This is a genomic window from Bacillus manliponensis (genome assembly GCF_000712595.1).
GTDB lineage: Bacteria > Bacillota > Bacilli > Bacillales > Bacillaceae_G > Bacillus_A > Bacillus_A manliponensis.
Genome location: NZ_JOTN01000002.1, coordinates 173,015 through 228,964, shown reverse-complemented (window position 1 = coordinate 228,964; position 55,950 = coordinate 173,015). Strand labels below are relative to the sequence as shown.

The following is a 55,950-nucleotide window of genomic DNA, read 5'->3' as shown; positions in this document are numbered from 1 at the left end:
ATTTGGAACCCAGCTACGACTTCACCATCTATAACGACAGTTGGCGTAGAGAATGAATCGTAGTCATGTAAAAGGCGATTGCGAGCAGCAGTGTCTTTCTTTACATCGTATTCTTCAAAGAGAATATCGTTATGTTTTAAAAATTGTTTTACAATTTCACATGGTGGACATTCAGGCTGTGTGTATACTTCTACACGTTTCATAAATAAAAAACCTCCTTTTTGCTGTTTTTAATTATATTCTTATATGAAAAAAGCTGCAATAACAGAAATAAAATGTTTGTTTCGTTGTTTTACATCTTTTTTCGACAAATTTTAGTTGAGTTTCTTCGGAAGAACCAGTATCCTAGACTGTGGGACATTTTTTCTGTTATGACGGATAGAATGATTATAGCTGTAAAACCTATTGGTAGGAAGATTAGAGAAAGGAGAGATTTCATGTCTCTACTCCAAGGAATTTTAACTCGACTTGTTAGTCTAAAAGACCAAGCAGAAAGCGGTGAAGTAGCACAGCGCTACTTTGAAGTAAATGGTGAGCGCAAGTGTAGTGTAAAATATTTTGATAAAAGTGATATGTACGAGTTAGAAGTGTATCAACAAGGTGAAAAACCACAAGTATATCAGTTCGACAACATTGATATGGTTGCGATTGAGATTTACGATATCGTTTCTTGATACATAAAAAAAGAAGGTGCCAATGAGGGACCTTCTTTTTTTATTGTGTACGAGTTTATAGAATCTCCTTATGTCTATACTGATAGAAACGGAACAAAAGGAGTGAGGAAGGAAGATGGAAAAAACACCAATTGTTATTTGTCCAAAATGTCATATGCAATTTGAAATGGTAGATGTATTAACAGCGCAATCAAATCAGAATGTTATTTTTACATGTCCCGCCTGTATGTATATCATAAGGAATATTCGGACGAATAAAGGGTAGAAAGTTATATTTTATAAAAACGTTCCATACAATTGAAGTGTAAAGGTCTGTCTAGTAGAAGGGACGTGACTGTATGGAAGGAGCGTATCAATTTTATAATTTATCAGAACAGCATATGGATTTTGAAACGGTCTTCTCCCATATTTGTTCTTTTATAAAAAAAGATCCTAGAAATTTTTATCGTCTATCCATCGGAACAGACTCACAAGTTCATCAAAAAGATACACGTTTTATTACGGCTATTCACCTTCACCGGGTTGGAAAAGGAGCGTGGGGGTGTTTGCATCATCGTACGGTGAAGAGAACGTCGCCAACGTTAAGAGAGAAAATTTACTTGGAAACACAGTATAGCCAGGAGGTAGCGTGTTTATTTACACCAAAGCATATTCAAATACTATGGGAGTTGTTGCACCCACATAGTGAAGAGGGTGCTTCATTTGTAATGGAAATTCATTTAGATATTGGAAAATATGGATTAACTAAAGAATTTATTTTAGATATGACAAATAAAATTACATCGATGGGATTGACCCCAAAAATAAAACCAGATGCTTATGCTGCTTCGAGTTATGCAAATCGTTACACAAAGTGATGAAGGAGTGTGTATGCATGAAGGACACAATACATCTTACAAGGGAAGAACAAATTCTGCTCCTAGAAGTGTTGTTTCGGCAAAACTATGCAAGTGAAATTCTTTCCGCCGAGATTACTGATATTGAAACAGGAATGAAGAAGGTGAATCATAATGAATATAAACAAATGATTCATTTGTTTGAGCGCCTAAAAACTGAAGAGTATCTCGGCTACTGAAAAAGTAGTCTTTTTTTTTTCTTCTATGGTAAAATGGACTAGGGGAAAAATTATTTTTTAGAGAAGTATCGCGGACAAATAATAATATGTAAACGCTATCATAAACTATAAAAGAACTATAGTATGTAGAAAATGTGTTTATTCAGATTGATTGGTAGCTACAATAGGACAATGCAAACAAATTTTACCTTTTAATTTTGATCGTAAATGAAGAGCTTTTATTTGTTTGATAAATAATTGTTAAATGGAGAGAAAAATGGGGGATAGCAATGATTAGCATGCCGAAAGAAGAGTTTCAGCAAGTGTTTGTGAAGGACTTAATGATTTCGTCTGAAAAAGTTGCACACGTTCAAATTGGAAATAATTTAGAACATGCGCTTCTTGTTCTTGTTAAATCGGGATATTCTGCAATTCCGGTGTTAGATCCTATGTATAAATTACATGGACTTATTAGTACAGCGATGATTTTAGATGGGATTTTAGGATTAGAACGCATTGAATTTGAAAAGTTGGAGCATATGAAAGTTGAAAGTGTTATGAAGCAAGATATTCCACGACTTCAATTGAATGACCCATTTACAAAAGCTTTAGAAATGACAATTGATCATCCATTTGTTTGTGTGGAGAATGAAGAGGGATGTTTTGATGGCATTTTAACACGAAGAGCAATTTTAAAATTATTAAATAAAAAAGTACGTCAGTATAACCGATAATGATAGAGAAGCGGCTTCAAACTGTTTAAGAAGTCGCTTTTGGTTTGTAAGAAGGGAGAAAAGCAAGTGCAAATTGATGATTTTCAAATGATGGTCGTGTTAGCGCAAGAATTAAATATGAGAAAAGCTGCGGAGCGTTTGTTTGTTTCTCAGCCAGCCCTTAGTCAGCGTTTACAATCGATGGAGAAACAATGGGGAATGAAGTTTTTTATTCGTTCTCAAAAGGGTTTAACAATTACACCAGAAGGCGAAAAAGTCGCAAGTTATGCGAAAGATATGCTTCAGAAAGAAGAGGCCATTAAGAGTGAATTGTCTACATTGCAAACTGAAACGTATGGAACGCTTAAAATAGCTGTTGCTTCGGTTATTGGTCAATATTGGTTACCACCTGTTTTAAAAGCGTTTGTAAGCAAGTATCCATTTGTGAAAATTTCTCTCTTTACAGGATGGAGTAGTGAAGTGCAGAGGAATTTTTATGAAGGAGACGTACATGTTGCGATTTTACGTGGGAGACAAGAGTATAAAGGACATAAACAAAAGTTATTCGAAGATGAGCTATACTTAGTCGATACAGAGATAAGTGACGTAACGATGCTTAAGGATACTGATAAACCATTTATTCAATTTAAGAGTGATTCTACATATTACGGACAGATACAAACGTGGTGGTACAGTATTTTTCCAAATCCACCAAAGCGTACGATTGTTGTTGATCAAATTGAAACATGTAAACAACTTGTATTAAATGGAATAGGATATGCGTTATTACCATCTACGGTTTTAAAAGAAATACGTAATGATCTTTACCGAACACCTGTACAATTAAATCGCGAAACGTGGATTTTAACAAGTGAATCTGCTCGCCAGTTAAAACAAGTTCAAGCTTTTTTAGAAGTGATTGAAGAGTTTCAAACAGAAAAATAAGATGAATTTGTTGCGAGGAACCTTTTCGTTTGGTAGAGTAACATTATATATGTAATTAGGAGGCAGTAAACATGAAAATGATGGATGCAAACGAAATTATTTCGTTTATTCAAAACAGTGAAAAGAAAACACCTGTAAAGGTATACATAAAAGGGGATTTAAAAGAAATTACATTCCCAGAACAAGTACAAGCATTTGTAAATAAAAAAACAGGTGTTTTATTTGGAGAATGGTCTGATATTCAAGCAGTACTTGAAGAAAATAAAAAGTACATTGTAGACTATGTAGTAGAAAATGATCGTCGTAACTCTGCGATTCCAATGTTAGATTTAAAAGGGATTAATGCACGTATCGAGCCAGGTGCAATCATCCGTGATCAAGTGGAAATCGGTGACAATGCTGTTATTATGATGAATGCAACGATTAATATCGGTGCTGTAATTGGTGAAGGTACAATGATCGATATGAATGCAGTACTTGGCGGACGTGCAACAGTAGGTAAGAACTGTCATGTTGGCGCAGGTGCGGTACTTGCAGGTGTAATCGAACCACCTTCTGCAAAGCCAGTTATCGTTGAAGATGATGTTGTAATTGGTGCAAATGTAGTTGTGCTTGAAGGTGTAACAGTAGGTAAAGGTGCAGTTGTAGCTGCAGGTGCAGTTGTAACAGAAGATGTACCTCCGTACACAGTAGTAGCAGGTACACCAGCACGTGTAATTAAAGAGATTGACGAGAAAACAAAAGCAAAGACAGAGATTAAACAAGAACTTCGTCAATTAAACCCAACAAAATAAGAGTGAACTTTAATTGTAGCGAAATGAATTTTTAGCTGCGGGTGAAGTGATATAAAAGAAAAGCGTAAGGGCCATTTGCCTTTACGCTTTTTATGAATGGCGGTGGAGAAATGGAAATTAGTAAGTTTGTACAAATACGTCGGGATTTACATAAGATTCCTGAGCTTGGATTTAAAGAGTGGAAGACACAGCAATATATTTTAAATTATATTAGCACGCTTCCAAGTGAGTATATAGAGGTAAAAACGTGGAAAACAGGTGTGATTGTGAAAGTGAATGGTCGCAATCCAGAAAAAATAATTGGTTACCGTGCAGATATTGATGGATTACCAATTACTGAGGAGACTGGTTATGAGTTTGCTTCAGAACATGAAGGAATGATGCATGCGTGTGGCCATGATATGCATACAGCAATTGGACTTGGCTTATTAACATCTTTAGTAAAAGAACGAATTGATGATGATCTTGTATTTATGTTTCAACCGGCAGAGGAGGGACCTGGAGGGGCACTTCCACTGTTGCAAAGTGAAGAACTAAAACAATGGAAGCCAGATATTGTATGTGCTCTTCATATTGCACCGGAATATGAGGTAGGAACAATTGCAACAAAAGAAGGACTACTATTCGCAAATACATCGGAATTGTATATTGATTTAAAAGGAAAAGGAGGACATGCAGCATATCCTCATACAGCAAATGACATGATTGTTGCTGCAAGCCATCTTGTTACACAACTGCAGTCCGTTATAAGCCGGAATGTAAATCCATTAGATAGTGCTGTTATTACAATCGGTAAAATTACAGGTGGAACAGTACAAAATATTATTGCAGAAAAATCTAGGCTAGAAGGTACAATTCGAACGTTGTCTGTTGAATCGATGAAACGAGTAAAAGCAAGAATTGAAGCGATTGTATCTGGAATAGAAACATCGTTTGAATGTGAAGCGGATATTGATTATGGGGCAATGTATCATCAAGTGTACAATCATGAGGTTTTAACGAAAGAATTTATGTCGTTCGTATCTGACCATACGGATATGAATGTGATAACATGTCAAGAAGCAATGACTGGGGAAGACTTTGGTTATATGCTTCGTGATATTCCAGGTTTCATGTTTTGGTTAGGTGTAGACTCAGAATATGGACTACATCATGCGAAACTAAATCCAAATGAAAAAGCAATAGACAAGACGATTATTTTCTTAACGCAATATATGAAATGGAAAGGGAGCAGATGATGAGTATTTCTCCCTTTGCTGCAAAATTATAAAGCAAACAATTATGCTTTTATGGGCTAAATGTAGTATAAATCCTCCAAAACTATTGGGGGATTTATAGTTTGTAACTTCCTTTAGAAAAGGGTAGCCTTCCAATATGAATGTGTTGTTGTGGTTGATAGAGATAGAATAATAATTTAGAGCATGAAGCAGGTTTGAGAGTTAAGTAACAGGATGATTTTAGAAGCGGTCCTTTGTACGTGCAGTATAGATGGAGGAGAAGTTCACTTTACATTTTACGTAAAAAATGTGTAAAATCAATATGATGTATTGAAAGAAAAGGTAGGGGATACAGTGACGATAGGAAGTATTATATTATGTTTCTTTTTATATACATATGTTATTGTAACGGCTATTTATTTTGGTATTAGCTTCTATGTATATTGGTTAACAAAGAAAAGCGGTTATGAAAGTACAGTAGAATGGGTAAGAAAATATTTGTCGCCTGTTATTGAAATTATGAATGCTTTTCTTCTGTTTTTATTTGTTGGATTAATTGCTTTTTCAACAAGCTTAGTCGGGGATAAAATGACCTTGTTTGTTATCGGTGCTATTATATTTTTATTATTAGGTATTCGTATTGGTAATTTAGTTTTTTGGAATAGACGAAGTGTTGATGGGCTAACAGGAATGCTCATTCCGAGTTTATTAGCTGGGATTGTTACGAATATCGAACATAATTATTATCAAGTGCATTTTTGGCTTATTATCGTGTTAACAATTTTCTCTGTATTATATATTAGTGCAACATTTTTAACATATTGTGCGAGTAGACAAGGTGATAAAAAAGCTTTACTTTTCTTCCGGAATCGTGCTCTATTTTGGAGTTTACCAACAATGATTGTGATTGCAGGGATTGCAATTATTGTAAATGGATATGATTTCACCGGATGGATCAATATGATAGGTGTATGGTGGATATTCGTAATTTCTCTCGTTGGTTTTTTAGGAGCGACGCATTACTTGTTTCATCAACATTCGTATCAACTTGCTTTATTATTTGCGTTTATGCAACTTCTACTAGCTTTTTTTGGTCAACAGACGTTAGTGTTTGTTTTTGAAACATTCAGTTCGTTTGGGAATATGTTTATTTTTGTTATGCTTGTATGTATGTTACTGTTCTATTTACAACAATTTTTATATATACAAAAGCGAAAATGATAAGTGAAAAGTTATTTTACATATGTAGATGATATATTTTAACGATACTAAATAGAATTCAACTTTATTGGAGGAATTTATTGTGAGTGGGAAACAAAAAGAATTTGCAGTCATTGGTCTTGGGCGATTTGGAGGCAGTATTTGTCGTGAGTTAGCACAGTTAGGTATGGAGGTTATGGCAATTGATGTGGATGAAGATAAAGTAAATGAATTTGCAAATATTGCTTCCCATGCAGTGATTGCAGACTCAACGGATGAAATGGTGTTAAAAAGTTTAGGTATTCGTAATTTCGATCATGTTGTTGTTGCAATTGGTGATAATTTAAATGCTAGCATTTTGACAACATTGATTTTAAAAGAGCTAGGTGTGAAGAATATTACTGTAAAAGCACAAAATGATTATCATGAGAAAGTATTAAGTAAAATTGGAGCAGATCATATTGTACATCCAGAGCGTGATATGGGAAAACGTATTGCGAATAACATTGCTTCTAGCAGCGTTCTTGATTACCTAGAACTTTCAGATGAACATAGTATCGTGGAAATTATCGCAAATGATAAAATTGATGGCCATTCTTTAATTGAGTTAAATATTCGTGCAAAATTTGGTTTGAATATTATGGCTATCAAACGTGGGAAAGAAGTAATTGTTTCACCTCGTGCAACAGAGAATATTCAAAAAGGTGATATTTTAATTGTTATTGGTCATGATAACGATGTAGATAAGTTTGAGAATTTTTTAATATAAAGATGATATTTATGATAAAAAAAGACAATGCCCTCAAAGGGCATTGTCTTTTTTATATCTCCATAATGATTGGTAAAATCATTGGGCGACGTTTTGTTTTTTCATATAAGAATGGAGCTAATGTATCTGTAATCTCATTTTTAATTTCAGACCATTGTGTTGTTTTACGTTCCATTACTTTCTCGAGATGAGTTGTAATCAATGTTTGTGCATCGTTAATTAAATCGCTGCTTTCACGCATGTATACAAACCCACGAGAGATAATATCAGGACCAGCTGCAACTTTAAATTCTTTCATATCGATACTTACTACAACGATAACAAGTCCTTCTTCAGAAAGAATACGGCGGTCACGTAGTACGATATTACCAATATCACCAATACCATTACCGTCGATATAAACAGATCCAGATGGTATCTTTCCAGCAATCATAGCTTCATCTTCACGGAGTGCTAATACATCCCCATTGTCCATGATAAAACAATTTTCCTCTGGAATACCACAGTCATTTGCTAATTTCGCATGCATACGTTGCATACGGTATTCACCGTGGATTGGCATAAAGTATTTCGGTTTAATCAGGCGTAACATTAGTTTTTGTTCTTCTTGTCCACCGTGTCCACTTGTATGAATATCAGTAAGTGGTCCGTGAATAACATCAGCACCGGCACGATACAACATATTAATTGTACGACTTACGCTTACTGTATTTCCTGGAATTGGAGAAGAAGAGAACACAACTGTATCACCAGGGATAATTTGGATTTGACGATGTGTACCGTTAGCGATGCGAGATAGTGCAGCCATTGGTTCACCTTGACTTCCTGTGCATAAAATAACGAGTTGATTCGCTGGGATACGGTTAATTTGAGATGTCTCAATAATTGTGTCTTTTGGGCAACGAATGTAACCTAAATTTTGACCGATCTCCATTGCAGCTTCCATGCTGCGACCAAATACCGCAATTTTACGATTGTTTGCAACAGCAGCATCTACTACTTGTTGTAAACGATGAATATTAGAAGCAAATGTTGCAAAAATAATGCGACCTTCTACTTTTCGGAAAATATCATGAATGCTTTCACCGACGCGGCGCTCAGACATTGTGAAATTTGGTACTTCACTATTTGTACTATCGGACAGTAAGCAAAGCACACCATTTTTTCCGATTTCGGCCATTTTTGTTAAGTTTGCAGGTTCCCCAACTGGTGTGAAATCAAACTTAAAGTCACCTGTATGAACGATTTGTCCTTGAGGTGTTTTTACAACAATCCCATACGAATCTGGAATACTGTGTGTTGTATGGAAAAAGGAAACAGACGTTTTTCTAAACTTAATGACGTCATCTTCTTTAAATTCATAGAGTTTTGCTTTTCTTAATAACCCGTGCTCTTCTAGCTTGTTTTTAATCAATCCGAGTGCTAGTTTTCCACCGTAAATTGGAATGTTTACTTGGCGTAGTAAATAAGGAATGCCGCCAATATGATCTTCATGACCATGTGTAATAAACAGACCTTTAATTTTATCTTCGTTACGAACTAAATACGTATAATCCGGGATTACGTAGTCGATGCCAAGAAGTTCGTCTTCCGGAAACTTAATTCCAGCATCGATTAAAATAATTTCATCTTGATATTGAACAGCATATGTATTTTTACCGATTTCGCCGAGTCCACCAAGAGCAAATACGGCTGCTTGGTCGTTTTTTAAGAACTTCATAAACTTAACCGATCTCCACTACTTTGAAGTCTTCATTTTGCTTTTCATATTCAAGATGAGCACCTGTTACTGATTGAACAAACTCAATATTATATCCGGAATTTTGTAGTTTTGTACGAACGTCTCTTTCAGATTCTGCTTCTACGTAAAGTACCTTTGTATTTTCACGTACTGGTACTTCTAACATTTTTTCTTGATAAAATACTTTAAAAATCATTTGGAAAATCTCTCCTTAGTCTTTGTTTTAGATTGTCTTTTACCTATTATAAAGCATCTAGTTCCGATTTTCATGTTTTTTCGAATAAGAATGAAGAAAAAAGCCCAAAATGGGCACGATTTAAGCAGTTTTTTTCGTTTGAACTATATCGTTCCAGCATGCTTTTAATTTTTTCTTTAGTCTTTTCAGCATGTTACTTTTCCTTTCTTTCTTAGTTTGTTCTAAAACATGTATATTCATAATGGGCGGAAGTATAATGAGAGGGAGAAAAGATAGTCTTACAGTTCGTAAAAGCCCGAGTACTTTAACAACCATTGGGGATGAAGAGCTCCGTCAATGATTGAAGTTTCACTGTATAGTATGAGATAGAGTGAGGGAGAAAATTCATCAAACAATGACCATTCCGCAACTTCTTAAATGAACATCATATAAAAAAAGTTAGAGGGCTAGTGTTTTGTTCAGAGATGTTTTATATGATATACTTCAGTCCGTACGTAACGTATAAGGCATAAGCAATAGAGAGGGTTTTGAAAATGGACAATAAAATTGTTTTCTTTGATATTGATGGAACGTTATTAGATCACAATAAAAAGATTCCAGCTTCTACAAAAGAGGCTGTTCGTAAATTACAAGAGAGTGGAGTTCATGTAGCGATTGCGACGGGACGCGCTCCATTTATGTTTGAAGATATTCGAAAAGAACTCAATATTCACAATTATGTGAGCTTTAATGGGCAATATGTTGTTTTTGAAGATGAAGTTATTTATAAAAACCCATTACATTCAGATGCTTTACATCAATTTACAACGTTTGCGAAACAAGAAGGATATCCACTTGTTTACTTAGACGAAGCGAATATGAAGGCTACTGTGGAATATCATGATTATATACATGAAGGATTTGGAAGCTTAAACATGAATCATCCGGTATATGAACCAAGCTTTTATGAAAATCGAGATATTTATCAAACACTTCTATTTTGCGAAGCTGGTGAAGAAGAAAAGTTCATTCATAACTATTCGAATTTCCATTTTATTCGTTGGCATGCTTATTCAATGGATATTATTCCAAAAGGCGGTTCAAAAGCTAAGGGAATTGAAAAGTTTATTGAAAGACTTGGTTTTAAGCGTGAGCAAGTGTATGCGTTTGGTGACGGTTTAAATGACTTGGAAATGATTGAAATGGTAGGAACAGGAATTGCGATGGGAAATGGAGAGGAGGAGTTGAAGCAACTTGCAAACTATGTAACAAAAGATGTTGCAGAAGACGGGATTCTCCACGGTTTACAATGGGCAAAGTTACTATAAAAAGCAGAGGATTACACCTCTGCTTTTTATCTTTCTAATGGAGAAGCGTTATCTGGTTCAGCAAATGGATTGTCTTGATTGATGTGGTCATAAAACATAATTCCATTTAAATGATCAATTTCATGTTGAAATACAATTGCGGCTAATCCTTTTAAGCGGAGTTTTACGTTTTCGCCATCGATAGTTGTTGCTGTTACTGTAATGCGTGCATAACGGGGCACATAGCCAGGTACATCACGATCAACAGATAAGCATCCTTCGCCGCTCGGTAAATATACTCGCTCTACAGAGTGACTCACGATTTTTGGGTTAAATAGTGCATAACTATAAAGTGTGTCTACTTTGTCCCTTACGTGCACGGCAATCATTTTTTTAGAAATCCCAATTTGTGGTGCAGCTAAACCAATTCCAGGACGTAAATTGTATTTTTCAGCTAGTTCTGGATTTTGACTGTTAATAACAAAGTCAATCATTTGTTGTAATGTATGTACATCCTCTTCACTTGCAGGGATGGAAATTTCCTCCGCTACTGTTCGCAAAATAGGATTACCTTCACGAATGACATCATTCATTGTTAGCATATATAATCACTCCTTTCGTTTTTAGTCTACCAAAGGTTCAAGAAAAAGTCATGATAAAGAAAAGACGGCAGCGCCGCCTTTTTCTTATGGTTATTGTGTTTACATTAGTGGATGCAGGCAGCACCAACAATAATTAATAGGATAAATAAAACGACGATTAAAGCGAAACCGCGTCCAAATCCACAGCCACCGCCGCCGCTATAACCATATCCATATGTTGGGTAGGAACAAGTTGGATAACAAAACGTATATCCTTGCATATAATATGACCTCCTTATAGTATCCCTCCGCAAATAGTGCGGTTATGATAATGTATGGAAGAGGAAAAGGAAGTGTGTAGTTATTTGCCTAAAGTAATGGCAAGAGTTGCATATTTTTCTTTGTATAGGAGAAAAAATAAAAAGAAGTAAAACGTTTACATATTATTCTATGATAAAAATATTGAGGGAAAGGGAATAATATAACAGGAGGTAATTGCTTACTGATACAGATGTTAAAATGAAAACGTGTATTTGTTGGAACGCCCCCAATACTTTTCGAAAAAAATTCGTAATCAAAGTAATTGACAGCGTGATTAGAATAGTTGTAAACTAAAAAACGTGATCAAGATTGTATTAATTTGTTCAGACAGAAACATTAGTACAGATTGTTAGGTACACAAAATTATCCAATAGCCGACAATGTGTCGGTTTTCATGCTTACGCTTTTATTTCACCTATTAAGAGATGGAAGTGAAAGCGTTTCAGAATATGGTTGAAGAGAGGAAGAGGTGAACGGAATGGGTACTAAAACAAAAAATGCCCTATTTAATGTTGAAGCGCAAATGGAAGCTATCGCAGCTCAGTTTCAAACATTACAAATTTTAAACGAAAAAGGCGAAGTTGTTAATAAAGCAGCTATGCCAGAACTATCTGATGATCAATTAAAAGAATTAATGCGTCGTATGGTGTATACTCGCGTATTAGATCAACGCTCTATTTCTTTAAATCGTCAAGGTCGCTTAGGTTTCTACGCACCAACAGCTGGACAAGAAGCTTCTCAGTTAGCGAGTCACTTCGCTTTAGAGAAAGAAGACTTTGTATTACCAGGATACCGTGATGTTCCTCAATTAATTTGGCACGGTCTACCATTATACCAAGCATTCTTATTCTCTCGTGGACATTTCATGGGTAACCAAATGCCAGAGGATATGAAAGCAATTTCTCCACAAATCATTATCGGTGCGCAAATCATCCAAACTGCTGGTGTTGCGTTAGGTATGAAATTACGTGGTAAGAAGAATGTTGCAATCACTTACACTGGTGATGGCGGAGCGTCTCAAGGTGACTTCTACGAAGGTTTAAACTTTGCAGGTGCATTTAAAGCTCCAGCAATTTTCGTTGTACAAAACAACCGTTATGCAATCTCTACTCCAGTAGAAAAGCAATCTGCAGCAAAAACTGTAGCACAAAAAGCAGTAGCAGCAGGTATTTACGGTATTCAAGTAGACGGTATGGATCCATTAGCTGTATACGCAGCAACTGCATTTGCACGTGAGCGCGCAGTAAATGGTGAAGGCCCTACACTAATCGAGACTTTAACATTCCGTTATGGTCCACATACAATGGCTGGTGATGACCCAACTCGTTACCGCACAAAAGATATCGAAAACGAATGGGAACAAAAAGATCCAATCGTACGTTTCCGTACATTCTTAGAAAATAAAGGCATCTGGTCTCAAGAAGAAGAAGAAAAAGTAATCGAACAAGCAAAAGAAGAAATTAAAGAAGCGATTGCGAAAGCTGACCAAGCTCCAAAGCAAAAAGTTACTGATTTAATGGAAATCATGTACGAAAAAATGCCTTACAACTTACAAGAGCAATATGAAATCTACAAAGAAAAGGAGTCGAAGTAAGCCATGGCTCAAATGACAATGATTCAAGCAATCACTGATGCTTTACGTGTTGAAATGAAAAACGATCCAAACGTACTTGTATTTGGAGAAGACGTTGGTGTAAACGGTGGTGTATTCCGTGCAACAGAAGGACTACAAGCTGAATTTGGTGAAGATCGTGTAATGGATACTCCACTTGCAGAGTCTGGTATTGGTGGACTTGCAATTGGTTTAGCACTTGAAGGATACCGTCCAGTTCCTGAGATTCAATTCTTCGGTTTCGTATTCGAAGTAATTGATTCAATCTCTGGTCAAATGGCGCGTATGCGTTACCGTTCTGGTGGACGTTGGACTTCTCCAATTACAATTCGCTCTCCATTTGGTGGTGGCGTTCATACTCCAGAACTACATGCTGACAGCTTAGAAGGATTAATGACACAACAACCAGGTTTAAAAGTTGTAATTCCATCTACTCCGTATGATGCGAAAGGTCTTTTAATCTCTGCGATTCGTGACAACGATCCAGTTGTTTACTTAGAGCACATGAAATTATACCGTTCATTCCGCCAAGAAGTACCAGAAGGCGACTACACGATTGAAATTGGTAAAGCAGACGTTAAACGTGAAGGTGCAGATGTATCTGTTATCGCATACGGCGCTATGGTACACGCTGCATTAAAAGCTGCTGAAGAACTTGAAAAAGAAGGTATCTCTTTAGAGGTTATCGACTTACGTACAGTTCAACCATTAGACATCGAAACAATTATCGCTTCTGTTGAAAAAACAGGCCGCGTAGTTGTGGTTCAAGAAGCACAAAAACAAGCTGGTATTGCAGCTAACATTGTAGCGGAAATTAACGACCGTGCAATCTTAAACTTAGAAGCTCCAGTTGTACGTGTTGCAGCTGCTGACACAATCTTCCCATTCTCTCAAGCAGAGAGCGTATGGTTACCAAACCATAAGGATATTGTTGAAGCTGTTAACAAAGTAATGAACTTCTAATTTTATGTTCATGTGCAAAAGAAATCAGCACATGCTGATTTCTTTTGCAATACTTAATAATATTATATTATGATATAAAACAGGGGGCTGAATTCCGTGGCATTTGAATTTAAACTACCAGATATCGGTGAAGGTATCCACGAAGGTGAAATCGTAAAATGGTTTATTAAGCCAGGCGACGAAGTAAACGAAGACGATGTACTTCTTGAAGTACAAAACGACAAGGCTGTTGTAGAAATTCCTTCTCCAGTTAAAGGTAAAGTATTAGAAATCCTTGTAGAAGAAGGCACAGTTGCAGTAGTAGGAGACACGCTTATTAAGATCGATGCTCCTGGATACGAAAACCTTAAATTTAAAGGTGACGATCATGATGAGGAACCAAAAGCTGAAGAAGCTCCAGCAGCAGCGGAAGCTCCAGTAGCGGCTCCAGCGGCAACAGAAGAAGTTGTAAACGAGCGCGTAATCGCTATGCCATCTGTTCGTAAATATGCTCGCGAAAAAGGTGTAGATATCCGTAAAGTAGCTGGTTCTGGTAAGAACGGCCGTATCGTGAAATCTGACATCGATGCATTTGCAAACGGTGGACAAGCGGTAGCAGCAGCTGAAGAAGCTCCAGTAGTAGAAGCAGCAGCAACTCCAGCAGCGGCAACAGAAGAAGCTCCAAAAGCTCAACCAATCCCAGCTGGTGAATACCCAGAAACTCGTGAGAAGATGAGCGGTATCCGTAAAGCGATCTCTAAAGCGATGGTTAACTCTAAGCATACAGCGCCTCACGTAACGTTAATGGATGAAGTAGACGTAACAGAACTTGTTGCTCATCGTAAGAAGTTCAAAGCAGTTGCAGCTGACAAAGGTATTAAATTAACTTACCTTCCATACGTTGTAAAAGCTTTAACATCTGCACTTCGTGAGTTCCCAATGCTGAACACTTCTTTAGACGATGCGTCACAAGAAATCGTTCATAAGCATTACTTCAACGTTGGTATCGCAGCTGACACTGACAAAGGTCTTTTAGTTCCAGTTGTAAAAGATACTGATCGCAAGTCTATTTTCACAATCTCTAATGAAATTAACGACCTTGCAACGAAAGCTCGTGAAGGCCGCTTAGCTCCAGCAGAGATGAAAGGTGCATCTTGCACAATTACAAACATTGGTTCTGCAGGTGGACAATGGTTCACTCCAGTTATTAACCACCCAGAAGTAGCAATTCTAGGTATTGGTCGCATTGCTGAGAAGCCAGTTGTGAAGAATGGTGAAATCGTAGCTGCTCCAGTATTAGCTTTATCTCTAAGCTTCGACCACCGCTTAATCGATGGCGCAACTGCTCAAAAAGCATTGAACCAAATTAAGCGTCTATTGAATGACCCACAATTATTAGTAATGGAGGCGTAATAACAATGGTAGTAGGAGATTTCCCAATTGAATTAGATACGGTCGTTGTTGGTGCAGGTCCTGGTGGATATGTTGCAGCTATCCGTGCAGCACAATTAGGTCAAAAAGTAGCTATTATCGAGAAAGAAAATCTTGGTGGCGTATGCTTAAACGTTGGATGTATTCCTTCAAAAGCATTAATCAATGCAGGTCATCGTTATGAGAATGCTAAGCATTCTGATGACATGGGTATCACTGCTGAGAACGTAAAAGTTGATTTTACAAAAGTTCAAGAGTGGAAAAACGGCGTAGTTAAGAAATTAACTGGCGGCGTAGAAGGACTTTTAAAAGGAAACAAAGTTGAAATCATTCGTGGTGAAGCTTACTTCGTAGATGCAAACACATTACGTGTTATGACTGAAGATGCAGCACAAACTTACACGTTCAAAAATGCAGTTCTTGCAACTGGTTCTACACCAATTGAAATCCCAGGATTTAAATACTCTAAGCGTGTAATTAACTCTACAGGTGCATTAAACTTAACTGAAATTCCTAAGAAACTTGTTGTAATCGGTGGAGGTTACATCGGTATGGAATTAGGTACAGCGTATGCAAACTTCGGTACAGAAGTTACTGTAGTAGAAGCTGGTGATGAAATCTTAGCTGGTTTTGAAAAAGCAATGAGCACAGTTGTAAAGCGTGCCCTTCAAAAGAAAGGTAACGTAACAATTCATACAAAAGCTATGGCTAAAGGCGTTGAAGAAACTGAAAACGGCGTAAAAGTTAGCTTCGAGGTTAAAGGCGAAGTTCAAACTGTTGAAGCAGATTACGTATTAGTAACTGTAGGTCGTCGTCCAAATACTCAAGAAATCGGTCTTGAGCAAGTTGGTATTAAAATGACTGACCGCGGCGTAATCGAAATCGACGAGCAATGCCGTACAAACGTACCAAACATCTACGCAATTGGTGATATCGTTCCTGGACCACCATTAGCACATAAAGCTTCTTACGAAGGTAAAGTAGCTGTTGAAGCAATCAGCGGTCATGCATCTGCTATTGATTACATTGGAATCCCTGCAGTATGCTTCACTGATCCAGAATTAGCATCTGTTGGTTACACAAAGAAACAAGCTGAAGAAGCTGGTATGACAGTAGTTGTATCTAAGTTCCCATTCGCAGCAAACGGCCGTGCATTATCATTAAACAGCACAGACGGTTTCGTACAACTTGTAACTCGTAAAGAAGATGGTCTTCTTGTAGGTGCACAAGTTGCAGGTGCAGGCGCTTCAGATATCATCTCTGAAATTGGTTTAGCAATCGAAGCTGGCATGACAGCTGAAGATATCGCTCAAACAATCCATGCTCATCCAACATTAGGTGAGATTACAATGGAAGCAGCAGAAGTTGCTCTTGGAATGCCAATCCACATTGTAAAATAATTTAATTTAAAAAAGCAAACTTCTTTAATGAAGTTTGCTTTTTTTGATTTAATTTATCCCGCTATTTGTGGGCTGTAAGACTCCCACCTCAAAACTTTATTTAGGTGGGAGTCTTACAGTCCGAATCTAGCTGCGACTCCTAAGCACTCGAGCCACAGAAAGGCTTATCTTGTGCTTGTCGTGCTTGAACAGTCGGCTTCGCTTTTGAATGTAAAAGCCCGATTGGTCGGGCTAACACTTAGTGGAGGATGAAGAAAAACCACTGAGTGAAGTTTCACTTTATAAAAATAGACGCAGGTTCAAATGATTTCTTCTACATATAAGGCATTAACCATATATTTTATATAAGATGAAAATAAAGGGGGGCGCATATGAAGCTAACGCTTGTATCTTTTTTTCACTATGCCATTTGGGCTGGTTTTTCTATCGTATTATTTCTTTCTAAAAGAGATAAAGTACACTATAAAATATTATTATTTTTTGTATTTTTGTACGTCGCGTATACAATTGCTCGTATTATGATGCGTTCCCGAAAGAAAGCGATTACTTTAACAGCTTGTAATAGTTTATTTTTCTTTTTAATCAAGATGATATTGTTTTCAGATTAACGCTTATAGAAATACATTGTTCTTCCATTAAATAGTTGTAATTTCCCTTCTAATTTTTTTGCTAAAAAGCGGCAAAATTCATTTGCTTTTCCTTTATCTCCAAATGTTGCATTAGGTGGTAATGTAACTTGAATGAATGAGGAATCTTCTTTTATACCAATTCCTACATAAATCATATGATAGCGATCATGATTTGATTGTAATTGTAGTGTTGTTTCTGACGTATCGACAACTTCATATGGGAAAGCAGCACTTGAATAGTAGAAGTTTAGCTGCTCTCCAGCTTGGGTGGTCATTGTTTTATAATATTGAAATAGTTCTTTTATATCTGCTAATGTTATGGTTTGTTGCTTTGATTTTGGTACAAGTTCAATAAAAGCATCTTGCATAATGCCCCTCCTCATAAACAATATATAACTATTTTACATTCTTTAAAATTTTTTGACAATTAAAAGGGATATTTCTTTCTTCCACTTAATATATAGACAGTAACCGGCGGAAACAAAGGAGGGAGAGAGTGTGTTTGAAAAGTTATATGATGAGCATGAAAATACAAAAGTACGTTTTCTTGGTTTTATAACAAATGAAATGCGGTATGATTTTGGTATTATTTACACAAATATGTTTTTCGGGAAACCTCTTATTGTTTGTATGCAAACTGGCAGATCAACCCTCCTTGGAAGAGATGATGTTGAGAATATCCATCATTTAAAAGATGTGTTTAAATTAAAATCAGAAGGAGAAGCAATGGACCTTGCACAACTGTTTCAAGTTCTTGTTCCTCATAGTTCTCTGCATGCAGAGCGTGAAGATTAATGAAGGATATATGAAACTTTAATCAGTGCTTTGTCCCCTATCCTCAATGATTATTCACTCGATTTATTGGGGTTTACGTGCTGTTTGTTGAGCTCCTATCGAATCTTCTTCCGTTTTAAAGCGGGAGTATTACAGTACGCAAATTATGGGGAAAATGAATCGCAATCAAATTTGAGTTAGAAAAAACAGCTATACGTATAAAATATAGCTGTTTTTTCTTTAATATTCATCCTAATTTCTTTTTAAAATAATTAATGTGTCATACTAAAAAACTATTGACGTAAAAAGTATAACATATTAAAATAAAGATAGAAAGTTAAAGCGTTTACAAAAAGTTTTTAGGGGATTATAAAAACTAGGGGGAATTTTAAAATGGGAACAATTGTATGTCAAGTTTGTGAAAGCACGATTGCGCACTTCGAGGATGAAAAAGTGACAGTATTATATGGGAAATGTAGTTCTCAGTGTGAATGCAAGCAGAGAGAGCATACGAAAGCCCAATAATATAATATAGGAAAGCGTCTGCATGTGCAGACGCTTTTTTTTACTGAATGAAAGTTGTATGACCGATCGTTGCAATAATGGCATCTTCACGAATAGGAGTAAAGCCAATTTTTGTTTTTACTTTATGTGGGGACGCATATTCACTCATTAGGCGACTATTAATTCGAGTAATAAAGTCGGTTAAATATGCAGATAAAAATGCATATGGAACACGCTTTTGATTTAATAAGTAAATAATTTGTTCTTCAGTTTTCATACCAACCCCATGACCATAAAAAAAGTAATTCCCAAGATAAATTGCATTTTCACCTTGCCATTCCATTGTGGCTGGGTTTACTTGTGGATTTTTAAAATAAACAAGGTCTCCTGGAACCAAATCTCCTCCATTTTTCGTTGTGAGTTTTAAATCTTTATCATATTCCCATGTATAGAGTAAAAGATTGGAGAACAGCTGATTAAAGGTTGCTTCATCATAAAGGGCTAAAAGTGCTTTGTACATAATAATAATCATAGCAGTAGCACACTCAGTACCATACTTCTTTCCGTTTGCAAATATATCGCGAATAGCAAAGGAAGGTAGTACTCCTGGCCGCAGCTGAAAGCCTCCTAAATATGTGAGATTCCAAAACTCAGGATTACAAAAAGCTTGTTTAAATGTACGAAATTGAAGACCGCTTTGGAAAAGTTCTGAAGCTGAAGTAATAATATGCACACGTATATTTAAATCAAAACTTAATTCATCTACTGTTCGAAATGTATATATTTCTTGATTTCCAGTCATGATTTCTAAAATATTTCGTTTTTCAGCTAAAAACGGCTCATTGTCACTTATAATATAAGGATGTGCAACAGAGCGTCCAATTACAATCATATTTCTATCCCACCTAAATACATTCTTTCTCCCGCTGTTTCACCAATTATGGGTGGGAGTTTCCTATACTATCGTATGAATGGGAGAGAAATTGGTGCAAAAAAAGCCTATCAACTGATAGGCTTATATTCTTTAATAACACGTAATGTTTGTAGTGTCATATCTTCAGGCCCCTGTACGGGAAGCCCTGCTTCTAAATTTTTATGAATGTAGTCTAAGTTTTCTTGCGTAATAATTTCGCCCGGAGTAAAAATTGGAATACCTGGTGGATAAACCATTACGAAGTCCGCGATAATACGTCCAGCAGCCTCTTGGAATGGAACAACCTCTGTTTCCGAATAAAACGCATCACGGGGCGACAGAGCAAGTACAGGGATTTCAGGGATGTCAACTTCAACTTCCCTACCTGTTTCAGCTTTATGCTTAAATGTCGCAGCTAAATCTTTCAAAGCGCGAATGAGTATATTTGTTTCTTCTTCAGTATCTCCCAATGTAACGAGACATAAAATGTTATATAAATCAGAAAGCTCTACTTCTATATTATGATGCTCTCTTAGCCATTTTTCTACATCATGACCCGTAATGCCTAAATCTTTGATGGAAATAATTAGTTTTGTTGGGTCATAATTAAACGTTGCATCTGTACCTAGTAGTTCTTTTCCAGGACAATATAGGTGCTCAATTGTGTTAATTTCACTTCGAACATGCTCTGCAAGTTCAATTGTTCTTGTAATGATTTCTTTCCCTTCTGTTGCAAGACGTTTTCTCGCAACATCTAAAGAAGCTAATAAAATGTAAGAAGTGGATGTAGTTGTAAGCATGCTAATGATAGATTGAACATGCTTTACGTTTACAAGCCCTTCCTTTACATTCAGTATAGAGCTTTGTGTTAATGAGCCACCTAATTTATGAACACTTGTTGCAGCCATATCTGCACCAGCTTGCATCGCTGACATTGGCAACGCATCATGGAAATGGATATGAACGCCGTGTGCTTCGTCTACTAAAACTGGAACATGATAAGAATGGGCTAATTCAACAATTTGTTGCAGGTCAGCTGCAAAACCAAAGTATGTCGGATTAATAACGAGTAAGCCTTTTGCATCTGGATGCTCTTCAAGTGCTTTTTTTACAGAAGGAATGGTAATTCCATGTGAAATGCCAAGTATTGAATCGATTTCTGGATGAATAAAAATTGGCTTAGCACCTGAAAAAATAATCGCTGACATAACAGATTTATGAACGTTACGTGGTACGAGGATTTTATCTCCAGGCCCACAAACACTCATCACCATTGTCATAATAGCACCACTCGTCCCTTGTACAGAGAAAAACGTATGATCAGCACCAAAGGCTTGTGCAGCCAAACTTTGTGCTTCTTTAATCATACCTTTTGGATGATGTAAATCATCGAGCGGCGCAATGTTGATTAAATCGATTGATAACGCATTATGCCCAATAAATTCGCGGAATTCTGAATCCATACCTTGTCCTTTTTTATGACCAGGAATATGGAATTGGATTGGATTTCGCTTGCTGTGTTCTACTAAAGCTGTAAACAATGGTGTTTCGTATTGGGACAATCTATACACCCCTTTTATCATTATTTTTATTTATCCCACATAAATTCTTAATTTGTATTCTTACTTTAAAGCCGTGTAATGAAAGAATTCTGTATGTGTCATTTCCCATGATTAGCTTAAAAAATAAGAAAGCATTTAGAATAGATGGGAAGAGTTTTTAAGTCCACTAACGTAAATATATTATTTTGTTTCTTATAAAACAAAAGCATTATATCACCAATGTCAGAAGATGTATATACAAAAAGAAAATAGATTTCATTATTTTTTCTCGTAAGAAGAGTGCTACAAGATAGAGCTGTATAGTGTATAATAAGATGAAACTTTAATCATTGGGGGTTCTTCGTCCTAAAACGATTGTCAGCCCACAAATAGAGGGATAAAAAGAGTATATAAGAAATAAGGGATATATATAGACTAAAAAATCTCTTTTTATGCAAAATAAAGAATAAATTTACGAAGTATGTAAAAATGAGGTGTTACGATGGAATATCAATATCCGCTTGATTATCACTGGTCAACAGAAGAAATGATAACAGTGATTAAATTTTATGAAGCAATTGAGCAGGCGCATGAAAAAGGGGTTCAGCGAGAAGATTTAATGACCTTATATCGAAGTTTTAAAGAGATTGTTCCTGCTAAAATGGAAGAAAAAAAGATTGATAAAGAATTTCAGGAAGTTAGTGGCTACTCCATTTATCGAGTAATACAAAAAGCCAAAAAGACAGAAGAACAAGCTGTTGTAAAAATATAAAAATATTTTGAAAATTAAAAGGTGAAGTGTTATAATGGCATAACAACCAAAAACGGACAATGATAGTATTGTCCGTTTTGTTTTACCTCATATTTATCGTGTTGCAGAATTCCGCATCAAAACTTAAAAAATGAAGAAGCTTTGATGGAAGGTTAATAATCCGTAAAAGCCTGATTGACAGGGCTAACAATTAGTAGAAAAGAACTCTCCTACTGATTGAAACTTCACTTTATCGATTTGAAATTTTGTATAAAGGAAGGAGTGATGTCATCGTCTTTTCAATTTTCACTGTAAATTGATCAGCGGTCATATTTGAAAATTCTTCAGGAGAAATATGAATTCCTACTAATAGCTCAGCTTTTTTTACAGTTGCTAAACGTTCAATCATCTTTTGTAAGTCTTCTGATTGCAGCGTACAATGTGGGATGACAGCTGGTTTAGTATGGTCAATGGACCAAACGAAATCATTTGGTATACTGGTTTGTAAATCATTTAAATGTTGTAAGAAGGCATGAGCCGCTTCAACTTTTTGTGGACACTCATAAATTAAACCAAAGTATATGAAAGCATGCGTTCCCCATAACCCAATTTGGAAATGAGGCAACATTTTATAGCCACGTTTGTTTGTTGAGAATGCGACCCAAGTATCGTTTGGTGGATTGACTTTGCGACGTGCATGTTTTGCTACATGATAAAAAAAAGGTTCGCCAGTTTGTTCAGTTAAGAAATGAGAAAACTGTTCCCCGAGAGTTTCCAATTTAGGATGGATATGAGTTTTAATTTCAGCCATTCTTTCATCGAGGCCTTCGATAGAAAATACGGCAAAATCTGTTTTTGTGAGAATATTTGATGTCATGATTGTTCCTCCAACTCCTAGTTTCTCTTTATTCTAGCATAGCTTGTACAATTTATAAAAAGAGGGATTTTATAAAAAAATTTTTATAAAAAATACAATTTTGTTGCATAGATGATTTATCCCACATAATATAGTATAAAACAAAAAATCAGAAAATTAAGTAAATTAAAATTCAAAGGTGAACGAATATTGGGAGGAGGCAAACAAATATGAGACAGGTAATTAATGCGTTAAAGAGAACGGATGCTGAAAAGAGAATTCCGGTATTACGTTTAGAGTTAGATTATGAATTGGCAACGTTATATGATGCGATGATGGAAAATGATAACGAGAAAAAAGAAGCGTGCATGCAAAAATTAGAAGTGTTAAGACTTGAAATGATTCGCTTAGAGGCATAATAATAGTGTATGTATGAAATTTAAGTTGGTGCGAACCTTTCAAGGTTCGTTTTTTCTGTAACTGTACAGATCGGAGTGTTTAAATATGCAAGAGGTATGGAAAGAAATTGATTTACATGCAAAGCAATGGATAAGAGAAGCAGGGGAGTATCTCAATACATCATTAAAGGAATCACTTACAATCGAAACAAAATCAAATGCGTCTGACTTAGTCACGAACATGGATCATGAGATTGAACAATTTTTTATTAGTAAGATTAAAGAGAAATTTCCAATGCACCACATTCTTGGTGAAGAAGGGTATGGTGACGAGTTGAACTCTACCGAAGGGATCATTTGGTTAATTGATCCGATTGACGGTACAATGAATTTTATACATCAAAAACGAAATTTTGCGATTTCTATTGGGATTTATGAAAATGGTGTTGGAAAAATTGGACTGATTTATGATCCTGTTCATGAGGAGTTGTATCACACGATAAAAGGAGAAGGCGCCTTTTGTAATGAGGTGAGAATTCCAAATTTAGAAGTGGGAGAGATTTGCAATGGGGTGGTTGCATTAAATGCAACGTGGCTGACGCATAATCGTTTATTAGATATGGCTAAAATGGCGGACCTTGTGAGAAATGCAAGAGGAACACGTTCATATGGCTGTGCCGCACTTGAAATGGTATATGTTGCAACTGGGAGATTAGATGCCTATGTAACACCAAGATTATCTCCGTGGGATTTTGGCGGAGGAATGATTATTGTGGAAGAGGTGGGAGGGAAGGTTACAACCTTTACTGGAGAACCGCCTTGTATTATTGAAAAAAGCAGTGTATTGGTAGCTAGGCCAGGTGTTCATGAAGAATTATTACAATATGTTCAGTGAGAGCTTTAAGCTGCGAAAGTTTAAAGAGAAGGAAGAGTATAACTTAGAAAATCGGAGAACATATAAAAAATAACAAAAAGTAAGAAGCTCATATAAGAGCTTCTTACTTTTTGTTGTTACTGCAATTTTCGCAGTTTACGTTTTGTCATGAATCCATATCCGAAAGTAAAAATTGTGCCGATAATGCAGATGATTATGCCAATCAGGCTTTTTTCAGCAATCATAATTCCGATACCAATCATAAATATAACACCGATAATAGCGGTTATTAAAAAACGATATTGAATTTGTTCCATATATTCACCCTCCAATTTCATTTTACTTTCACAAAAGTGGGAATACAACTATAATTTCGTTATATCTTTTATTTTGATTGCCACAACCTCCCTTCGCTCTTATAATAGAGAAGGATAAAAAGACACTAGGAGTTGGACATGTTGAAAAAACGAGAAGATTTACGTAATATTGCCATCATCGCTCACGTTGACCATGGAAAAACAACGTTAGTTGATCAGCTATTGCATCAAGCTGGAACGTTCCGTGTAAACGAGCAAGTTGAAGAGCGTGCAATGGACTCAAACGATTTAGAAAGAGAACGTGGTATTACAATTTTAGCCAAAAATACAGCAATTAATTACGGAGATACACGTATTAATATTTTAGATACACCTGGACATGCTGACTTTGGTGGAGAAGTAGAGCGTATCATGCGCATGGTTGATGGTGTATTACTTGTTGTTGACGCTTATGAAGGATGTATGCCTCAAACACGTTTTGTATTAAAGAAAGCGTTAGAACAAAATTTAACACCGGTTGTTGTTGTAAATAAAATCGACCGTGACTTTGCTCGCCCAGAAGAAGTGGTTGATGAAGTAGTCGATTTATTCATTGAACTTGGTGCAAATGAAGAACAATTAGAATTCCCTGTTGTATATGCATCAGCAATTAATGGTACAGCAAGCTTAGATTCAAACCCAGCAAATCAAGAAGAGAACATGAAATCTTTATTTGATACTGTTGTTGAGCATATTCCAGCGCCAGTTGATAATAGTGAAGAACCATTACAGTTCCAAATTGCGCTACTAGACTATAACGATTATGTAGGACGTATTGGGGTTGGTCGTATATTCCGCGGTACAATGAAAGTTGGTCAACAAGTTTCATTAATGAAAGTTGATGGTACAGTAAAGCAATTCCGTGTAACAAAACTATTTGGATACATCGGCTTAAAACGTCAAGAAATTGAAGAAGCAAAAGCTGGCGATTTAGTTGCTGTTTCTGGTATGGAAGACATTAACGTAGGGGAAACAGTATGCCCAGTTGAACACCCAGAAGCATTGCCACTATTACGTATCGATGAGCCAACACTTCAAATGACATTCCTTGTAAACAACAGTCCGTTTGCAGGTCGTGAAGGAAAATATATTACATCTCGTAAAATTGAAGAGCGCCTTCGTGCACAATTAGAAACAGATGTAAGTTTACGTGTAGATAACACAGATTCTCCAGATGCTTGGATTGTATCAGGACGTGGAGAGTTACATTTATCTATCTTAATTGAAAACATGCGCCGTGAAGGGTATGAACTACAAGTATCAAAACCAGAAGTAATTATTAAAGAAGTTGATGGTGTACAATGTGAGCCAGTAGAACGTGTACAAATTGATGTGCCAGAAGAATACACAGGCTCTATTATGGAATCAATGGGTGCTCGTAAAGGTGAAATGTTAGATATGGTGAACAATGGAAATGGACAAGTTCGTCTTACTTTCATGGTACCAGCTCGTGGCTTAATTGGTTACACAACAGAGTTCTTAACATTAACGCGCGGATATGGTATCTTAAACCACTCCTTCGATAGCTACCAACCAGTACACACTGGTCAAGTAGGTGGCCGCCGTCAAGGTGTACTTGTTTCATTAGAAACAGGAAAAGCATCACAGTATGGTATTATGCAAGTAGAAGATCGCGGTGTTATCTTCGTTGAACCAGGTACAGAAGTATACGCTGGTATGATTGTTGGAGAGCATACACGTGAGAATGACTTAACGGTTAACGTTGTAAAAATGAAACAACAAACTAACATTCGTTCTGCAACGAAAGATCAAACATCAACAATGAAGAAACCACGTATTATGACGCTTGAAGAATCATTAGAGTATTTAAATGAAGATGAGTACTGTGAGGTTACTCCAGAATCTATTCGTCTTCGTAAGAAGATACTTGATAAGAATGAGCGTGAAAGAGCAGCGAAGAAAAAGAAATATGCTGAGCAATAATAAAAAAAGACCTCTTATATAGAGGTCTTTTTTTATATAGATTAAATTTTTTAAATTTTTCATTTTTTCTAGACATTAGTTATATGCCGCGTTACTCTTATAGTAGAGATGTTATAAGAGTAGAAGGAGAGAAATAAAATGACCGACAATGTACCAGAATTGCTAGATAGAATGTCATTCTTTGCGAAATTATACAAAGTTGATACGAACCCTGATACAGGGATGTGGCTTCTTTATGGAACAATTGTGATATTAAGTGTTATTGTATATAATTTAGGGTTTGCTAGAAAACTCTCCCTTTTGAAAAATGTGATTATTTATGTATTGTTGGCATTTGGTTGTACGTTTTTAACATTTTTTTCTATCTTCTTACCTGTAGGAGAAGGGCTTGTTGTTGCAATTATTGTACTTGGTATATATAAATTGAGGTTACGTCAGGCAAAGCAAGAGGAGAGTACGAATTAAGAGGAGGACAAAAATGCGTTCTGTACAAGATGTTTTATACAATTGGTTAACAATTAAAACGATTGCAGAAGCTAGACCTTTTGATGAAGCTGCTCAGGAAACATATAGGTTATTTCATACGATGTTATATGAAGAACATTATTTAAAAAATGTGGAAGTGGAGAAAAGAGAAGATATGTATATTGTTACATATGAAAAAGAAGGGGAAAATAAGTTTGTACGATTTCCTCTTGAATTGATTGATTGCTTTTTAAATCAAATAGAAAAAGAACCTGAAAAATATAAATAAACCCTTATCTGTTGGATAAGGGTTTTTACCATTCATCATCTACTGTTTTATCGCGGTATAAACGGAATTTTCCTGTTGCATGGCGCTCTAGTGTGCGCTCTTTAATACGTTCGTTACATTCATCGCACATATATGTATGAATAGGACGGTTACGAAGCCGTTTCGCTACTGGATTTTCATCATCTAACATTTCTCTTTTATCACAAAGCATACATTTGACTCTCATTACGTCACCTCAATACGTCTTCTATCAAAATTAGTATATCATGTATGCTGGATACTTTTGAACTATAGATGAAAAAATAAATATTTTCGCAATTCGAAAAATAAGTTATCATAAAAGTGAGTAAGAAACTTTGGAGGTGAAGACATGGCAAATGTAGTCGAACCAACATTAACTGATTCTTTACTACAAGCACTTCGTGAGGAACGCATTGTTACAATTGCATCGACAGATTTTGAATCGGGTGCTCCAAACGTAAGTGCAATTTCATGGGTATATGCAATGAATGAAAAAGAAATTCGTTTTGCAGTAGACTGGCGCTCAAGAATTGTACAAAATGTAAGGCATAATAAAGAGCTTGTTATGACGATTATGGCTGATGAGTCTGTATATGCCATTAGTGGTGATGCAACTTTAAAAACAGAAAGAATAGACAATGTTCCGCTGAAATTGTCGTTAATAGAAGTGGGTATTCGAGAAGTGCGTGATGTTATGTTTTACGGAGCAAAACTATCAGTTGAACCAAAATACGAAAAAACATATGACCTTCGCGCAGCAACTAAATTAGATAATCAAGTTTTATCAGCGATACGAGAGTGGTAATTAAAAAAGGATGAGCAAGAAATTAAGTTTGTTCATCCTTTTTTAACGTTTCTTTGAATTTCGATTCTATCTCGTTTGTACAGTACATATAATTATAACAATGGTTCGTCCATATTAATGGATGAAACCCTTGTTCTACAAATTACATGGTGGAGTCAGGGGGTAACAGGTTGGATAAAATTTATGTGTTAGATACGAATGTATTATTGCAGGATCCATTATCTATTTTCTCTTTCGGAAGCAATGAAGTAGTGATACCAGCAGTTGTATTAGAAGAAGTTGATTCGAAGAAACGCTACATGGATGAAGTTGGGAGAAATGCACGTTATGTGTCAAAATTAATTGATAAATTTCGTGAACTTGGAAAACTGCATGAAAGCATTCCTCTTGAAAATGGAGGGACATTTCGTATTGAGTTAAATCATCGTTCGTTTGTACAATTACAAGAAATTTTTGTTGAAAAAACGAATGATAACCGAATTTTAGCTGTTGCCAAAAATCTATCAGTAGAAGAAGAAGGGAAAGAGGATGGTAAGTCAGTTATACTCGTGAGTAAAGATATACTGGTACGAGTGAAAGCTGATGCTCTCGGTTTACAAGCAGAAGATTATTTAAGTGATCGCGTAATTGAGGTTGAAAATATATATAAAGGTTTTTTAGAATGTTACATACAAAAGGAGACGTTTACTCATTTTTATGAAAAAGGTGAATTGCCTCTTTCTGAAATTGCAAATCATCCGTTCTATCCCAATCAATTTATTGTTATGAAAGATGCTTTAGGTGGATCGAGTTCAGCGATAGGAATTGTTGATGCTTCTGGGAAAAAAGTGAAAAAGCTTATTTTTCCAAATGAACAAGTATGGGGAATTCGTCCTCGTAATGTACAACAGATTATGGGGATGGAACTATTACTTCGTGAAGATATCCCTCTTGTAACGTTAACAGGAAAAGCTGGGACAGGAAAGACGTTATTAGCCTTGGCAGCAGGACTTATGCAAACGGAAGATCTAGGTTTATATAAAAAATTATTAGTTGCAAGACCTATTGTTCCTGTTGGAAAAGACATCGGTTATTTACCAGGAGAGAAAGAGGAAAAATTAAGGCCGTGGATGCAACCTATTTATGATAATTTAGAGTACTTGTTTAATACGAAAAAACCTGGGGAACTGGATGCGATTTTAGCAGGTATGGGTTCTATAGAAGTAGAAGCGTTAACATATATTAGAGGAAGAAGCATTCCAGAACAGTTTATTATTATTGATGAAGCGCAAAATTTAACAAAACATGAAGTGAAGACGATTTTAACACGTGTTGGTGAGAGAAGTAAAATTGTACTAATGGGTGATCCACAGCAAATTGATCATCCATACTTAGATGAGTATAATAACGGATTAACATATGTGGTAGAGAGGTTTAAAGAGCAAAAGATTAGTGGACATGTAAGGTTTGTGAAAGGAGAGCGCTCAAATCTAGCGCAATTAGCAGCAGACTTGTTATAAAAAAGGAGTGGCTGAACTGCCACTCCTTTTTTATTTATATTGTGTCCTATTATTCATGAGGTATAAAACTCGTATCTCATGAATAATAGGATAAAGAAGTTTAGACTGGTTGTTTAAAGTTTCACTTTATATTACTGTAAACTTCCGAATAGAGTGAATAGGTTCATTCATATTCGAACCGTCACCAAAGTATAAATGAACCGGACCATTTTCTTTTAATGGTTTTCCGTCTTTTGAAAAGCCAAGTATTGCCTCACTTGCTTCTTCTAATGAAAGTAAGATGATATCTGATTCTGTATGCACTTCAATTTGTCTTGCTTCTTCATTCATATCTGCGTTTTGTAAGAACGGCTGTAATGGGATGCCAAATGTTCCTTTTATAATTTTTTCTTTTTCAAAGCGTGTCACACTCTTATTGATCGGTGGAAATAAGGCGCCTTCTCTGATTTCACGATCCCAATGTTTAGATGCTTCTTTTGTGTATATTTCAAGTTCAGAAGCCGTTTCTTTTGGTTTTGTAAAATAAGTTGTTAAGTCTATTTTTCGATCGTCAAAAATCCAAACGCTTGGATCAATTGTAATTGGAAAACGTACTTTTCCATCAATAAATAAAATTTCAATCATTGTTGTTTTCCCCCATTTGTATTGTACTCCCACTTTTCAGTATAATGGGACTATAGACGATTGTCACAGGAAATGTTTCTATTGCATTTTGTAAAAACTATCGCTAATATTAATAGATAGGATAGGAGAGTAGGACGGAAACGGAGGGAACCAATTTGACGTCTGAGACAGTAGCGAATCATCAGGAAAAGGCACTTGCCCTTCTACAAGCTGATGCAGGGAAGATTTTAAAACTTATTCAAGTGCAAATGGATCATTTAACGATGCCACAATGTCCATTATATGAAGAAGTGTTAGATACACAAATGTTTGGTTTATCTCGCGAAGTTGACTTTGCGGTTCGTCTTGGTCTCGTTGCTCCAGAGAAAGGGAAAGAAATTTTAGGAGAGTTAGAACGAGAACTATCAGCACTTCATGATGCTTTTACGAACAAACAGCAATAGCACTTTCAAATAAAGTGAAACTTGAATTAATGGCTTTTTCACCTGTATTGATTATTAGTTGAACTTAATCGGGCTTTTACGGGTAGTTACTTCAAATGAAAGAAAGCTTTGAGGTAGAATATTGCTGCCTGCAAATAGTGGGATAAAAGGCTCAAACTGACTCAGTTTGGGCTTTTTTGTACAAAAATGATAAAATGAAAGCAGGAAGAACAGAAATACATATGGAATACAACAGTTAAAATGATAAGAGAAAGAGGATTTTACATGAAAAGAGTATGGAAGTCAATCGATTATACGTTGTTGCTTCCTCTTGTGATCGTATGTGTGCTTGGTACAATTATGGTATATAGTGCGAGTTCAATTGTTTCGATTTCAAAATACGATAATGCGCGTTACTTTTTTAATAAACAATTAGTATCACTTGGAGTTGGAAGCGTTGCATGCTTAATTGCTCTTTTAGTACCGTATCGTATTTTGAAAAAGCGCTTAGTGATTGTTATGGTTATTGGGCTTAGTCTTGGATTATTAGGTGCTACATTAGTGATTGGTAAAGAGGTCAATGGAATTAAAGCATGGGTATTTGGTATACAGCCTGCAGAATTTGTTAAAATTTCAATAATCGTTGTATTAGCACGCTTTTTTGCTAGAAGACAAGAAACGAATACGTCTATATGGCAAGGGTCGGCTGGGACAATTGTATTTTTAGGATTATGTTCGTTTTTAATTTTAAAACAACCGGACTTAGGGACACTTATTGTTATAGCCGGGATGGTCGGAGTAATGATTTTATGTTCAGGCATCCAGATTCGTATTAAATTGTGGTTGAAGCGTCTCATAATGACTTCTATTATATGGATGCCGCTTCTGTATGTAGCTTGGCATTATGTGTTAGAAGATTATCAAAAAGCAAGATTTTTGGTCTTTTTAAACCCATTTTCAGATCCACAAGGAGATGGTTTTCAGCTTATTAACTCTTTCATCGGTATTGCTTCGGGTGGAGTGAATGGCCGTGGGCTTGGGAACAGTATTCAGAAGTATGGTTATTTACCAGAAGCACAGACAGATTTTATTATGGCTATTGTATCCGAAGAACTAGGTTTAATTGGGATAACGATTATTTTAAGTTGTTTACTTCTTATTGCAATTCGTGCTCTTCGAATTGCCCAGAAATGCAAAGATCCATTTGGAAGTTTACTTGCTATTGGAATTGGAAGTCTACTTTCTATACAGACATTTATAAATGTTGGGGGAATTACAGGATTAATTCCTCTTACGGGTGTACCGTTACCGTTTGTAAGTTATGGGGGAAGTTCTCTTATTGCCAATCTAACAATGATGGGGATTTTGTTTAGTGTAGCACGGTATGTTAAAGAACAAGAGAATGAACAAGAAAAATGGCTTGAGAAAAAAGAAAAACGTGAGCCACATCTTATGGTTGTGAAATAAGGAGTTTTGTGTATAACTACACAAAACTCCTTTATTGTATACAATAAAGGTTGTTAAGTTTAAATAGTATGTCACTTTAGTTAAATATGTTATACAAAAAACCTATCAGAATTGAAATGTTTGTGATATACTAATTTTGTAGAACAAATGAAGTAGGAATGCTTACTATTTGTTAGAAAATGAGGTATGATGTATAAAAATAAAGTGAAGTTTTCAAAAGTTGTAACAAATTATTGAGGGCGAAGAACTTATAGCTTGTGAACATGAAGAGGAAACTCTAGAGAGGTAAGAAAGTAGAGGGGGAAAATCATGAAAAAGCTACAACGTATTCAAAAAGTATTAGTAGCAAACCGCGGGGAAATTGCAATTCGTGTATTTCGTGCTTGTACAGAATTAGGATTACGTACAGTCGCAATTTATTCGAAAGAAGATAGCGGTTCTTATCATCGTTATAAAGCGGATGAAGCTTATTTAGTAGGAGAAGGTAAAAAGCCAATTGAAGCTTATCTTGATATCGAAAATATTATCGAAATCGCAAAAAGTAATCATGTCGATGCAATTCACCCAGGATATGGTTTTTTGTCTGAAAATATCCAATTTGCGAAACGTTGTGAAGAAGAAGGGCTTATCTTTATCGGACCAAAAAGTAAACATTTAGACATGTTTGGTGATAAAGTAAAAGCAAGAAAGCAAGCGCAATTAGCAAACATTCCTGTTATTCCGGGAAGTGACGGACCAGTAAATACGCTTGAAGAAGTATCGGAATTTGCTAAAAAACACAACTATCCAATTATTATTAAAGCATCGCTTGGAGGCGGCGGACGCGGTATGCGAATCGTACGTAGCCAAGAGGAATTAAAAGAGGCGTATGATCGTGCAAAATCAGAAGCGAAGGCAGCTTTTGGGAATGACGAAGTGTATGTTGAGAAGTTTGTTGAAAATCCAAAGCATATTGAGGTGCAAATTTTAGCTGATAGTGAAGGTAATGTAATTCATTTATATGAACGCGATTGTTCTGTACAAAGGCGACATCAAAAAGTAGTTGAAGTGGCACCAAGTGTATCCTTACCAGTTGATTTGCGTAATCGTATTTGTGAAGCAGCAGTGCAGCTTACTAAAAATGTAGACTATTTAAATGCAGGAACGGTTGAATTTCTTGTGAAAGGCGATGAGTTTTACTTTATTGAAGTTAATCCTCGTGTCCAAGTGGAACATACAATTACAGAAATGATTACAGGGATTGATATTGTACAATCACAAATTTTAATTGCTGATGGGTACTCTTTACATAGTGAAAAGGTTAGCATTCCAAAGCAACAAGATATCACAACACACGGATTTGCGATTCAATCACGTGTAACAACAGAGGATCCACTTAATAACTTTATGCCAGACACAGGGAAAATTATGGCATATCGTTCCGGTGGTGGTTTTGGTGTCCGCTTAGATACAGGAAACAGCTTCCAAGGTGCGGTTATTACACCGTATTATGATTCATTGCTTGTAAAAGTGACAACTTGGGCATTAACATTTGAACAAGCAGCAGCAAAGATGGAGCGAAATTTAAAAGAATTCCGTATTCGTGGTATTAAGACAAACATCCCATTTTTGGAAAATGTGGTGAAACATGAGAAATTCTTAACCGGAAAATACGATACGTCATTTATTGATTGTTCACCAGAGTTATTCTCATTCCCTAAACGAAAAGACCGTGGGACAAAAATGTTATCGTATATTGGGACAGTAACGGTGAACGGGTTCCCTGGCATCGGTAAAAAAGAGAAGCCGATCTTTTCAGATGCACGTATTCCAAATGTAACGTATTCGAACCCTATTCTTAAAGGGACAAAACAAATTTTGGAAGAGCGTGGGGCAGACGGATTAGTGCAGTGGGTTAAAGAGCAAGATCGAGTATTGTTAACGGATACGACATTCCGAGATGCGCATCAATCTTTACTTGCAACGCGTGTTCGTACGCAAGATTTAAAGAAAATCGCAGAGCCAACTGCACGCATGTTACCGAACTTATTCTCAGCAGAGATGTGGGGCGGGGCAACGTTTGATGTAGCGTATCGTTTCTTAAAAGAAGACCCGTGGGAGCGCCTTTTACAGTTACGTCAAGAGATGCCAAACGTATTGTTCCAAATGCTTCTTCGTTCCTCTAATGCGGTAGGGTATAAAAATTATCCAGACAATTTAATTGAGAAGTTTGTTGAATGTTCTGCGCAAGCTGGTATCGATGTGTTCCGTATCTTCGATAGTTTAAATTGGGTGGAAGGTATGCGTGTTGCAATTGATGCAGTTCGTCAAAGTGGTAAAATTGCAGAAGCAACAATGTGTTACACTGGAGATATTCACGACCCGATGCGCAGTAAATATGATTTGAACTATTATAAAAACTTAGCGAAAGAACTAGAAGCATCTGGGGCTCATATTTTAGGAATTAAAGATATGGCTGGATTATTAAAGCCGAATGCAGCATATGATTTAGTTTCCGCTTTAAAAGAGACGGTATCGATTCCAATACATCTTCATACGCATGATACGAGTGGAAATGGTGTGTTAACATATGCAAAAGCGGTTGAAGCTGGTGTTGATATCGTGGATGTTGCGGTTAGCTCTATGGCAGGATTAACATCTCAGCCAAGTGCGAATACACTATTTTATGCATTAGAAGGAAATAAAAGACAGCCAGATGTTGCGATTGACTCGTTAGAACAACTTTCTCATTATTGGGAAGATGTACGTAAATATTATGCGCCATTTGAGAGTGGTATGAATGCGCCACATACAGAAGTATATATGCACGAGATGCCTGGAGGACAATATAGTAACCTGCAGCAACAAGCGAAAGGTGTTGGACTCGGCGATCGTTTTGATGAAGTAAAAGTAATGTATCGCCGCGTAAATGATATGTTTGGTGATATTGTGAAAGTAACACCATCTTCAAAAGTAGTAGGGGATATGGCATTATTTATGGTGCAAAATCAATTAACAGAGGAAGATATTTATAAACATGGTCATTCTTTAGATTTCCCTGGATCTGTTGTCGAGATGTTCTCTGGTGATCTTGGACAACCATATGGTGGCTTCCCAAAAGAGTTACAAAATATTATCTTAAAAGGAAAAGAGCCATTAACAGTAAGACCAGGTGAACTGTTAGAGCCAATTAATTTTGAAGAGTTACAAAAAGAACTATTCCACAAGTTAGGGCGAGAAGTAACGATGTTTGATGTGATTGCTTATGCGTTATATCCGAAAGTGTTTATGGATTACCAAGCAGTGGAAAGTCAATTTGGCAATGTATCTGTTCTTGATACACCAACGTTCTTCCATGGCATGCGATTAGGAGAAGAAATTGGTGTAGAGATTGAACGTGGAAAGACATTGATTGTAAAATTAGTTTCAATTGGTGAACCACAAGCTGATGGAACTCGTGTAGTTTACTTTGAGTTTAATGGTCAGCCTCGTGAAGTAATTGTGAAGGATGAAAGTGCAAAATCAACGGTTGCACAACGTGTGAAAGGAGATCGAAATAATCCAAATCATATGAATGCAACGATGCCTGGAACAGTTATTAAAGTGGTTGTCAAAGAAGGCGATGAAGTGAAAAAAGGGGACACAATGGCAATCACGGAAGCGATGAAGATGGAAACAACAGTGCAAGCACCATTTTCTGGTATAGTGAAAAAGATATACGTTAAAGATGGTGAAGCTATCCAAACGGGTGACTTGTTACTTGAATTAGAGTCATAAAAAAGAGCTGCAGTTCAAAACTGCAGCTCTTTTTTTATGATAATTTTTTGTTATGTTCGTTAGTTTGCAATTTTGCTTCTTCCAGGTTCTTTTTACTACGCGTTGCAAGCATGACTAGATAACATAGTAATGCAAATAAGCATGAAATAAATAAGGAGTGTAAAATGGCCATAAATAAGTTTGCGCCTGTCAACACAACTAGCATACCGGATAGCGCTTGAAGCGTTACAAGAATAAAGGAAACAATCCAGCCCCAATATACAACTTTTTGCTTCTTATAATGACGAACTGCAAGAATTGTCGCATATAAAATCCATACGAAAATTAGCATCGCAGCAAAACGGTGCCCCATTTGAACCCATTCATAAAATTGAGTTGGAAGCGGGCTTTTTTTACTACACAATGGGAAATCCGGACAAGCTAAGCTTGCGTGTTCGTGACGAACTAATGCCCCGGTGTATACAACGATATAGCTGTAAATTGTTATACCATAAATATGAAATTTCATTTTTGCATCGATAATAACAGAACGAGCGTCAAATTTCTGATCGATTTCAAAGATAAGGAATGTTAATAAAACAACAGATGCAAATGAAATTAACGAAATTCCAAAGTGAATTGCTAATACAGCAGGGACTTGTCCCCATACAACAGCAGCTGCGCCCATTAGTGCTTGAGCAACTAAAAATACGAAAGAAAGAATTGCTAATGTTTTTGTCTCACGAATATGCCCGTAATGTTTCCACGCTAACACACAGAGAATGGTAATAAGTATACCAGCTGATCCTGATGTAATGCGGTGACTAAGCTCAATAATTGTGTCCATCGGGAAGCTAGAAGGAACGAGTTCTCCATTACATAATGGCCAAGATCTTCCACATCCTTGTCCAGAACCTGTTTTTGTTACTAAAGCACCGCCAAGTAGTACGATGAGTAAATCAATGCATGAAATGACTGCCAACCATTTTATAAAGCGTTGCAATTGTTTTCACCAGCTTTCAAATTTTAAAATTATTTTGTAATACCTTCATGATATAAGTAGTCTTACCAGAGAGAGACACTACAGTCCTATAATATATAAAAACTTATAAAATAGCAAAAAAGGACAAAGAGATCGTTTCTCCTTATATTTTGTGTAAAAAAAATGATAATATGATAATTTTTTTTGTGAAAATACCGATTTTTCACGGTAAATAAGCATGAATCATAGGAAAATTTGACAAAAATAGTTTATGATTCAAGACAATCATATGTTATGATATATTGTAATAAGAACCAACTTTTTGGAAGTGACACAAAAAGTTCATGTTTTCTTCACAAATTTTTCGGTAAGTATGATTTAATATACACGAATAAACGAGTATATTAGTAGAAAATATGAAAACAGCATTTCTATTGTAATAATATTGTTATATAAGCGGAGAGGGGATTTGCTTATATAGGCGTTACAAAATAGAGGTGAAGTTCTTAGGGGGGAGAAATGATGAGTCATGCAACAAGCGAAATGCATGAGGAATCAACTGTAACAACTGTACCGGAAACGAGTCGCATACAAGATTTGAAAGCGCTTGTGAAGATTGGGATTGTGAACTCCAATACGTTAACGGTATTTACTGGTTTTTGGTTGGCGCTACACTTTAACGGGTTCAATGTGATGAATGAGTTAGATACAATGTTCTTCACGATTGTTGGTGCTGGACTTATTATGGCAGGGTCATGTAGCTTAAATAATTATATAGACCGAGACATTGATCATTTAATGGAACGAACAAAAAAACGTCCAACAGTTACAGGGAAAATGAAGCCAAGTTTTGTATTAACAATGGGTATTGTGTTATTACTGCTTGGATTTGTATTTTTACTTCTCACGACGCCAATGGCAGCGTTTATTGGTTTAATTGGTACATTCACGTACGTTGTTTTATATTCATTATGGACAAAACGAGCGTACACATTAAATACAGTTGTAGGTAGTGTTTCTGGAGCGGTACCACCATTAATTGGATGGGCGGCAATTGATCCAGGGCTAGACCCGATTGCTTGGACACTATTTCTAATTATGTTTATTTGGCAAATTCCGCATTTCCTCGCTCTTGCGATGAAGCGCGTTGATGAATATCGTAAAGCAGGTATTCCGATGCTTCCAGTTGTTCATGGATTTGATATTACAAAACGTCAAATTATGATTTGGACAGTGTGCTTATTGCCACTTCCTTTTTATATGAATGCATTAGGAGTTACATTTATGGTTATCGCAACAGTGCTTAACATCGGTTGGATTACATTAGGCTTTTATGGCTTCCGCAGAATAGATGACATCAAATGGTCCGTACAAATGTTTGTATACTCCTTGAATTATTTAACAATCTTATTTATTTCTATGATTGTTGTAACTTTCTTTTAAGACGAAGGCTTAGGGGATTTTTTATGTTGAGATTTACTTTTTTTATTATAAAGTACAATCTAATTTACAAAGAAAGTGGGGGTTGTTTGTATGAAGAAACAGTGGCGATTACTTTCGCTCGTTTCACTACTGGCTTTATTGTTAGGGGGATGCGGTAAAGCCTTTCAATCTACTTTGATTCCAAAGGGCGAAGTAGCAAAAATGCAATATGACTTATTACTGTTAGCAAGTGCAATTATGATTGGAGTCGTACTTGTTGTTACGGTGATTTTCTTGTATGTAATTGTGCGTTTCCGTCAACGTAAAGGTCAAGAAGACTTTATTCCAGAGCAAGTTGAGGGAAATCACAAGCTAGAAATTATATGGACAGTCATTCCGATTATACTTTTACTAATATTGGCTGTTCCTACCGTTACATATACGTTTAAACTTGCTGACGTAAGTGCAATTGAGAAAAAGAAGATTGATAAAGATCTGGTCGTTGTTGATGTAACAGCGCATCTTTATTGGTGGGAATTTTCTTACAAAAATGAAAAAATAGTAACTTCACAAGATTTAGTCATCCCTACAGGTAAAAAAGTGTATTTGAACTTAAAAGGTGCTGATATTAAGCACTCATTTTGGATACCATCTTTAGCAGGAAAACTTGATACGAATACAGACAATGTGAACAAAATGTGGTTGAAAGCGGATGAAGCAGGAACATATAACGGATTTTGTACAGAGTTTTGTGGTCCTTCACATTCGTTAATGCAATTTAAAGTGAAAGCTCTTGATGAAAGTGAGTACAAACAGTGGGTTGCTGATATGAAGGAATTAGATGGAAAACAGAATGTAGCTTCTGCACAAGAACAGCAAGGGCAAGAAATCTTTGCGAAAAGCTGTTTAGGCTGTCATGCTATTGAAACAAACGATAAGAGGCCACCTGCTGCTCGAATTGCTCCAAACTTAGCAAACTTTGCGGACCGTGATATGGTTGCAGGGATTGCAGAGAATAACGATGAGAATGTAAAAGCGTGGTTAAAAGACCCTGAAAGTATGAAACCAGGCAATAAAATGACTGATAAGTATGACAATTTATCAGATGAAGAAGTTGATGCACTGAATGCATACTTAAAAACATTAAAGGTTGAATAAAAAGGGTTTAACCGGCAAAGGGGAGGTTGAAAGCGTGAGTGCTGTAGCAAAGAAGCAGGGGATAGGTGCTGTTATATGGGACTATTTAACGACAGTCGATCATAAAAAGATTGCTATTCTCTATTTAATTGCAGGTGGAATATTCTTTATTATGGGCGGATTAGAAGCTTTGTTTATCCGTTATCAATTAGCGATTCCGAATAATGATTTTCTTGTTGGAGATGCATATAACCAAGTGTTAACGATGCATGGGACAACGATGATTTTCTTAGCGGCAATGCCACTTTTATTTGCGTTTATGAATGCTGCCGTACCACTTCAAATTGGTGCGCGTGACGTTGCATTTCCGTTTTTAAATTCACTTGGTTTTTGGCTGTTTTTCTTTGGTGGGGTATTTTTAAATGCAAGTTGGTTTTTAGGGGGAGCACCAGATGCAGGGTGGACATCATATGCATCTTTATCTCTTGCATCAGAAGGACACGGAATTGACTTTTACGTACTCGGTTTACAAATTTCGGGTATCGGAACATTAATAGGTGGAATTAACTTTCTTGCCACCATTATTAATATGCGTGCACCTGGTATGACATACATGAGAATGCCGATGTTTACATGGACAACTTTTGTGGCATCTGCGCTTATCTTATTCGCATTTCCACCTTTAACGGTTGGTTTAGCGTTATTGATGTTAGATCGCCTATTTGGAACAGGTTTTTTCGTACCAGCATTAGGTGGAAACACAATTATATGGGAACATTTATTTTGGATATTCGGTCACCCAGAAGTATACATCCTCATACTCCCAGCTTTCGGAATATTCTCAGAAATCTTTGCTACATTTTCTAAAAAACGTTTATTCGGCTACTCATCCCTGGTATTTGCAACAGTATTAATCGGATTTTTAGGATTCATGGTTTGGGCGCATCACATGTTTACGGTTGGACTTGGACCAGTAGCGAATGCTATCTTCTCTGTGGCTACAATGGCAATTGCTGTACCAACGGGGATTAAAATTTTTAACTGGTTATTTACAATGTGGGGCGGGAGCCTTCGCTTTACAACCCCAATGTTGTATGCGGTTGCTTTCATTCCATCGTTCGTTATGGGTGGGGTAACAGGTGTTATGTTAGCATCTGCTCCTGCGGATTATCAATTTCACGATAACTACTTTGTTGTTGCACATTTTCACTATGTAATTGTTGGTGGGGTTGTATTTGGATTACTGGCAGGTACTCACTACTATTGGCCAATTATGTTTAATAAAATATTAAATGAAACGCTTGGTAAAATTACGTTTTGGTTGTTCTTTATTGGTTTCCATTTAACGTTCTTTATTCAGCATTTCTTAGGTTTAATGGGGATGCCACGACGTTATTTCACGTATTTACCAGGACAAGGATTAGAACTTGGAAACTTAATTAGTTCTATCGGTGCAATATTTATGGCGCTAGGAACAATCGTTTTATTATATAACGTTGTAAAAACGGCTTTCTCAAGCGAACAAGCAGGACGTGATCCATGGGATGGGCGCACACTAGAATGGTCGATTCCAGCTCCGACGCCTGAGTATAATTTCAAACAATTACCATTTGTACGTGGATTAGATCCACTTTGGATTGAGAAACGTGAAGGTAAAACAGAAATTACACCAGCAGAACCGGTTGGGGATATCCATATGCCAAACGCTTCAATTTTACCATTTATAATTTCACTTGGTCTCTTTATTGCAGCATTTGGAGCAATGTATATGGAAGCAGGTAAAGACAAGTTATGGTTAGCAGTATGTATAATTGGTTTCATTATTACATTTGGAGCGATGTTCTTCCGCTCAATTATAGATGACCATGGGTACCATATCCATAAAGAAGATTTAGAGGATAAGGAGGTTAAGCTATAATGCATGCAGAGGAAAAATTAACAAATGAAACGTTTCCGGCAGATCCTGAGAAAGCGACATTAGAAGGGAAAAATAAGTTTATTGGCTTTTGGTTGTTTTTAGGGGGAGAAACCGTTCTTTTTGCTTCTTTATTTGGAACATACTTAGCATTGAAAAATTCAACAAATGGTGGTCCAACTTCACAAGAACTGTTTCAAATGCCGCTTGTTTTTCTTATGACAATGCTTTTATTAACAAGTAGTTTAACGAGTGTGTATGCAATGTATCATATGAAAAACTTTAATTTTAAGAAGATGCAACTTTGGTTAATTATTACTGTACTGCTTGGACTTGGATTTTTATGTTTTGAAATTTACGAGTTTATTCATTATACGCATGAGTTTAAACATACGATGCAAAGTAGTGCTTTTGGTTCTGCGTTTTATGCGCTTGTTGGAACACATGGGCTACACGTATTGTTTGGACTATTATGGATTACAACCCTAATCATCCGAAATGCAAAGCGTGGCTTGAATCTATACAATGCACCAAAATTTTACGTTGCAGCGATTTATTGGCATTTCATTGATGTAGTTTGGGTGTTTATTTTCACTGTAGTATATTTAATGGGAATGGTGGGATAAACAATGGCAGTAAAAGAAACAAATACAGGTAGTCCAAAGGTTGATTTAGCATACCGTAGAAAAAAGAGTGTGGAAGAAATGAAGCATCAAGTGATAACATTTGCATTAATGATTTTTCTAACAGCTGTTGCATTTTTAGCTGTTGCTTATCCGAAAACGTTTAGCCCTCTTTTTTCTGTACCATTTATTTTACTTTTAGCAGCTGTACAAGTTATTTTTCAATTGTACTATTTTATGCACATGAATCATAAAGGTCATGAGGTGCCAGCGTTCTTTTTATATTCAGGGTTACTAGTAGGGTTAATTACAATTTTAACGTTTATGACGATTGTATGGATTTAAGGGGGAGAGGGATTGAGGTTGTTATCAATCCCTCTTTTCACTATGACAGTAAAAGGTGGGTGTAGTGAAGTGAGCAACTTATGGATCTTTGGATTTGAGGCACTATGGAGTCCGGTATTTTTACTGTTTATGTTGGCGGTGTTTATTGGATATTTTGTGATTATTGGGCCGTATCGAAAGAATTTTTCAAACAGTGAAAAGGTAAGTAAAAAACAAATACTGTGCTTTACAATGGGGATTGTTCTTCTTTATTTTGTAAAGGGCGGACCGATAGATTTACTTGGACATATTATTTTTAGTGCACATATGTTTGAAATGGCAGTGATGTATATTGCGGTGCCACCATTGTTATTACTTGGTTTGCCTGCTTGGTTATTGCAGTATGTTACGTCGTTTCGCTTTGTGAAAGTAATCTTATATATATTTGCAAAGCCATTAATTGCATTATTTCTTTTTAATGGCCTTTTCTCCCTATATCATTTACCGATTGTATTTGATACAGTGAAACAAAGTCAGATTGGTCATCCTCTTGTGCTAAGTATACTGTTTTTTACGTCAATTATGTTGTGGTGGCCAATGTTAAATCCACTTCCGCAGTACCAAACATTAAGTGATATAAAGAAAATTGGCTATATGTTTGCCAATGGTGTGTTATTAACACCAGCGTGTGCACTTATCATATTTGCTAGTGCACCATTATTTAAAACATATACAGACCCAAGTGCATGGATGAATGCGATGGAGCTTTGTGTGCCAGCTGGAACATTAGCGGATTTAAATATTACAGGCCCAGACTTTCTACATTGGATGTCTGTATTACATGATCAGCAAACAGGTGGAATTATTATGAAGGTCGTTCAAGAGATTGTATATGGCTTAATTATAGGATATGTGTTTTTTAACTGGGCCCGGAAAGAACGGAAAAGAGATGCGGAGCAGTTACATAAACTCCCACCTCACTTACAGGCAAAATAAAAAAGGTGTACAAAAGTTTTTGTACACCTTTTTTTATTTGCTAAAGCCCGATTGGTTCAACTAACAATCAATGGGGGATGGAGAAAACCCTACTGATTGAAGCTTCACTTTATGTATGCATGATATCATTTGAGGTTTTTCTTAAGGAAGAAATAAAATATAATTTTACTCAGTAATTGCTAATTCTTCTAGCTCTTTCTCAATATTTTGTAGCAGTTGTTCGCTTTTTTGAAGAACGTTTGTTGGGAAAGTCTCATCCGCACCATATTCAACACCATGAGGATAGTAATGTTTACCAAGAAGAGGTGCTAGTAGTTTGACTTCTGCGTGACTTCCACCTATATCTCCTTTTACAGCAACTCCGCGAATACGTAAATAATACACATGTTGTAACACTTCAAATTTGTAGTCATATGTAACGCGTTCATAATCCCATTGTCCTGCTAATACGAATCGATGTTCTTCCATAACTGCAGTTAAGCGATTGAAATCAACAACAATGTTTTCGATTTTTGTATTTGTGAATTTCATTGTATATCCTCCTTAGTTCAATATAAAAGTCTTTGTTTTTATAATAGTACGAATAATAAGAAATCGCAATTCATATAAAGAGGTAAAGTGATAATATCTGCTTTTATAAAAGAAATATGATATAGTGGACGTAGTGTAGTACACACAAAATAATAAGGAAGAGTTTTGTTTGTGCATACCTCAATTTTATGTTTGTTTAGGAGGTATATTGATTGAAGACAGTACTTCGTGTTATATGCATTACAATTTTAATTTTAATCATTCATTTATACGGGAAATTACTCGTTTCTGAATATATATCACAACCATCAAATTCGAAAAAAGAAAGTCAGTTGATAAAACAAAAAAGCGGACAGAAAAACGAAAATATAACAGAAAATATTTCATATCTTATCGGCAGTGAAGCAGAAAGTTTGTTAGCAAAATGGGGAGAGCCGGTAAGAATTGAGCCATCAGCTTATGGATATGAATGGTGGGTATACAATAACGAAGATGCTGCTCAATATGTACAATTTGGGATTGAAAACCATAAAGTTGTTACGGCATATGTGGCTGGTGAAGAAGTAGATATAGCGCCGTTAAAAATTGGCTCAACGTATGATGCCATTTACAAACAAATCCCATTTTCGAATGAAGTATCACTTGAGATAGGAAGAGGTAGCTACCAATTTGAATTATCGCAAGATGAGTTAGCAGAGCAACCGTTGATTCCTGTGGAAGAAGATATATGGGCACAGTTATACTTTGATCGTTTTACACAAGAACTTGTCGGTGTGAGGTATATGGATAGTGTTACGCTCGTGAAGCAGAGACCGTATCAACTTGTATACTCGGGAGAGCTGTTAGACCAAGCTAATGTGTCAGAAGAACAAATGAAATTAATTGAGCAAGGAAATGCGCAGCAAATTTTAGATCTTACAAATGTTATTCGTACACGTCATCAATTATCTCTTCTTGAATGGGATCAACAAACAGCTGAAGTGGCATATGGCCATAGTGAAGATATGCAAAAGAACGAATATTTTTCTCATGATTCTCCGAAGTTTGGAGCATTAGGTGATCGATTACAACGAGGAGAGGTAGCGTTTCAGTTGGCGGGAGAAAATATTGCGGCGCAGCATACAGATGGTATTGCAGCTGTGCAAGGTTGGTTGAACAGTGAAGGACACCGTGAAAACTTGTTAAACGAAGAGTTTACCAATTTAGGTGTGGGGGTACGTGACAAGTATTATACGCAAAATTTTATTCGAAAATAAAAGCACATAGTTCGCCTAAAAATGGGCGAACCATGTGCTTTTTTTTTCTTACAATATAGCGAGAGGTTATATTCGGCGAGGTGAGTAAAATGACAACAATGAAAGGAGAATTACATCCTTCCGTTCAAAAATTCAAGGTATTTGTGAATCGTCATCCGAAATTGGTTCATGATGTTCGGGAGGGAAAGAAAACGTGGCAGCAATTTTATGAAGAATGGTATTTATTGGGTGAAGATGATGAAATATGGAAACGATATAGAGTAGATAATGAGGAGAATTCTCGTATACAAGAGGAACAAAAGAAAGAGAAGTCTGAAGACTTTATGGGACAGATGGTATCTTTTTTTAAGAATTTAGATGTAGAACAAGTGCAACAACATATAACAAATGTTACAAGTGCAATTGGGAGTGTTCAACAGGTAATACAGCAATTTCAAGGGAACCGGACAACCGAGAAAAAAGAGAAGTCTGAGAACAATCCGTTCTTTTTTCAAAAGGACTAGGAGGAGAAAGGGATGCGAGCAGAAATTCTGGAGTATATACGTGCAGATGAAGATTTAGAACGGTATATTCGTGAACAACCATATTGGTATCGAAAATTATCTCGTAATCCGGATGATAAGGAAGCGTTTGAATTAGCGGCAATGCAATATTTAAAGAAGACGATTCCGGATAAAGTTACAAAATTTCAAAATCAGTTATCGGTTGCTTCTTTAATGATAGACATGTTTCAATATATGCGGCAGCAAAATGGAAGCTAAAAGTAAAGAGTTGTTTTTATGAGTGAAAGAAGTATGTTTGTATATGCGTAGCAGCCATTTTGTCGTCCAAATAATATAATGATTTCTATGTGTCCGTCATGTAGAACTTTTGTTACAATAGAAATGGATCAAAGACAGAAGGAGCTACAACATGACGGAAATTTGTTTAGTACGACATGGACAAACTGATTGGAATTTTCAAGAAATTATTCAAGGGCGTGAAGATATTCCTTTGAATGAGGTTGGAAAAAGACAAGCAAATCAAAGCGCTGAAGCACTACAAAATGAAGAATGGGATGTAATTGTAAGCAGCCCTTTAGTTAGAGCTCATGAAACTGCGAAAGCAATTGCGCATAAGATAGGGGTTGACACAATACATCTTGATGAACGTTTCGTGGAAAGAAACTTTGGAGTAGCATCGGGAAAACCTGTTGTTGAAGTAAGAGAGGCGATTTCAGCTGGTGATGTGGAAGGGATGGAAACGGATGAAGAGCTTGTAGAACGCTGTTTTTTAGCGCTTCAAGATATTGCAGAGCGTAATGTTGGTAAACGAGTGATTATTGTCGCACATTCGCACGCGATTAAAGCGATGTTACATGCAATCTCACCAGAAGAAATTACATTTAAAACACCGCTGAAAAATGCGTGTATGAATTATGTGAAAAACATAGATGGAACGTGGAATGTGTTACGTTATAATGTAGCTGAACACATTTGTTAATAGACAAATTTTTAATTCGTGGGCGTTTTAGCGTTCACGAATTATTTTATTATGGGATCGTATATAGGGATTAGTAGTTCTTTTATAAATGTGGTATGATGAATACTCGGAGGTGTCTCTCATGATCGTAGCGACGCTAGAGAGCGTAATGATGTTAGAAAAAGCAGAACAACTTGCGAAGGCAGTTGTTTGTTCAGATATAGCCGAACAGTACCGAGAGTGTTATAAAGTACTGAAGCAAGATGAAGAAGTACAAGCATTAATTCAACAGTTTACAGCGATGAAGGAGCGTTATGATGAAGTGCAACGCTTTGGAAAATATCATCCGGACTTTACTTTTGTTACAAAGCAAATGCGAGAGCTGAAGCGATCTGTAGATTTACATGAAAAAATTGCGGCTTTTAAAAAGGCTGAAAATGATTTGCAAAAGTTGCTAGATGAAATTAGTGTAATTGTAGGATCAGAAGTCTCTCCTTCTATTAAGGTTCCAACAGGAAATCCATTCTTTGATGCAGGTGGCTGTGGAGGTGGCTGTGGTACAGGAGGCGGCTGTGGCTGTAAGAAAACGGGGTGATTGACCCCGTTTTTTAAAGAGAAAGAAAACGGATACAAAAAACTATGTTGCGTGATACAATCAGTTATATAGATGTAGTTCTGTTTATCCCACTATTTGCGGGCTGTAAGATTCCCGTCTCAAAACTTAGAGGATTCAGAGAAGTTTAGGTGGGAGATAAACAGCCCGTAAAAGCCCGATTGGTTCACCTAACAATCAGTGGGGGATGGAGAACCCCCGCTGATTGAAGTTTCACTTTATTTTGTAATGTAAAAAGATATAAAAGGAGAAGAAGGAGAAGATTATGTTTGGGCAGCGACAAAGCATGATTGTTTATTTACATTCGTTAAAACATGCTAAAACTTTAAGGAAGTATGGGAATATTCATTACATATCAAAGCGATTGAAATATGTGGTTGTATATTGTGATATGGAACAAATGGAACATATGTTGCAAAAAATGAATAAATTACCGTTTGTGAAGAAAGTAGAACCATCTTACCGTCCGTTTTTAAAAACAGAGTTTGAAAATTCAAGACCAGATCGTGCAAAAGAATATGATTATAATAAAGTAGATTAAAAAACCACCGCGTGCGGTGGTTTTTTGTATGTATATAAAAAATAGTATGTAAAGTCTATTGTTGTTACAAGTAACAAGGATTAAATCGGCAAGGTTTCATGCTATATAGTTACTTCGTTATTGCATTGGTGGAATGAAGTGGTTCATACGTAAAATGCCGATTAAATGATTAAAATATAGCTCGTTTTCTGGGAAAGTTGAAGATGGTTTTACTGTAAAAGAAACAACCTTTTTTCCAAGTTGTTCAGCAGTTTCCTCAAATAAGGCAATACGTTTACTTTTTTTGTTTTCTAATACAGGAATGCCTTCTCGGCAAATATATAACGGTTGAAAGTTTCCGGTTTCAGTTGGTTTTAAAACAACAACAAGGGAACAAACAGTTTTCTCTTGCTTAACTGTATTAAATTGTAGCATATGTGTTACGCGATGTTTATTTGCTTTTGCAATTTCGACTAATTCGTATAAATCGGAGTATCCTTCTCCTAGTTCGATAAAACGTTGAATCATATTTATGCCTCCTCTTTCTTTTACTGTATCATTTCATATTCAAAATGAAAAGAAGACAAAGAAAAAAACCCTGCAAAAGCAGGGCCCTTCTTACACTAGTAACATGTACTAGCAAGAAGGCAAAGGGAGAGGAGAAACCGGAGGAAGAACTTATGGGGAAACGTAAGTCTTCTCCGCGGTTGGCAACAACATCTAAGGTGATGTTGTTATCCTTATTTATGTCCAATCTCTTTGAAGATATACATTGCATAATTAATTTTTATTGTTTGCTTTTTATTTTGCTTTCTATCTTTTTATGATAGGATAAAAAAGATAAAGTGAAAGTTCAATCAGTCGGGATTTTATCCCCCATTGATTCTCAGCTCGCAAATAGCGAGACAAATATACATAAGGCTAACATATGGTAGTCTCTTCGCTATTTATACATATACTATTAAGCCGATTGAGAATTTGAGAACGGTTCATTCATAAAGGAATGTAAAGATAGCCGTTTTATCATAATGAAATAAAGGTAGTGACAAAAGATGAGAGTAGTTTCTGGGAAGTGTAAAGGACATCCGTTAAAAGCGGTGCCGGGCAATACAACTCGTCCAACGACAGATAAAGTAAAAGAGGCGATTTTTAATATAATTGGTCCTTATTTTGAAGGTGGATTAGCCCTCGACTTATTTGGTGGTAGTGGCGGTCTTGGTATTGAGGCTCTTAGCCGAGGGATAGATAAAGCGATTTTTGTTGATCGTGACGGGAAAGCAGTGAAAATTATCCGTCAAAATCTAGAAACTTGTAGGTTAGCGGAACAGGCAGAAGTATATCGAAATGATGCAGAACGTGCGATTAAGGCGCTTATTAAGCGTGAAGTATCATTTGATTTGGTGTTGCTAGATCCGCCTTATAAAGATCAAAAGATTATTTCTTTAATTAGTGCGATTGAACAGCATGGGCTTTTACATGAGAGTGGTACCATTATGGCAGAACATGAGGTGGAAGTCACTTTACCTGAAATGATTGGGACACTTGTAAAAGTGAGAGAAGAAGACTATGGAATTACGGCAATTTCAATCTATAAGTATGAAGGTGGGGGAACTGAATGACAAGCATAGCGATTTCTTCCGGAAGTTTCGATCCGATTACGCTTGGACATTTAGATATTATTAAAAGGGGCGCAAAAGTTTTTGATGAAGTATATGTAGTGGTGTTAAATAATTCATCAAAAAAGCCATTGTTTTCAGTAGAAGAGCGTTTATCGTTAATTGAAGAAGCGACAAAAGATATTCCAAATGTGAAGGTGGATTCTCATAGTGGTTTGTTAGTAGATTATGCACGAATGCGCAAGGCTAACGTCATTTTACGTGGTTTACGCGCTGTATCTGATTTTGAATATGAGATGCAAATTACATCAATGAACCGTAAATTAGAAGAAAATATCGAGACATTTTTTATGATGACAAATAATCAATACTCCTTTTTGAGCTCTAGTATTGTAAAGGAAGTAGCACGCTATGGAGGTAGCGTCTCTGGGCTTGTACCACCTGTTGTAGAGCGAGCGTTAAAGGAGAAATTTCCAACCCCGTTACGATGAACGGGGTTTTTTCTTATTTATAAGGCGAAATAGTAATAACGATACATATACATATAAAAAGAAAAGTGTAAAAAGTGGACCGTATGTAGTAAGTATGTCCCAGCCTTTTGTAATAGAAGTTGTCTCTTTCGAGAAAAAGACGGGGATATCGTATGATTTTGGAGAAAATGAATGTAACTTTTCATACAATGGTTGCCATAATAAGTACGTATAAAGTGGGGCGAGTGTACTTTGAATGATGCGAGCAATAAAGTACGGTTGGAAACGAATATCTGTTTCAGCTAAAATACTAGCAACTTGTGCCTGAATGGAAAGGCCGCTAAATGCTAAAATGAAGCTAGTTACAATTGCTTGCTGTAAAAGGGAAGTGTGTTCAATTTGACTAATTCGTTGACTGCCTAATGTTACTTCGAAAATACCTGATAAAAGTGGTGAACTAAAATAAGGTGAAAAGTTAAGGGTTTTTAAGAACTGCTCTGTTACGAATGTAAATAGTGTAGTGACATGAAATGTAGTAAGCATTTTATTAAGAACAGAGAACAAAATAATAAAGCCACCAATCATTAACAATGTTTGAATAGATGAAATAATAGCATCCCCAATTAATTTGCCAATGGGTCTCTTTTCTTGTAGGCGTGTTTTATGTAATGTTTGAAAAGCATGTGTGATCGAAAACCTATGGTTGGTTTGCTTTTTGTCTTTATTGTCTGTACTGCTTCCGTGGAATCTCATAATAAGACCAACTGTAAAGTTACTTAAATAGTGGGCAGTAGCTAAAATAACACCTAACTTTGGGTTATTAAAAAATCCGATAGAAACTGCCCCGAAAATAAATAGTGGATTAGAAGAATTAGTGAACGATACAAGTCGTTCAGCTTCAATTTTTGTAAGTTGTTTTGTTTGTCGTAAACGTGCACTTAATTTTGCGCCAGCTGGGAATCCAGAGGCCATTCCCATTGCCCAAACGAACCCTCCGATGCCAGGAACGCGAAATAAAGGGCGCATAAGCGGTTCTAGAAGTATACCAATAAAAGCAACAACACCAAGGTTTATTAATAGCTCAGAGACGATAAAAAAAGGTAGAAGTGAAGGGAAAACGACTTCCCACCATATATGTAAGCCGCGAACTGAAGCTTCTAAGGCAGCTCGGGGGTGTAGAATAAGTGAGATGGTTAGAAATATGATGCATATGGTAAGAAAGAGTGTTTTCCATTTTTCGTACATTTTATAGCCCCCTTTGTCCAAAATGTTCATTTCAGTATACGAGGATATGTAGTGAATTTAGACCATAAGTATGAAAAGAATATAAAAAAATTGAGGGGTGGGATATGTGAAAACACCAAAGATTGGCTTAGCGTTAGGGTCCGGTGGTGCAAAGGGGTTCGCGCATGTGGGGGTTATTAAGGCATTAAGAGAAGCGAATATTCCGATTCATATGATTGCGGGGAGTAGTATGGGGGCTCTTGTTGGTACATTTTATGCAGCTGGATGTAATGTAGAGAGGTTATATCGTTTAGCAGCTGTATTTAAACGAAAATATTATTTGGATTTTACGATACCTAAAATGGGATTTATTGCTGGAAAACGTATAAAAGATATGATTAAAATGTTTACATATAACAGGAATTTAGAAGAATTAGATATACCAGTAGCGGTAGTTGCAACAGATATTTTAAATGGGGAAAAAGTTGTATTTACTGATGGCTCGATTGCAGATGCCGTTCGTGCTAGTATATCTATACCAGGTATATTTGTTCCAGAAAAGGTAAATGGTCGGTTACTAGTTGATGGTGGGGTGATTGACCGTATTCCGGTGTCAGTTGTAAAAGAAATGGGAGCGGATATTGTTATAGCTGTTGATGTATCTCCGATTAAGGTGAACGGGGAGGTTACATCTATTTATGATGTAATCATGCAAAGTATTGAAATTATGCAGCATGAACTTGTTGTAAATAGGCAAATTGCTTCAGATCTTATGATGCGTCCTGCTGTGGAACAATTTAGCTCACGTGCTTTTACAAACATTGACGAGATTATTGCGGTTGGAGAGAATGAGGCGAAAAATCACATTCAGAAAATTTATATGTTGATTGAACAATGGAAGGAGAAAGAGAATGTTTAAACGATTTCGATTTATGTATGCGCTTTTAATTGGGGTTATACTTGCAATGGTTTTGGTGTATGTTCCCCTTCCGTATTATATTACAAAACCAGGGATGGCAGAGGAATTAAAGCCTTACGTCAAAGTTGAAGGCGGATATGAAGAAAAAGGAGATTTTATGCTTGTGACAGTTTCGATGGGACGAGCAAATATTGTGAATTTCTTGTCTGCTCAGTTTAATGAGTATCACGAAGTTTTTAAGGATGAGGAAATTTTACAACAAGGAGAAAGTGACGAAGAATATCAGTTCCGTCAAGTGTATGCGATGGAACATTCTCAAAATGTAGCTATTTATAATGCTTATAAAAGAGCAAATAAGCCTGTTTCATTTGAAAATCAAGGTGTATTAGTAGCTGGGATTGCTGATGGTATGCCGGCTGACGGGAAGTTAGAACTTGGAGATCGTATTGTTGCGGTTGATAATCAATCTTTTCAAAACGCAGAAGAATTTATCTCATATTTGAAGGGCAAGCAAGAAGGTGATACTGTCAAAATTCAGTACATAAGAGATAAAAAACAAAGCGAAGTCAATTTACCCTTAAAACAAATTCCGCAAGATAAAAGTAGGGCTGGTATTGGAGTCTCTATTTTGACAGATAAGAAGCTCGTAGTAAGTCCTAAAATAAAAATTGATGCACATAACATTGGTGGACCATCAGCCGGTCTTATGTTTACGTTAGAAATTTATAATCAACTACTTGAAGGGGATATAACAAAAGGGCATGAAATTGCAGGTACAGGGACGATTAATGAAAAAGGAGAAGTTGGTCCAATCGGTGGAATCTCACAAAAGGTAGTTGCTGCTCATGATGCGGGCGCGGAAGTATTTTTTGCACCAAATGAAAAGGGTGCGGAAAAGTCTAACTACAAAGAAGCAGCAAGAACGGCAGAAAGTCTTGGCACGAAGATGAAAATTGTTCCTGTTGACACACTGGATGACGCCTTAAATTATTTAGAAAAAATGTAATGGGAAAGCATCCTTTCTTTTATCCCGCTATTTGCGGGCTGTAAGACTCCCGCCTCAAAACGTGAGGCAAGCGAAGAAGTTTAGGTGGGGGATAAACAGCTCGTAAATACTCGATTGGTAGGGCTAACACTCAGTGGGAGATGGAGAAAACCCCACTGAGTGAAGTTTCACTTTATGAGAGAGGATGCTTTTGTTTACTATAAAAAATTTTGTGTCTTTTCGTCATAACGAATGGGATGACGAGTAATATCTTGTTTCATTTGTTCACCGAGAAGTGGTTCTTTTAAAATGGAAAAATAAATATCGCTAGCTTTTTGATCAATTTTAAACATAGGATGTTGAAATGTCTTCCCATGGGTGAGAAGCGGTATAGGTAGCTGTTTTTTAATATGTGATATGTATGTCTGTCCCTTTTGAGACATGCCTAGTAAGCGTATGTACGGTGCGAGCTTTTCGACTTCAGCACGAAGCATATCTTCTTTAGTTGTATTTGTTAAAATGTGTGTGCATACTCGCTGTAACCTCGTCCATGTATAACGCTTTGTTTTGAGCGCTTCCATAAATGACGAAAATGATGATGTCTCTCTTATAAGGGATAAAATACGGTGTTCTAATCCTTCTTCAACTTCATATATGTTCTTTAATTCTAGTGGTGACATTGTCATTAATCTATATTTAAAAAATGGGAAATATCGTTCCCAATTGTGCAATAAGCCGTATGTATGAATGTATTTCTCAAGTAGTTGTTTTGTCATTTTTGGAACAAACGGAATAATTGCTTCAAATGAATGTTCATCACCGCTAAATAATTTTTTGCGAATACTTGTTGCACTTGCGATTTTTTCGTCATAAAATATTTCGTCATGATAGTGAGCGGCAAAGCGTTTAATCGTTTGCGCTTTCATCGTATTATTTTGAGCGTAAATCGCTTCTGTATAATGCAATCCCAATATGTTATTAGGTTGTGTAATATCAATTGTATTTGTGGTGTTTTGTAAATGTGAAAACGCTTCAGAGTTTGCTTTTGCATAACTTATACCTGTTTTCATATATTGCTGCACGAGTGTATCTAATTTGCTTTTTTTCTGTTGGCGAATAGAAACGGTATCATGGAATTCTTGTATATTTCCGCTTTCACTGCCAAAACAAACTTCTGAAACATTTAGTGCATTTAAAATGGAAATAGCACCATTTGCGAATGTTTCCGCTCTTTGTGTTGCGTAAGCATAGGGAAGCTCTACAACAATGTCAACGCCACCACATAGGGCCATTTTTGCTCTCGCCCATTTAGATATAAGTGCTGGCTCCCCTCTTTGTAAAAATGGGCCGCTCATAACAGCAATTAAAACATCACTGTCTGTTAACTTTTTTGATTGTTGCACATGATAAGCATGACCATTATGAAATGGGTTATATTCTACAATAATACCGCTAGCTTTTATAATAATCGCTCCTTTCGCTATAGCATCTTTTTTTAAAACGTGGTAATCTATATATTGTTTCCTATAATGATTTCATTATAGTGTAAAGAAAAAATATTGACAAATATACAATGGCTAGCTATAATTTTGTTTGTTGCCTTGAGGTGATATGATATGAAATGGTCCATCCATCAATTAAATAAAAGCCGACATAAAGGATTAACATTGGATGAGATGGTAGATGTAAGTGAACTAAAAGAAATCGAAAAAGATATTCGTGATATTCCGCCAGTTCATGTAACAGGTAGAGTTGATTTTGGTTCTAACAAGTTTACGTTCCATCTACATATAATTGGGAGTATGGTATTACCTTGTTCTCGCTCGTTAGTAGATGTGACATTACCATTTGACATTAAAACAACTGAGGTGTTCTTAGTTTCAAAAGAAGAGTTTGAAACTGAATCAGAAATTCACTACTTACAAGGAGAAGTACTTGACTTACTCCCTGTAATTAAGGAAAATATACTATTGGAGATTCCAATGCAAATTTTCAGTGAGGATGTTTCAGGCGGAGCACCGTCGCAAGGTCAAGACTGGCAAGTGATTTCGGAGAAAAGCGAAGAAGAGTCTGTTGATCCAAGGTTAGCAGGACTTGCGAAGTTTTTTGACAAATAATCGGAAGACCGGTTAAGGCCTTCGTATGAAAATAACTCTCTCTTTTAAGGAGGTGGGAAGAATGGCTGTACCTTTTAGAAGAACTTCTAAAACAGTAAAAAGAAAGCGTCGCACGCATTTCAAATTATCAGTACCTGGTATGGTAGAGTGCCCAAGCTGTGGTGACATGAAATTAGCTCACCGTGTATGTAAAGCATGCGGTACTTACAAAGGTAAAGAAGTAATCAGCAAGTAATTGCAAAAAATAAACGCAGAATATATTCTGCGTTTATTTTTTTTGTCATTTTCTTTTTCAGTTATGATTCTATCTTTTCTAGTACCGGCATATGTTTAATAAAAATGCATAAGGAGGACTAGGAAGATGGCGACAACGAGACAAGATGCATGGACAGATGATGAAGATGTGCTTCTAGCAGATGTAGTACTCCGGCATATTCGTGATGGAGGAACACAGCTTTCTGCTTTTAAAGAAGTAGGGAGAAGTTTATCGCGTACACCGGCTGCATGTGGATTTCGTTGGAATTCTTATGTGCGTAAACAATATAAAGATCAAATTGAGAAAGCGAAAGAAATAAGAAAAGCGGGCCATCGCGAATCTAAGGAGCAAAAAAAGAGAGAGCTATCTCCATTGGTTGTAACATTTGAGGATGTTATCTCTTTTCTAGAGAAATATAGAGAAGAGAAAGGGTCAAAAGAGTTATATCAAAAAGTTGAAAAGCTCCAAAAGGAAAAAGAGGATTTGCAGCAACGTTTATCTGTTTATGAAGAAGAGTATAGAACATTATTTGATTATATTGATCGCAAAAGAAATGTTGTTGTATCGGAAGTGGATAAAAGGAATGAAGAAATAAAAAACAGCTGAATGCAGCTGTTTTTTATTTTATGCAGATTCGCTATTTGTAACCGTATTCAAATTTTCTTTTGGGTGCCAAACATAAAAGTCACCATCTTCAGTTGAGATATTTTTGAAATCAAGTTTTTCCCAAAATTGTGCAGATTGGATGCGGGCAATCGTTTTAATAGGAAACTGTAATTGTTTTGCGAAATGCACAAGTGTTTTGCCAAATTGTTGATTTTGAAAAGCGGGCAATACTTC

The 55,950-nt window shown here is 36.3% G+C and carries 66 protein-coding genes (2 of these 66 only partly in view); 48 read left to right on the top strand and 18 right to left on the bottom strand.

Annotated features, from left to right (window positions below; genetic code table 11):
- Positions 1 to 203, bottom strand: partial view of a glutaredoxin domain-containing protein gene (locus BAMA_RS03040; RefSeq protein ID WP_034635860.1) — the 5' portion only. The gene continues 37 nt to the left of window position 1, outside the view; the window shows 203 of its 240 coding nt (coding positions 1-203); its start codon is at positions 201 to 203; the stop codon falls past the left edge of the window.
- 234 nt (positions 204 to 437) lie between these two features.
- Here BAMA_RS03040 and BAMA_RS03035 point away from each other — a divergent pair, with 234 nt between their 5' ends.
- From BAMA_RS03035 to BAMA_RS02995, 10 genes are all read left to right on the top strand, one after another.
- Complete coding sequence (locus BAMA_RS03035) at positions 438 to 674, top strand: YkuJ family protein (RefSeq protein ID WP_034635859.1); 237 nt, start codon at positions 438 to 440, stop codon at positions 672 to 674.
- Positions 675 to 789: 115 nt separating this feature from the next.
- Positions 790 to 939, top strand: coding sequence for a hypothetical protein (locus tag BAMA_RS24390; protein ID WP_157405943.1), 150 nt, complete (start codon positions 790 to 792; stop codon positions 937 to 939).
- 73 nt (positions 940 to 1,012) lie between these two features.
- Positions 1,013 to 1,531 carry a ribonuclease H-like YkuK family protein gene (locus BAMA_RS03030; protein WP_034635858.1) on the top strand — a complete coding sequence of 173 codons (519 nt, stop codon included), beginning with the start codon at positions 1,013 to 1,015 and terminating at the stop codon, positions 1,529 to 1,531.
- A gap of 17 nt (positions 1,532 to 1,548) precedes the next feature.
- Positions 1,549 to 1,749, top strand: coding sequence for an antirepressor AbbA (gene abbA / locus BAMA_RS03025; RefSeq protein ID WP_034635857.1), 201 nt, complete (start codon positions 1,549 to 1,551; stop codon positions 1,747 to 1,749).
- 269 nt (positions 1,750 to 2,018) lie between these two features.
- Positions 2,019 to 2,462, top strand: a complete 444-nt coding sequence (cbpB, locus tag BAMA_RS03020; protein ID WP_034635856.1) for a cyclic-di-AMP-binding protein CbpB — start codon at positions 2,019 to 2,021, stop codon at positions 2,460 to 2,462.
- 66 nt (positions 2,463 to 2,528) lie between these two features.
- Complete coding sequence (locus BAMA_RS03015; RefSeq protein WP_034635855.1) at positions 2,529 to 3,386, top strand: LysR family transcriptional regulator; 858 nt, start codon at positions 2,529 to 2,531, stop codon at positions 3,384 to 3,386.
- Positions 3,387 to 3,457: 71 nt separating this feature from the next.
- On the top strand, positions 3,458 to 4,180 hold the full coding sequence (gene dapD, locus BAMA_RS03010) for a 2,3,4,5-tetrahydropyridine-2,6-dicarboxylate N-acetyltransferase (protein ID WP_034635854.1): 723 nt from the start codon (positions 3,458 to 3,460) through the stop codon (positions 4,178 to 4,180).
- A 110-nt stretch (positions 4,181 to 4,290) separates the two neighbouring features.
- Positions 4,291 to 5,418: an N-acetyldiaminopimelate deacetylase gene (locus BAMA_RS03005; RefSeq protein WP_034635853.1), complete on the top strand. Its 1,128-nt coding sequence runs from the start codon at positions 4,291 to 4,293 to the stop codon at positions 5,416 to 5,418.
- Positions 5,419 to 5,751: 333 nt separating this feature from the next.
- On the top strand, positions 5,752 to 6,618 hold the full coding sequence (locus BAMA_RS03000) for a cytochrome c oxidase assembly protein (protein WP_034635852.1): 867 nt from the start codon (positions 5,752 to 5,754) through the stop codon (positions 6,616 to 6,618).
- Between the two features lie 82 nt (positions 6,619 to 6,700).
- Complete coding sequence (locus BAMA_RS02995; protein ID WP_034635851.1) at positions 6,701 to 7,366, top strand: potassium channel family protein; 666 nt, start codon at positions 6,701 to 6,703, stop codon at positions 7,364 to 7,366.
- Between the two features lie 52 nt (positions 7,367 to 7,418).
- Here BAMA_RS02995 and rnjA read toward each other — a convergent pair whose 3' ends face one another.
- Together rnjA and BAMA_RS02985 are read right to left on the bottom strand one after the other, a co-directional pair.
- Positions 7,419 to 9,086 (bottom strand): ribonuclease J1, encoded by a 1,668-nt coding sequence (rnjA, locus tag BAMA_RS02990; protein ID WP_034635850.1) that lies wholly within the window; start codon positions 9,084 to 9,086, stop codon positions 7,419 to 7,421.
- Positions 9,087 to 9,090: 4 nt separating this feature from the next.
- On the bottom strand, positions 9,091 to 9,303 hold the full coding sequence (locus BAMA_RS02985; protein WP_034635849.1) for a DNA-dependent RNA polymerase subunit epsilon: 213 nt from the start codon (positions 9,301 to 9,303) through the stop codon (positions 9,091 to 9,093).
- A gap of 533 nt (positions 9,304 to 9,836) precedes the next feature.
- Here BAMA_RS02985 and BAMA_RS02975 point away from each other — a divergent pair.
- A complete protein-coding gene (locus BAMA_RS02975) occupies positions 9,837 to 10,610 on the top strand; it encodes a Cof-type HAD-IIB family hydrolase (protein ID WP_034635847.1) in 774 nt (257 codons plus the stop codon).
- A 26-nt stretch (positions 10,611 to 10,636) separates the two neighbouring features.
- On the opposite strand, the gene def is transcribed toward BAMA_RS02975, so the two are convergent.
- Both def and BAMA_RS02965 read right to left on the bottom strand, forming a co-directional pair.
- Entirely contained in the window at positions 10,637 to 11,191 is a 555-nt protein-coding gene (def, locus tag BAMA_RS02970; protein ID WP_034635846.1) for a peptide deformylase, read from the bottom strand.
- Positions 11,192 to 11,295: 104 nt separating this feature from the next.
- A complete protein-coding gene (locus tag BAMA_RS02965) occupies positions 11,296 to 11,451 on the bottom strand; it encodes a YjcZ family sporulation protein (RefSeq protein WP_034635845.1) in 156 nt (51 codons plus the stop codon).
- Positions 11,452 to 11,969: 518 nt separating this feature from the next.
- Here BAMA_RS02965 and pdhA point away from each other — a divergent pair.
- The 5 genes from pdhA to BAMA_RS02940 all read left to right on the top strand — a co-directional run bounded on the left by pdhA (position 11,970) and on the right by BAMA_RS02940 (position 17,484).
- The gene (pdhA, locus tag BAMA_RS02960; RefSeq protein WP_034635844.1) at positions 11,970 to 13,085 is read left to right on the top strand and encodes a pyruvate dehydrogenase (acetyl-transferring) E1 component subunit alpha; all 1,116 of its coding nucleotides are present in this window, start codon (positions 11,970 to 11,972) and stop codon (positions 13,083 to 13,085) included.
- Between the two features lie 3 nt (positions 13,086 to 13,088).
- Positions 13,089 to 14,066 carry an alpha-ketoacid dehydrogenase subunit beta gene (locus BAMA_RS02955; RefSeq protein WP_034635843.1) on the top strand — a complete coding sequence of 326 codons (978 nt, stop codon included), beginning with the start codon at positions 13,089 to 13,091 and terminating at the stop codon, positions 14,064 to 14,066.
- 96 nt (positions 14,067 to 14,162) lie between these two features.
- Positions 14,163 to 15,458, top strand: coding sequence for a dihydrolipoamide acetyltransferase family protein (locus BAMA_RS02950; RefSeq protein WP_034635842.1), 1,296 nt, complete (start codon positions 14,163 to 14,165; stop codon positions 15,456 to 15,458).
- A gap of 5 nt (positions 15,459 to 15,463) precedes the next feature.
- Positions 15,464 to 16,876 carry a dihydrolipoyl dehydrogenase gene (gene lpdA, locus BAMA_RS02945; RefSeq protein ID WP_034635841.1) on the top strand — a complete coding sequence of 471 codons (1,413 nt, stop codon included), beginning with the start codon at positions 15,464 to 15,466 and terminating at the stop codon, positions 16,874 to 16,876.
- A 371-nt stretch (positions 16,877 to 17,247) separates the two neighbouring features.
- Positions 17,248 to 17,484, top strand: a complete 237-nt coding sequence (locus BAMA_RS02940; RefSeq protein WP_034635840.1) for a hypothetical protein — start codon at positions 17,248 to 17,250, stop codon at positions 17,482 to 17,484.
- Here BAMA_RS02940 and BAMA_RS02935 read toward each other — a convergent pair.
- A complete protein-coding gene (locus BAMA_RS02935) occupies positions 17,481 to 17,873 on the bottom strand; it encodes a DUF1885 family protein (protein WP_034635839.1) in 393 nt (130 codons plus the stop codon). The genes BAMA_RS02940 and BAMA_RS02935 overlap by 4 nt on opposite strands.
- A 130-nt stretch (positions 17,874 to 18,003) precedes the next feature.
- On the opposite strand from BAMA_RS02935, the gene BAMA_RS02930 reads away from it, so the two are divergent.
- Positions 18,004 to 18,300 (top strand): DUF3055 domain-containing protein, encoded by a 297-nt coding sequence (locus BAMA_RS02930; RefSeq protein ID WP_034635838.1) that lies wholly within the window; start codon positions 18,004 to 18,006, stop codon positions 18,298 to 18,300.
- 372 nt (positions 18,301 to 18,672) lie between these two features.
- Entirely contained in the window at positions 18,673 to 18,804 is a 132-nt protein-coding gene (locus BAMA_RS02925) for a GapA-binding peptide SR1P (RefSeq protein ID WP_034635837.1), read from the top strand.
- A gap of 40 nt (positions 18,805 to 18,844) precedes the next feature.
- On the opposite strand, the gene BAMA_RS02920 is transcribed toward BAMA_RS02925, so the two are convergent.
- Positions 18,845 to 19,675 carry a protein-glutamine gamma-glutamyltransferase gene (locus BAMA_RS02920; RefSeq protein WP_034635836.1) on the bottom strand — a complete coding sequence of 277 codons (831 nt, stop codon included), beginning with the start codon at positions 19,673 to 19,675 and terminating at the stop codon, positions 18,845 to 18,847.
- Positions 19,676 to 19,785: 110 nt separating this feature from the next.
- The gene (locus BAMA_RS02915) at positions 19,786 to 21,258 is read right to left on the bottom strand and encodes an aminotransferase class I/II-fold pyridoxal phosphate-dependent enzyme (protein WP_034635835.1); all 1,473 of its coding nucleotides are present in this window, start codon (positions 21,256 to 21,258) and stop codon (positions 19,786 to 19,788) included.
- Between the two features lie 481 nt (positions 21,259 to 21,739).
- Between BAMA_RS02915 and BAMA_RS02910 the strand changes: the two genes are divergently transcribed.
- Positions 21,740 to 22,009: a UPF0223 family protein gene (locus BAMA_RS02910; RefSeq protein ID WP_034635834.1), complete on the top strand. Its 270-nt coding sequence runs from the start codon at positions 21,740 to 21,742 to the stop codon at positions 22,007 to 22,009.
- Between the two features lie 229 nt (positions 22,010 to 22,238).
- On the opposite strand, the gene BAMA_RS02905 is transcribed toward BAMA_RS02910, so the two are convergent.
- Positions 22,239 to 22,865 carry a YktB family protein gene (locus tag BAMA_RS02905; protein ID WP_034635833.1) on the bottom strand — a complete coding sequence of 209 codons (627 nt, stop codon included), beginning with the start codon at positions 22,863 to 22,865 and terminating at the stop codon, positions 22,239 to 22,241.
- A 209-nt stretch (positions 22,866 to 23,074) separates the two neighbouring features.
- Here BAMA_RS02905 and BAMA_RS02900 point away from each other — a divergent pair, with 209 nt between their 5' ends.
- Together BAMA_RS02900 and BAMA_RS02895 are read left to right on the top strand one after the other, a co-directional pair.
- A complete protein-coding gene (locus BAMA_RS02900) occupies positions 23,075 to 23,263 on the top strand; it encodes a hypothetical protein (RefSeq protein WP_034635832.1) in 189 nt (62 codons plus the stop codon).
- Positions 23,264 to 23,348: 85 nt separating this feature from the next.
- Positions 23,349 to 24,137: an inositol monophosphatase family protein gene (locus BAMA_RS02895; RefSeq protein WP_034635831.1), complete on the top strand. Its 789-nt coding sequence runs from the start codon at positions 23,349 to 23,351 to the stop codon at positions 24,135 to 24,137.
- A gap of 116 nt (positions 24,138 to 24,253) precedes the next feature.
- Here BAMA_RS02895 and BAMA_RS02890 read toward each other — a convergent pair whose 3' ends face one another.
- Complete coding sequence (locus tag BAMA_RS02890) at positions 24,254 to 24,433, bottom strand: DUF5325 family protein (protein ID WP_034635830.1); 180 nt, start codon at positions 24,431 to 24,433, stop codon at positions 24,254 to 24,256.
- 141 nt (positions 24,434 to 24,574) lie between these two features.
- Here BAMA_RS02890 and typA point away from each other — a divergent pair, with 141 nt between their 5' ends.
- The 3 genes from typA (at position 24,575) to BAMA_RS02875 (ending at position 27,170) form a co-directional block, all read left to right on the top strand.
- Positions 24,575 to 26,416 (top strand): translational GTPase TypA, encoded by a 1,842-nt coding sequence (typA, locus tag BAMA_RS02885; RefSeq protein ID WP_200874661.1) that lies wholly within the window; start codon positions 24,575 to 24,577, stop codon positions 26,414 to 26,416.
- A 159-nt stretch (positions 26,417 to 26,575) separates the two neighbouring features.
- A complete protein-coding gene (locus BAMA_RS02880; RefSeq protein ID WP_034636232.1) occupies positions 26,576 to 26,881 on the top strand; it encodes a YlaH-like family protein in 306 nt (101 codons plus the stop codon).
- A gap of 13 nt (positions 26,882 to 26,894) precedes the next feature.
- Entirely contained in the window at positions 26,895 to 27,170 is a 276-nt protein-coding gene (locus BAMA_RS02875; RefSeq protein WP_034635828.1) for a hypothetical protein, read from the top strand.
- Positions 27,171 to 27,195: 25 nt separating this feature from the next.
- Here BAMA_RS02875 and BAMA_RS02870 read toward each other — a convergent pair whose 3' ends face one another.
- Positions 27,196 to 27,396, bottom strand: coding sequence for a YlaI family protein (locus BAMA_RS02870; protein WP_034635827.1), 201 nt, complete (start codon positions 27,394 to 27,396; stop codon positions 27,196 to 27,198).
- Positions 27,397 to 27,540: 144 nt separating this feature from the next.
- Between BAMA_RS02870 and BAMA_RS02865 the strand changes: the two genes are divergently transcribed.
- Together BAMA_RS02865 and BAMA_RS02860 are read left to right on the top strand one after the other, a co-directional pair.
- Positions 27,541 to 27,996 (top strand): pyridoxamine 5'-phosphate oxidase family protein, encoded by a 456-nt coding sequence (locus BAMA_RS02865; protein WP_034635826.1) that lies wholly within the window; start codon positions 27,541 to 27,543, stop codon positions 27,994 to 27,996.
- 170 nt (positions 27,997 to 28,166) lie between these two features.
- Positions 28,167 to 29,495 carry a PhoH family protein gene (locus BAMA_RS02860; protein WP_034635825.1) on the top strand — a complete coding sequence of 443 codons (1,329 nt, stop codon included), beginning with the start codon at positions 28,167 to 28,169 and terminating at the stop codon, positions 29,493 to 29,495.
- A 126-nt stretch (positions 29,496 to 29,621) separates the two neighbouring features.
- On the opposite strand, the gene BAMA_RS02855 is transcribed toward BAMA_RS02860, so the two are convergent.
- A complete protein-coding gene (locus tag BAMA_RS02855) occupies positions 29,622 to 30,119 on the bottom strand; it encodes a hypothetical protein (protein WP_034635824.1) in 498 nt (165 codons plus the stop codon).
- 155 nt (positions 30,120 to 30,274) lie between these two features.
- Between BAMA_RS02855 and BAMA_RS02850 the strand changes: the two genes are divergently transcribed.
- From BAMA_RS02850 to pyc, 3 genes are all read left to right on the top strand, one after another.
- Complete coding sequence (locus tag BAMA_RS02850; protein ID WP_034635823.1) at positions 30,275 to 30,562, top strand: Fpa/YlaN family protein; 288 nt, start codon at positions 30,275 to 30,277, stop codon at positions 30,560 to 30,562.
- A 264-nt stretch (positions 30,563 to 30,826) separates the two neighbouring features.
- Positions 30,827 to 32,008 (top strand): FtsW/RodA/SpoVE family cell cycle protein, encoded by a 1,182-nt coding sequence (locus tag BAMA_RS02845; RefSeq protein WP_034635822.1) that lies wholly within the window; start codon positions 30,827 to 30,829, stop codon positions 32,006 to 32,008.
- A 309-nt stretch (positions 32,009 to 32,317) separates the two neighbouring features.
- Complete coding sequence (gene pyc / locus BAMA_RS02840; RefSeq protein ID WP_034635821.1) at positions 32,318 to 35,764, top strand: pyruvate carboxylase; 3,447 nt, start codon at positions 32,318 to 32,320, stop codon at positions 35,762 to 35,764.
- Positions 35,765 to 35,798: 34 nt separating this feature from the next.
- Here the strand turns inward: pyc and BAMA_RS02835 are convergent, their stop codons facing one another.
- A complete protein-coding gene (locus tag BAMA_RS02835) occupies positions 35,799 to 36,746 on the bottom strand; it encodes a COX15/CtaA family protein (RefSeq protein WP_034635820.1) in 948 nt (315 codons plus the stop codon).
- A gap of 501 nt (positions 36,747 to 37,247) precedes the next feature.
- Here BAMA_RS02835 and cyoE point away from each other — a divergent pair.
- The 6 genes from cyoE (at position 37,248) to ctaG (ending at position 43,142) form a co-directional block, all read left to right on the top strand.
- A complete protein-coding gene (cyoE, locus tag BAMA_RS02830; RefSeq protein WP_034635819.1) occupies positions 37,248 to 38,168 on the top strand; it encodes a heme o synthase in 921 nt (306 codons plus the stop codon).
- 90 nt (positions 38,169 to 38,258) lie between these two features.
- Positions 38,259 to 39,305, top strand: coding sequence for a cytochrome c oxidase subunit II (gene coxB / locus BAMA_RS02825; RefSeq protein ID WP_034635818.1), 1,047 nt, complete (start codon positions 38,259 to 38,261; stop codon positions 39,303 to 39,305).
- Positions 39,306 to 39,339: 34 nt separating this feature from the next.
- Entirely contained in the window at positions 39,340 to 41,202 is a 1,863-nt protein-coding gene (ctaD, locus tag BAMA_RS02820; RefSeq protein WP_034635817.1) for a cytochrome c oxidase subunit I, read from the top strand.
- Entirely contained in the window at positions 41,202 to 41,825 is a 624-nt protein-coding gene (locus BAMA_RS02815) for a cytochrome (ubi)quinol oxidase subunit III (RefSeq protein WP_034635816.1), read from the top strand. The genes ctaD and BAMA_RS02815 overlap by 1 nt, the downstream gene beginning before the upstream one ends.
- Before the next feature lie 3 nt (positions 41,826 to 41,828).
- Positions 41,829 to 42,167, top strand: a complete 339-nt coding sequence (gene ctaF / locus BAMA_RS02810; protein WP_034635815.1) for a cytochrome c oxidase subunit IVB — start codon at positions 41,829 to 41,831, stop codon at positions 42,165 to 42,167.
- Between the two features lie 69 nt (positions 42,168 to 42,236).
- Positions 42,237 to 43,142, top strand: a complete 906-nt coding sequence (ctaG, locus tag BAMA_RS02805) for a cytochrome c oxidase assembly factor CtaG (RefSeq protein ID WP_034636229.1) — start codon at positions 42,237 to 42,239, stop codon at positions 43,140 to 43,142.
- A 165-nt stretch (positions 43,143 to 43,307) separates the two neighbouring features.
- Here the strand turns inward: ctaG and BAMA_RS02800 are convergent, their stop codons facing one another.
- Positions 43,308 to 43,673: a YugN family protein gene (locus BAMA_RS02800; RefSeq protein WP_034635814.1), complete on the bottom strand. Its 366-nt coding sequence runs from the start codon at positions 43,671 to 43,673 to the stop codon at positions 43,308 to 43,310.
- Positions 43,674 to 43,885: 212 nt separating this feature from the next.
- Here BAMA_RS02800 and BAMA_RS02795 point away from each other — a divergent pair, with 212 nt between their 5' ends.
- The 6 genes from BAMA_RS02795 to BAMA_RS02770 all read left to right on the top strand — a co-directional run bounded on the left by BAMA_RS02795 (position 43,886) and on the right by BAMA_RS02770 (position 47,544).
- Complete coding sequence (locus BAMA_RS02795; protein ID WP_034635813.1) at positions 43,886 to 44,929, top strand: CAP domain-containing protein; 1,044 nt, start codon at positions 43,886 to 43,888, stop codon at positions 44,927 to 44,929.
- Between the two features lie 89 nt (positions 44,930 to 45,018).
- Positions 45,019 to 45,432, top strand: a complete 414-nt coding sequence (gene ylbD, locus BAMA_RS02790) for a YlbD family protein (protein WP_034635812.1) — start codon at positions 45,019 to 45,021, stop codon at positions 45,430 to 45,432.
- A 12-nt stretch (positions 45,433 to 45,444) separates the two neighbouring features.
- The gene (locus BAMA_RS02785; RefSeq protein ID WP_034635811.1) at positions 45,445 to 45,690 is read left to right on the top strand and encodes a YlbE-like family protein; all 246 of its coding nucleotides are present in this window, start codon (positions 45,445 to 45,447) and stop codon (positions 45,688 to 45,690) included.
- Between the two features lie 151 nt (positions 45,691 to 45,841).
- The gene (locus BAMA_RS02780; RefSeq protein ID WP_034635810.1) at positions 45,842 to 46,411 is read left to right on the top strand and encodes a histidine phosphatase family protein; all 570 of its coding nucleotides are present in this window, start codon (positions 45,842 to 45,844) and stop codon (positions 46,409 to 46,411) included.
- 121 nt (positions 46,412 to 46,532) lie between these two features.
- Complete coding sequence (locus BAMA_RS02775) at positions 46,533 to 46,985, top strand: YlbF/YmcA family competence regulator (protein ID WP_034635809.1); 453 nt, start codon at positions 46,533 to 46,535, stop codon at positions 46,983 to 46,985.
- 283 nt (positions 46,986 to 47,268) lie between these two features.
- Positions 47,269 to 47,544, top strand: a complete 276-nt coding sequence (locus BAMA_RS02770; RefSeq protein ID WP_034635808.1) for a YlbG family protein — start codon at positions 47,269 to 47,271, stop codon at positions 47,542 to 47,544.
- 117 nt (positions 47,545 to 47,661) lie between these two features.
- Here the strand turns inward: BAMA_RS02770 and BAMA_RS02765 are convergent, their stop codons facing one another.
- Positions 47,662 to 48,051 carry a DUF7147 family protein gene (locus BAMA_RS02765; RefSeq protein WP_034635807.1) on the bottom strand — a complete coding sequence of 130 codons (390 nt, stop codon included), beginning with the start codon at positions 48,049 to 48,051 and terminating at the stop codon, positions 47,662 to 47,664.
- A gap of 524 nt (positions 48,052 to 48,575) precedes the next feature.
- Between BAMA_RS02765 and rsmD the strand changes: the two genes are divergently transcribed.
- Both rsmD and coaD read left to right on the top strand, forming a co-directional pair.
- On the top strand, positions 48,576 to 49,142 hold the full coding sequence (gene rsmD / locus BAMA_RS02760) for a 16S rRNA (guanine(966)-N(2))-methyltransferase RsmD (protein WP_034635806.1): 567 nt from the start codon (positions 48,576 to 48,578) through the stop codon (positions 49,140 to 49,142).
- On the top strand, positions 49,139 to 49,630 hold the full coding sequence (gene coaD / locus BAMA_RS02755) for a pantetheine-phosphate adenylyltransferase (RefSeq protein WP_034635805.1): 492 nt from the start codon (positions 49,139 to 49,141) through the stop codon (positions 49,628 to 49,630). The genes rsmD and coaD overlap by 4 nt, the downstream gene beginning before the upstream one ends.
- On the opposite strand, the gene ylbJ is transcribed toward coaD, so the two are convergent.
- On the bottom strand, positions 49,622 to 50,854 hold the full coding sequence (ylbJ, locus tag BAMA_RS02750; RefSeq protein ID WP_034635804.1) for a sporulation integral membrane protein YlbJ: 1,233 nt from the start codon (positions 50,852 to 50,854) through the stop codon (positions 49,622 to 49,624). The two genes, coaD and ylbJ, sit on opposite strands and share 9 nt — an antisense overlap.
- Before the next feature lie 106 nt (positions 50,855 to 50,960).
- Between ylbJ and BAMA_RS02745 the strand changes: the two genes are divergently transcribed.
- Both BAMA_RS02745 and BAMA_RS02740 read left to right on the top strand, forming a co-directional pair.
- Positions 50,961 to 51,752 carry a patatin-like phospholipase family protein gene (locus BAMA_RS02745; RefSeq protein ID WP_034635803.1) on the top strand — a complete coding sequence of 264 codons (792 nt, stop codon included), beginning with the start codon at positions 50,961 to 50,963 and terminating at the stop codon, positions 51,750 to 51,752.
- Positions 51,745 to 52,758 carry a SepM family pheromone-processing serine protease gene (locus BAMA_RS02740; RefSeq protein WP_034635802.1) on the top strand — a complete coding sequence of 338 codons (1,014 nt, stop codon included), beginning with the start codon at positions 51,745 to 51,747 and terminating at the stop codon, positions 52,756 to 52,758. Before BAMA_RS02745 ends, BAMA_RS02740 begins: the two co-directional genes overlap by 8 nt.
- Before the next feature lie 197 nt (positions 52,759 to 52,955).
- Here the strand turns inward: BAMA_RS02740 and BAMA_RS02735 are convergent, their stop codons facing one another.
- Positions 52,956 to 54,200 carry a nucleotidyltransferase gene (locus BAMA_RS02735; RefSeq protein WP_084157853.1) on the bottom strand — a complete coding sequence of 415 codons (1,245 nt, stop codon included), beginning with the start codon at positions 54,198 to 54,200 and terminating at the stop codon, positions 52,956 to 52,958.
- A gap of 153 nt (positions 54,201 to 54,353) precedes the next feature.
- Here BAMA_RS02735 and BAMA_RS02730 point away from each other — a divergent pair, with 153 nt between their 5' ends.
- The 3 genes from BAMA_RS02730 (at position 54,354) to BAMA_RS02720 (ending at position 55,716) form a co-directional block, all read left to right on the top strand.
- The gene (locus BAMA_RS02730) at positions 54,354 to 54,854 is read left to right on the top strand and encodes a YceD family protein (RefSeq protein ID WP_034635800.1); all 501 of its coding nucleotides are present in this window, start codon (positions 54,354 to 54,356) and stop codon (positions 54,852 to 54,854) included.
- A gap of 61 nt (positions 54,855 to 54,915) precedes the next feature.
- Complete coding sequence (gene rpmF / locus BAMA_RS02725; protein ID WP_034635799.1) at positions 54,916 to 55,089, top strand: 50S ribosomal protein L32; 174 nt, start codon at positions 54,916 to 54,918, stop codon at positions 55,087 to 55,089.
- A gap of 126 nt (positions 55,090 to 55,215) precedes the next feature.
- Positions 55,216 to 55,716, top strand: a complete 501-nt coding sequence (locus tag BAMA_RS02720; protein ID WP_034635798.1) for an RsfA family transcriptional regulator — start codon at positions 55,216 to 55,218, stop codon at positions 55,714 to 55,716.
- 18 nt (positions 55,717 to 55,734) lie between these two features.
- Here BAMA_RS02720 and BAMA_RS02715 read toward each other — a convergent pair whose 3' ends face one another.
- On the bottom strand, positions 55,735 to 55,950 hold the final stretch of the coding sequence (locus tag BAMA_RS02715; RefSeq protein WP_034635797.1) for an N-acetyltransferase. Its footprint extends 255 nt past the window's final position; the window shows 216 of its 471 coding nt (coding positions 256-471); its start codon lies beyond the right edge, outside the window; it ends in the stop codon at positions 55,735 to 55,737.

What these genes read in the sequence shown, in the direction of transcription:
- BAMA_RS03035 (WP_034635859.1), top strand. Translation starts at nt 438, where the DNA reads ATGTCTCTACTCCAAGGAATTTTAACTCGACTTGTTAGTCTAAAAGAC.
- BAMA_RS24390 (WP_157405943.1), top strand. Translation starts at nt 790, where the DNA reads ATGGAAAAAACACCAATTGTTATTTGTCCAAAATGTCATATGCAATTT.
- BAMA_RS03030 (WP_034635858.1), top strand. Translation starts at nt 1,013, where the DNA reads ATGGAAGGAGCGTATCAATTTTATAATTTATCAGAACAGCATATGGAT.
- abbA (WP_034635857.1), top strand. Translation starts at nt 1,549, where the DNA reads ATGAAGGACACAATACATCTTACAAGGGAAGAACAAATTCTGCTCCTA.
- cbpB (WP_034635856.1), top strand. Translation starts at nt 2,019, where the DNA reads ATGATTAGCATGCCGAAAGAAGAGTTTCAGCAAGTGTTTGTGAAGGAC.
- dapD (WP_034635854.1), top strand. Translation starts at nt 3,458, where the DNA reads ATGAAAATGATGGATGCAAACGAAATTATTTCGTTTATTCAAAACAGT.
- BAMA_RS03005 (WP_034635853.1), top strand. Translation starts at nt 4,291, where the DNA reads ATGGAAATTAGTAAGTTTGTACAAATACGTCGGGATTTACATAAGATT.
- rnjA (WP_034635850.1), bottom strand. Translation starts at nt 9,086, where the DNA reads ATGAAGTTCTTAAAAAACGACCAAGCAGCCGTATTTGCTCTTGGTGGA.
- BAMA_RS02985 (WP_034635849.1), bottom strand. Translation starts at nt 9,303, where the DNA reads ATGATTTTTAAAGTATTTTATCAAGAAAAAATGTTAGAAGTACCAGTA.
- BAMA_RS02975 (WP_034635847.1), top strand. Translation starts at nt 9,837, where the DNA reads ATGGACAATAAAATTGTTTTCTTTGATATTGATGGAACGTTATTAGAT.
- def (WP_034635846.1), bottom strand. Translation starts at nt 11,191, where the DNA reads ATGCTAACAATGAATGATGTCATTCGTGAAGGTAATCCTATTTTGCGA.
- BAMA_RS02965 (WP_034635845.1), bottom strand. Translation starts at nt 11,451, where the DNA reads ATGCAAGGATATACGTTTTGTTATCCAACTTGTTCCTACCCAACATAT.
- pdhA (WP_034635844.1), top strand. Translation starts at nt 11,970, where the DNA reads ATGGGTACTAAAACAAAAAATGCCCTATTTAATGTTGAAGCGCAAATG.
- BAMA_RS02955 (WP_034635843.1), top strand. Translation starts at nt 13,089, where the DNA reads ATGGCTCAAATGACAATGATTCAAGCAATCACTGATGCTTTACGTGTT.
- lpdA (WP_034635841.1), top strand. Translation starts at nt 15,464, where the DNA reads ATGGTAGTAGGAGATTTCCCAATTGAATTAGATACGGTCGTTGTTGGT.
- BAMA_RS02940 (WP_034635840.1), top strand. Translation starts at nt 17,248, where the DNA reads ATGAAGCTAACGCTTGTATCTTTTTTTCACTATGCCATTTGGGCTGGT.
- BAMA_RS02935 (WP_034635839.1), bottom strand. Translation starts at nt 17,873, where the DNA reads ATGCAAGATGCTTTTATTGAACTTGTACCAAAATCAAAGCAACAAACC.
- BAMA_RS02925 (WP_034635837.1), top strand. Translation starts at nt 18,673, where the DNA reads ATGGGAACAATTGTATGTCAAGTTTGTGAAAGCACGATTGCGCACTTC.
- BAMA_RS02920 (WP_034635836.1), bottom strand. Translation starts at nt 19,675, where the DNA reads ATGATTGTAATTGGACGCTCTGTTGCACATCCTTATATTATAAGTGAC.
- BAMA_RS02910 (WP_034635834.1), top strand. Translation starts at nt 21,740, where the DNA reads ATGGAATATCAATATCCGCTTGATTATCACTGGTCAACAGAAGAAATG.
- BAMA_RS02905 (WP_034635833.1), bottom strand. Translation starts at nt 22,865, where the DNA reads ATGACATCAAATATTCTCACAAAAACAGATTTTGCCGTATTTTCTATC.
- BAMA_RS02900 (WP_034635832.1), top strand. Translation starts at nt 23,075, where the DNA reads ATGAGACAGGTAATTAATGCGTTAAAGAGAACGGATGCTGAAAAGAGA.
- BAMA_RS02895 (WP_034635831.1), top strand. Translation starts at nt 23,349, where the DNA reads ATGCAAGAGGTATGGAAAGAAATTGATTTACATGCAAAGCAATGGATA.
- BAMA_RS02890 (WP_034635830.1), bottom strand. Translation starts at nt 24,433, where the DNA reads ATGGAACAAATTCAATATCGTTTTTTAATAACCGCTATTATCGGTGTT.
- BAMA_RS02875 (WP_034635828.1), top strand. Translation starts at nt 26,895, where the DNA reads ATGCGTTCTGTACAAGATGTTTTATACAATTGGTTAACAATTAAAACG.
- BAMA_RS02870 (WP_034635827.1), bottom strand. Translation starts at nt 27,396, where the DNA reads ATGAGAGTCAAATGTATGCTTTGTGATAAAAGAGAAATGTTAGATGAT.
- BAMA_RS02865 (WP_034635826.1), top strand. Translation starts at nt 27,541, where the DNA reads ATGGCAAATGTAGTCGAACCAACATTAACTGATTCTTTACTACAAGCA.
- BAMA_RS02855 (WP_034635824.1), bottom strand. Translation starts at nt 30,119, where the DNA reads ATGATTGAAATTTTATTTATTGATGGAAAAGTACGTTTTCCAATTACA.
- BAMA_RS02845 (WP_034635822.1), top strand. Translation starts at nt 30,827, where the DNA reads ATGAAAAGAGTATGGAAGTCAATCGATTATACGTTGTTGCTTCCTCTT.
- pyc (WP_034635821.1), top strand. Translation starts at nt 32,318, where the DNA reads ATGAAAAAGCTACAACGTATTCAAAAAGTATTAGTAGCAAACCGCGGG.
- cyoE (WP_034635819.1), top strand. Translation starts at nt 37,248, where the DNA reads ATGAGTCATGCAACAAGCGAAATGCATGAGGAATCAACTGTAACAACT.
- coxB (WP_034635818.1), top strand. Translation starts at nt 38,259, where the DNA reads ATGAAGAAACAGTGGCGATTACTTTCGCTCGTTTCACTACTGGCTTTA.
- BAMA_RS02815 (WP_034635816.1), top strand. Translation starts at nt 41,202, where the DNA reads ATGCATGCAGAGGAAAAATTAACAAATGAAACGTTTCCGGCAGATCCT.
- ctaF (WP_034635815.1), top strand. Translation starts at nt 41,829, where the DNA reads ATGGCAGTAAAAGAAACAAATACAGGTAGTCCAAAGGTTGATTTAGCA.
- BAMA_RS02800 (WP_034635814.1), bottom strand. Translation starts at nt 43,673, where the DNA reads ATGAAATTCACAAATACAAAAATCGAAAACATTGTTGTTGATTTCAAT.
- ylbD (WP_034635812.1), top strand. Translation starts at nt 45,019, where the DNA reads ATGACAACAATGAAAGGAGAATTACATCCTTCCGTTCAAAAATTCAAG.
- BAMA_RS02785 (WP_034635811.1), top strand. Translation starts at nt 45,445, where the DNA reads ATGCGAGCAGAAATTCTGGAGTATATACGTGCAGATGAAGATTTAGAA.
- BAMA_RS02780 (WP_034635810.1), top strand. Translation starts at nt 45,842, where the DNA reads ATGACGGAAATTTGTTTAGTACGACATGGACAAACTGATTGGAATTTT.
- BAMA_RS02775 (WP_034635809.1), top strand. Translation starts at nt 46,533, where the DNA reads ATGATCGTAGCGACGCTAGAGAGCGTAATGATGTTAGAAAAAGCAGAA.
- BAMA_RS02770 (WP_034635808.1), top strand. Translation starts at nt 47,269, where the DNA reads ATGTTTGGGCAGCGACAAAGCATGATTGTTTATTTACATTCGTTAAAA.
- BAMA_RS02765 (WP_034635807.1), bottom strand. Translation starts at nt 48,051, where the DNA reads ATGATTCAACGTTTTATCGAACTAGGAGAAGGATACTCCGATTTATAC.
- rsmD (WP_034635806.1), top strand. Translation starts at nt 48,576, where the DNA reads ATGAGAGTAGTTTCTGGGAAGTGTAAAGGACATCCGTTAAAAGCGGTG.
- coaD (WP_034635805.1), top strand. Translation starts at nt 49,139, where the DNA reads ATGACAAGCATAGCGATTTCTTCCGGAAGTTTCGATCCGATTACGCTT.
- ylbJ (WP_034635804.1), bottom strand. Translation starts at nt 50,854, where the DNA reads ATGTACGAAAAATGGAAAACACTCTTTCTTACCATATGCATCATATTT.
- BAMA_RS02740 (WP_034635802.1), top strand. Translation starts at nt 51,745, where the DNA reads ATGTTTAAACGATTTCGATTTATGTATGCGCTTTTAATTGGGGTTATA.
- BAMA_RS02730 (WP_034635800.1), top strand. Translation starts at nt 54,354, where the DNA reads ATGAAATGGTCCATCCATCAATTAAATAAAAGCCGACATAAAGGATTA.
- rpmF (WP_034635799.1), top strand. Translation starts at nt 54,916, where the DNA reads ATGGCTGTACCTTTTAGAAGAACTTCTAAAACAGTAAAAAGAAAGCGT.
- BAMA_RS02720 (WP_034635798.1), top strand. Translation starts at nt 55,216, where the DNA reads ATGGCGACAACGAGACAAGATGCATGGACAGATGATGAAGATGTGCTT.